The 57,671-nt window shown below is 66.5% G+C and carries 39 protein-coding genes and 1 riboswitch (2 of these 40 cut by a window edge); of the genes, 23 read left to right on the top strand and 16 right to left on the bottom strand.

Going from position 1 to position 57,671, the window contains the following annotated elements:
* The 8 genes from HZA32_04690 to dnaE all read right to left on the bottom strand — a co-directional run.
* A protein-coding gene (locus tag HZA32_04690; GenBank protein ID MBI5423359.1) for a response regulator crosses the window boundary here: on the bottom strand, positions 1-200 show its start. It extends 1,915 nt beyond the left edge of the window; the window shows 200 of its 2,115 coding nt (coding positions 1-200); its start codon is at positions 198-200; its stop codon lies beyond the left edge, outside the window.
* Positions 197-1,903: a HAMP domain-containing protein gene (locus HZA32_04685; protein MBI5423358.1), complete on the bottom strand. Its 1,707-nt coding sequence runs from the start codon at positions 1,901-1,903 to the stop codon at positions 197-199. The genes HZA32_04690 and HZA32_04685 overlap by 4 nt, the downstream gene beginning before the upstream one ends.
* Complete coding sequence (locus HZA32_04680; protein MBI5423357.1) at positions 1,900-2,946, bottom strand: PhnD/SsuA/transferrin family substrate-binding protein; 1,047 nt, start codon at positions 2,944-2,946, stop codon at positions 1,900-1,902. The genes HZA32_04685 and HZA32_04680 overlap by 4 nt, the downstream gene beginning before the upstream one ends.
* Positions 2,943-3,851 carry a PhnD/SsuA/transferrin family substrate-binding protein gene (locus HZA32_04675; protein ID MBI5423356.1) on the bottom strand — a complete coding sequence of 303 codons (909 nt, stop codon included), beginning with the start codon at positions 3,849-3,851 and terminating at the stop codon, positions 2,943-2,945. Before HZA32_04675 ends, HZA32_04680 begins: the two co-directional genes overlap by 4 nt.
* Positions 3,848-4,771 (bottom strand): PhnD/SsuA/transferrin family substrate-binding protein, encoded by a 924-nt coding sequence (locus tag HZA32_04670; protein MBI5423355.1) that lies wholly within the window; start codon positions 4,769-4,771, stop codon positions 3,848-3,850. The genes HZA32_04675 and HZA32_04670 overlap by 4 nt, the downstream gene beginning before the upstream one ends.
* The gene (locus HZA32_04665) at positions 4,768-5,766 is read right to left on the bottom strand and encodes a PhnD/SsuA/transferrin family substrate-binding protein (GenBank protein MBI5423354.1); all 999 of its coding nucleotides are present in this window, start codon (positions 5,764-5,766) and stop codon (positions 4,768-4,770) included. The genes HZA32_04670 and HZA32_04665 overlap by 4 nt, the downstream gene beginning before the upstream one ends.
* Positions 5,767-5,776: 10 nt before the next feature.
* Positions 5,777-7,309, bottom strand: a complete 1,533-nt coding sequence (locus tag HZA32_04660) for a TolC family protein (GenBank protein MBI5423353.1) — start codon at positions 7,307-7,309, stop codon at positions 5,777-5,779.
* A gap of 404 nt (positions 7,310-7,713) precedes the next feature.
* A complete protein-coding gene (gene dnaE / locus HZA32_04655; protein MBI5423352.1) occupies positions 7,714-11,601 on the bottom strand; it encodes a DNA polymerase III subunit alpha in 3,888 nt (1,295 codons plus the stop codon).
* Positions 11,602-11,714: 113 nt separating this feature from the next.
* Here dnaE and rpsU point away from each other — a divergent pair, with 113 nt between their 5' ends.
* Together rpsU and HZA32_04645 are read left to right on the top strand one after the other, a co-directional pair.
* Positions 11,715-11,912 (top strand): 30S ribosomal protein S21, encoded by a 198-nt coding sequence (gene rpsU / locus HZA32_04650; protein ID MBI5423351.1) that lies wholly within the window; start codon positions 11,715-11,717, stop codon positions 11,910-11,912.
* A gap of 203 nt (positions 11,913-12,115) precedes the next feature.
* Complete coding sequence (locus tag HZA32_04645) at positions 12,116-13,006, top strand: sugar phosphate isomerase/epimerase (protein ID MBI5423350.1); 891 nt, start codon at positions 12,116-12,118, stop codon at positions 13,004-13,006.
* Positions 13,007-13,156: 150 nt separating this feature from the next.
* Here HZA32_04645 and HZA32_04640 read toward each other — a convergent pair whose 3' ends face one another.
* On the bottom strand, positions 13,157-14,263 hold the full coding sequence (locus tag HZA32_04640) for an A/G-specific adenine glycosylase (protein MBI5423349.1): 1,107 nt from the start codon (positions 14,261-14,263) through the stop codon (positions 13,157-13,159).
* A gap of 43 nt (positions 14,264-14,306) precedes the next feature.
* Between HZA32_04640 and HZA32_04635 the strand changes: the two genes are divergently transcribed.
* The 3 genes from HZA32_04635 to HZA32_04625 all read left to right on the top strand — a co-directional run bounded on the left by HZA32_04635 (position 14,307) and on the right by HZA32_04625 (position 17,472).
* Positions 14,307-15,317: a ribonuclease HIII gene (locus tag HZA32_04635; protein ID MBI5423348.1), complete on the top strand. Its 1,011-nt coding sequence runs from the start codon at positions 14,307-14,309 to the stop codon at positions 15,315-15,317.
* Positions 15,318-15,429: 112 nt separating this feature from the next.
* Positions 15,430-16,215 (top strand): ribonuclease HII, encoded by a 786-nt coding sequence (locus tag HZA32_04630; protein MBI5423347.1) that lies wholly within the window; start codon positions 15,430-15,432, stop codon positions 16,213-16,215.
* A gap of 84 nt (positions 16,216-16,299) precedes the next feature.
* Positions 16,300-17,472, top strand: coding sequence for a PAS domain-containing protein (locus tag HZA32_04625; protein ID MBI5423346.1), 1,173 nt, complete (start codon positions 16,300-16,302; stop codon positions 17,470-17,472).
* Positions 17,473-17,494: 22 nt separating this feature from the next.
* Here the strand turns inward: HZA32_04625 and HZA32_04620 are convergent, their stop codons facing one another.
* A complete protein-coding gene (locus tag HZA32_04620; protein MBI5423345.1) occupies positions 17,495-18,310 on the bottom strand; it encodes an MBL fold metallo-hydrolase in 816 nt (271 codons plus the stop codon).
* Here HZA32_04620 and HZA32_04615 point away from each other — a divergent pair.
* Both HZA32_04615 and HZA32_04610 read left to right on the top strand, forming a co-directional pair.
* Complete coding sequence (locus HZA32_04615; GenBank protein ID MBI5423344.1) at positions 18,258-19,328, top strand: helix-turn-helix domain-containing protein; 1,071 nt, start codon at positions 18,258-18,260, stop codon at positions 19,326-19,328. The two genes, HZA32_04620 and HZA32_04615, sit on opposite strands and share 53 nt — an antisense overlap.
* Before the next feature lie 164 nt (positions 19,329-19,492).
* Positions 19,493-20,920 (top strand): NAD(P)-dependent oxidoreductase, encoded by a 1,428-nt coding sequence (locus HZA32_04610; protein ID MBI5423343.1) that lies wholly within the window; start codon positions 19,493-19,495, stop codon positions 20,918-20,920.
* 19 nt (positions 20,921-20,939) lie between these two features.
* Here the strand turns inward: HZA32_04610 and HZA32_04605 are convergent, their stop codons facing one another.
* Positions 20,940-21,797 (bottom strand): hypothetical protein, encoded by an 858-nt coding sequence (locus HZA32_04605; GenBank protein ID MBI5423342.1) that lies wholly within the window; start codon positions 21,795-21,797, stop codon positions 20,940-20,942.
* A gap of 321 nt (positions 21,798-22,118) precedes the next feature.
* Entirely contained in the window at positions 22,119-22,733 is a 615-nt protein-coding gene (locus HZA32_04600; protein ID MBI5423341.1) for a YdeI/OmpD-associated family protein, read from the bottom strand.
* 103 nt (positions 22,734-22,836) lie between these two features.
* Between HZA32_04600 and HZA32_04595 the strand changes: the two genes are divergently transcribed.
* From HZA32_04595 to HZA32_04560, 8 genes are all read left to right on the top strand, one after another.
* The gene (locus tag HZA32_04595; GenBank protein MBI5423340.1) at positions 22,837-24,207 is read left to right on the top strand and encodes a sigma-54-dependent Fis family transcriptional regulator; all 1,371 of its coding nucleotides are present in this window, start codon (positions 22,837-22,839) and stop codon (positions 24,205-24,207) included.
* A gap of 10 nt (positions 24,208-24,217) precedes the next feature.
* A complete protein-coding gene (locus HZA32_04590) occupies positions 24,218-25,990 on the top strand; it encodes a hypothetical protein (GenBank protein ID MBI5423339.1) in 1,773 nt (590 codons plus the stop codon).
* Between the two features lie 59 nt (positions 25,991-26,049).
* On the top strand, positions 26,050-27,225 hold the full coding sequence (locus HZA32_04585; GenBank protein MBI5423338.1) for a hypothetical protein: 1,176 nt from the start codon (positions 26,050-26,052) through the stop codon (positions 27,223-27,225).
* 18 nt (positions 27,226-27,243) lie between these two features.
* On the top strand, positions 27,244-29,403 hold the full coding sequence (locus HZA32_04580; protein MBI5423337.1) for a polysaccharide biosynthesis tyrosine autokinase: 2,160 nt from the start codon (positions 27,244-27,246) through the stop codon (positions 29,401-29,403).
* Positions 29,404-29,405: 2 nt separating this feature from the next.
* Positions 29,406-30,284 carry a substrate-binding domain-containing protein gene (locus HZA32_04575; GenBank protein MBI5423336.1) on the top strand — a complete coding sequence of 293 codons (879 nt, stop codon included), beginning with the start codon at positions 29,406-29,408 and terminating at the stop codon, positions 30,282-30,284.
* Between the two features lie 88 nt (positions 30,285-30,372).
* Positions 30,373-33,192 (top strand): valine--tRNA ligase, encoded by a 2,820-nt coding sequence (locus HZA32_04570; GenBank protein MBI5423335.1) that lies wholly within the window; start codon positions 30,373-30,375, stop codon positions 33,190-33,192.
* 654 nt (positions 33,193-33,846) lie between these two features.
* Complete coding sequence (locus HZA32_04565) at positions 33,847-34,008, top strand: PEP-CTERM sorting domain-containing protein (GenBank protein ID MBI5423334.1); 162 nt, start codon at positions 33,847-33,849, stop codon at positions 34,006-34,008.
* A gap of 253 nt (positions 34,009-34,261) precedes the next feature.
* A complete protein-coding gene (locus HZA32_04560) occupies positions 34,262-35,002 on the top strand; it encodes a PEP-CTERM sorting domain-containing protein (GenBank protein ID MBI5423333.1) in 741 nt (246 codons plus the stop codon).
* A gap of 127 nt (positions 35,003-35,129) precedes the next feature.
* Here the strand turns inward: HZA32_04560 and HZA32_04555 are convergent, their stop codons facing one another.
* Positions 35,130-37,202: a tetratricopeptide repeat-containing sensor histidine kinase gene (locus HZA32_04555; protein ID MBI5423332.1), complete on the bottom strand. Its 2,073-nt coding sequence runs from the start codon at positions 37,200-37,202 to the stop codon at positions 35,130-35,132.
* Between HZA32_04555 and HZA32_04550 the strand changes: the two genes are divergently transcribed.
* The 7 genes from HZA32_04550 to HZA32_04520 all read left to right on the top strand — a co-directional run bounded on the left by HZA32_04550 (position 37,192) and on the right by HZA32_04520 (position 51,980).
* Positions 37,192-37,902: a response regulator transcription factor gene (locus HZA32_04550; protein ID MBI5423331.1), complete on the top strand. Its 711-nt coding sequence runs from the start codon at positions 37,192-37,194 to the stop codon at positions 37,900-37,902. The genes HZA32_04555 and HZA32_04550 overlap by 11 nt on opposite strands.
* Positions 37,903-37,988: 86 nt before the next feature.
* On the top strand, positions 37,989-39,023 hold the full coding sequence (gene gmd, locus HZA32_04545; protein MBI5423330.1) for a GDP-mannose 4,6-dehydratase: 1,035 nt from the start codon (positions 37,989-37,991) through the stop codon (positions 39,021-39,023).
* A gap of 86 nt (positions 39,024-39,109) precedes the next feature.
* The gene (locus HZA32_04540) at positions 39,110-40,048 is read left to right on the top strand and encodes a GDP-L-fucose synthase (GenBank protein ID MBI5423329.1); all 939 of its coding nucleotides are present in this window, start codon (positions 39,110-39,112) and stop codon (positions 40,046-40,048) included.
* Between the two features lie 89 nt (positions 40,049-40,137).
* On the top strand, positions 40,138-42,870 hold the full coding sequence (locus HZA32_04535; protein ID MBI5423328.1) for a hypothetical protein: 2,733 nt from the start codon (positions 40,138-40,140) through the stop codon (positions 42,868-42,870).
* A gap of 121 nt (positions 42,871-42,991) precedes the next feature.
* The gene (gene prfB, locus HZA32_04530) at positions 42,992-44,041 is read left to right on the top strand and encodes a peptide chain release factor 2 (GenBank protein ID MBI5423327.1); all 1,050 of its coding nucleotides are present in this window, start codon (positions 42,992-42,994) and stop codon (positions 44,039-44,041) included.
* A gap of 142 nt (positions 44,042-44,183) precedes the next feature.
* A complete protein-coding gene (locus tag HZA32_04525) occupies positions 44,184-45,605 on the top strand; it encodes a hypothetical protein (GenBank protein MBI5423326.1) in 1,422 nt (473 codons plus the stop codon).
* 63 nt (positions 45,606-45,668) lie between these two features.
* Positions 45,669-51,980 carry an SEL1-like repeat protein gene (locus tag HZA32_04520; protein MBI5423325.1) on the top strand — a complete coding sequence of 2,104 codons (6,312 nt, stop codon included), beginning with the start codon at positions 45,669-45,671 and terminating at the stop codon, positions 51,978-51,980.
* Positions 51,981-52,042: 62 nt separating this feature from the next.
* Here the strand turns inward: HZA32_04520 and HZA32_04515 are convergent, their stop codons facing one another.
* Complete coding sequence (locus HZA32_04515) at positions 52,043-52,282, bottom strand: hypothetical protein (protein MBI5423324.1); 240 nt, start codon at positions 52,280-52,282, stop codon at positions 52,043-52,045.
* 102 nt (positions 52,283-52,384) lie between these two features.
* A riboswitch (SAM riboswitch) is annotated at positions 52,385-52,520 on the bottom strand.
* 182 nt (positions 52,521-52,702) lie between these two features.
* Between HZA32_04515 and HZA32_04510 the strand changes: the two genes are divergently transcribed.
* Positions 52,703-53,005 (top strand): XRE family transcriptional regulator, encoded by a 303-nt coding sequence (locus HZA32_04510; protein MBI5423323.1) that lies wholly within the window; start codon positions 52,703-52,705, stop codon positions 53,003-53,005.
* Positions 53,006-53,072: 67 nt separating this feature from the next.
* Here HZA32_04510 and HZA32_04505 read toward each other — a convergent pair whose 3' ends face one another.
* Both HZA32_04505 and HZA32_04500 read right to left on the bottom strand, forming a co-directional pair.
* Complete coding sequence (locus HZA32_04505) at positions 53,073-56,933, bottom strand: error-prone DNA polymerase (protein MBI5423322.1); 3,861 nt, start codon at positions 56,931-56,933, stop codon at positions 53,073-53,075.
* A 3-nt stretch (positions 56,934-56,936) separates the two neighbouring features.
* Positions 56,937-57,671, bottom strand: partial view of a DNA polymerase Y family protein gene (locus HZA32_04500; protein MBI5423321.1) — the final stretch only. Its footprint extends 816 nt past the window's final position; 735 of the gene's 1,551 nt are visible here — the last part of the coding sequence; its start codon lies off the right edge, out of view — the gene reads right to left on this strand; it ends in the stop codon at positions 56,937-56,939.

Raw genomic sequence — 57,671 nt, 5'->3', positions numbered from 1 at the left:
GCGGAGTGCAGCTCGAAGGTGGGATAGGGCCCCTTCGCGGGCGTGGGCGGGGCGTCGCCGAACACGGCGCCGGCGAGGTCGTCGAGAGTAGTGCGCGACGGAGCCGCCGGAGTGGCGAGCACCTTGGTGAAGTCCTGGTGGATCGACGCAGTGTCGTCGACGATGAGGACCCGATAGACGGGTGGGACGGAAGATTTCATGCGACGGGCAACGCGGGGTTGGTGACCGGCAGTTCGAGGGTGAAGATGGCGCCGCGATCGAGGCCGTCGCTGGCGACGCCGAGGGCGCCGCCGAGATTGGTGGCGGCGAGCGCGCCGGAGTGCAGGCCGAAGCCGTGGCCGTCCTTGCGCGTGGTGAAGCCGTGTTGGAAGAGGCGCTGCCGGTCCTCGGGAGCGATGCCGACGCCGTTGTCGGCGACGACGAACTGGAGTTTCTGGCCTTCGACGCGGAGCTGGAGGGTGATGTGGCGGTCGTCGTGCTGGCGCACTTTCACAGCGGCGATGGCGTTCTGGACGAGGTTGACGAGGATTTGGAGGGCGAGGTGGCGGTCGGTCTGGATCGACGGGCGTTCGGTGGCGTAGTCGGTGTGGATCTGCACGTGGTGGCGGTGCAGCGAGGCGTGGGCGACGCGGACGGCGTCGTTGAACAAATCGGTGGGGTCGAAGGTTTGGAGGAGGCCGCCGGCCTTGGCGTAGCTTTGCTGGACGGCGACGATCTGCTTGATGTGGTCGACGTTCTCGGCGAGCGAGGCGAGCTCGCGGCCGAGGTTGGCGCGGCATTGGGAGACGCCCTGGCCGATTTCGACGATGAGTTCCGGGATGTGGCGGCCGCGCGAGTCCTCGCCGATGAAGCGCGGGGCGGCGTCGCCCTGGTCGCGGAGCAGGTCGGCGGTGCGCTGGAGCAGGCTGAGGTGGGCGTTGGAGGAGAGTTCGTCGCGCAGGATGTTGGTGGAGATGTTGACCGAGTTGAGGACGTTGCCGACGTTGTGGAGGATGCCGGTGGCGACCTGCGCCATGCCGGCCATCCGCGAGGCTTCGAAGAGGCGGCGCTGGGTTTCGACGAGTTCGGCGTGGGCGCGTTCGGCGGCTTCCTTCTGGGCGCGGAGCTCGCGGGTGCGTTCCTCGAGGCGGAGATTGGTTTCCTGCAGCGTGCGATCGCGGACGAGGATGGCCTCGGTCATGGCGTTGACGGACCGGGCGAGTTCGCCGATCTCGTCGGTGCGGTCCACGGTGGCGCGGGCGGAGAGGTCGCCGGAGGCGACGCGACGGACGACGCCCTGGAGTTTCAGGACGGGGCTGACGATGTGGCGCGCGTAGAGGAACGAGGCGACGAGGCTGAAAACGAGGCAGAAGGCGGCGACGAGCGCGGTGCGGCGGTAGAGCTCGGCGATGCTCTGGTCGTAAGCGTCGAGTTTCAGGCCGACATGAATCCAGCCCCACTCGATGCCGGAGTAGGAGAAGGGGTGCGAGTAGGCGTAAACGCGGCGGTCGAACACGGGTGTCTTTTCGATGCCGCCGAAGGCGACGCGGGTGGCGGGCACCCAGCGGCCGGTGAGATTGCGGGTCTCCCAGGAGGAGCGATCGTGGACGAGCGAGAAGCCGTCGTTGCGGGTGATGACGATGTAGTCGACGGCCGGATCGCGCTTGAGCATCTCCATGCAGTAGTCGACGACGCTGCTGTAGTCCTCGTTCACGACGGCGGTGGCGGCGATTTCGCCGAGAGAAACGGCGGAGCCGTAGGCCTTCGAGCGGAGGTTCTCGATGAAGGTCTGTTTCTGGCGCGGGACGACCGACAGGACGAACACCGTGAGGGTGATCAGGGCGATGAGCCAGGCGAGCAGAGCGGTGCGCAGGGTGATGCCGAGGCGCGAGACGGTGAGGCCGGGGGAAGTGTCACTGCTCATGGAACGAGTGGATTGACAGGGGAAACACGGGCGATGGCGGCGGGCGGGGCGCCCCGAGGCGCGCGGGTGAAGCCGGGGCCGCCGACCGAGGGGTGCCGCGTGGCGTGGCGCGCGAGCAGCTGGCGGGTGGCGGCGATGGAGGTCTCGTCGCAGGGCTCGACGCGGTCGACTTGGAGCAGCGTGAGCAGCTGGCGGCCGGTTTCGTTGGCGGGCAGCGTGGCGATGGCCTGTAGGATGGATGACTTCAGTTTCACCGGCAGGGCGTTGCGGAAGACGGCGACCAGCGGAAAGAGCTTGGGCGACTCCGCGATGGGGCGCAGGGAGCGGTGGAGCGCGGGGTTCAGCTCGCACAGCACCTCGAACGTGGCGCGCGGCAGCACGCAGGCATCGGCTTGGCGGAAAAAAACCGGCAGGGCGGCGAGCGTGGGTTTGGGGTAGCGGCGGACTTCCTTGCACTGCTCGGTGGTGGGGAGGCCGCGGCTGGCGAGCAGGTCGTCGAGCCAGACCGGAGCCAGACTGCCGGTGGGGCTGTCGACGAGGTTGAGCCGGGCGCCGCGGAGATCGGCGAGCGTGTGGACGGGCCCGTCGACGTGCACGAGCAGGACGTATTCGACGCCGGTTCGGCCGCGTTGGGCCGTGACGAGAACAGGCGGTTCGCTCAACGGCGGAGGAATCGAAAGGACTTCCTCGGCCGGGCCGACAATCACGTCGACTTCGCCGGCTTGGAGCGAGCGCGCCATCTCGGCGGCGGAGTCGTAGACGGGCTGGCTGGGGTCGGCGACGAGCTTGTTGGCGTCGGAAATCAGTCGCGAGTAGACGGCGAGGGTGTTGCGGAGATCGGCGCCGTCGACTTGCGGGGCGAGTTTGCGCGAGTAGCCGCCGCGCGAAACGAGCGGCGCGTAGGAGGCGGCGTGAACAAGCGGCGAGAGGAAGGCGATCCCGCACGCGGCGAGCAGCGTCGCGCCGAGGCGGCCGGGGGAGCGTGTCCGGCGCGCGCGGCCGGACGGGCCGGCGGGACGACAGGGTGGGCGGAAGGAGTTCACGGTTTGGCGCGGGCGGCGAGTCGGGCGTGGTCGGCGAGGAGTTGGCGGGTGCCGGCGAGGGTGTCCTCATCGACGGGATGCACTTCCTCGGTTTGGAAAAGGGTGAGCACTTGTCGCCCGGCCGGCAGCGAGTCGACGGTGGTGATCGCCTCGATCACGCGGGCGTGCAGGGCCGGATCGATGCCGTGGCGCAAGGCGGTGAGGACGGGAACGAGGCGGGGCGAGGTGGCGATGATGCGCAGCTGGCGGGAGATTTGCGGATTGAGTTCGGCGAGGACCGCGAGGCTTTCCCGCGTGGTGATGCACGCCTCGATCTGTCGGAAGAAGACGGGCAGCACGGCCTGGGAGGGCTTGGCGACGAGGCGGAGTTCGCGCAGGGAAGCCGGAAGCGCGGGCAGGGAGGCTTGCGCGCAGGCGACCTCGAGCCACGGGCGGGCCAGGCAGCCTTGGGGGCCGTCGAAGACAGCGACGCGGCAGCCGGACAGGTCGGCGAGTTGCGCAATGTTGCTCTGCGCGTGCACGACGATCACGTAGTGGCTGCCGACCGCGCCGGACCGATGCGAAGCGAAATACGGGGTGTCGAGGAGGGCGGGATCGACGGCGAGAACCTCGCGGGCGGTGCCGGCGACCACCTCGATGGTGCCGCGCCGCAGCGCGTCCTCCAGTTGCGCGCTCGTATCGTAGATCAATTCGTCGGGGACGGTGATGATGTGGAAATTGTCGGCGATGACCTTCGTGTAGGCGCGCATCGCGGTGCGGAAATCGTTCTCGTTTGTGGTGCGCAGGATGGTGCGGGTGTAGGCCACGCGGGCGCGCAGGTCGGGGACCTCGCCGGTGGGCGGTTGCGTGCGCGCGGGGACGGCGAGAAGCGCGAGCAGGGCCAGAAGCGGGAGGGCGCGTTTCATTGCGGGACGAACTCCTTGGCGCGCAGTTCGAGGTTGCGGCGGAACAGTGCCTCGACGGTGTCGAAGGCTCCGGGTTGGATCGGGGTGAGCCGGTCGCATTTGAAAAGGGTCAGCAGCTGGCGGCCGGCGGGCTCGTCGCCGAGCGTGGCGAACTTGGAGAGCACGTCGGTGCGCAGGCGCTCGCTCGCCCAGCCGTCGCGCGTCAGGGCGATGACCGGGTTGAGGAACGGTTCGGAGATCTCGATGGCGACGAGGTGGCGGCCGATTTGCGGGTTCAGGTTGCGCAGGACGGCGAAGGAATCCTCGTCGACGATGCAGGCGTCGGCCTTGCCGAAAAACACGGGCAGCACGGCGGCGGAGGGTTTTTCGACCACGGCGTAGTTGGAAAAAAACTGGGGCGGCGGGGCGGCGTGGAGTTCGAGCAATCGCGTCTCGGTCCACGCCGTGCCGAGCAGCGAGGTGAGGTTGTGCAGGACCAGCACATTCTTGCCGCGCAGGTCGGCGAGGCCGTGGAACGAGCGCTCCGCGCGCGCGAGCAGGAGCCAGCGCGTGGAGGTGTGGCCGCCGATGACGGTGGTGTAGCCGGTGTCGATGCGATTGCGCATTTGCAAGGCGAGGAGGTCCCACGGCCCGATGAGGACGACTTGGATGCGCTGGGCTTCGAGCGCCGCCTTCAGGTCGGCGCGGGTCGGGAAAACCTCGACGCGAGTCTGGACCGCGTAGCCGAGCGTGGCGCAGATTTTCTGGGTGAGCGCGTTGATGGCGGCCCGGGCGTCGTTCTCATTCAGTGGCGAAAGCCCGGAGCGGAGGAGGGCGCCGCGGACGAGAAGAGGGGCGACCGAGTCGGGCGACGGCGCGGCGTGGGCCAGCGCGGCCGCGGCGAGCAGCAGAAGAAAAAGGAGCGGGCGCGTGCGACTCATGGCACGGCCTCCGCGAGCGGGCCGGCGCCGCTGGTGCGCAGGCTCGCGATGAGTCGCGCGGCTTCATCGGGCCGGCGGGCGCGATACTCGTCGAGCAGCGCGAGGGCGGGGGCGAGGGACTCGGCGCCGAATTCGCCGAGGTCGCCGACTTGGAAGATCGTGATCGCCTGCTTGCCGGCGGGAGTGTGGTGCACGCTGCCGAGCTCGCGGACCACTTTTTCGAGGAACGCCGGGTCCATGCCGGAGCGGAAGCCGAAGAAGCTCGGCACCAAATCCGGCGAGGTCGCGATGGGCGCGAGTTCCTTGCCGACCTGCGGATTCATCTCCGCGACGGCGGCGAACGCCCGTTGCGTGACGAGGCAGGCGTCGATCCGTTTGAAAAACACGTCGAGCACCGCCTTGGAAAGTTTCGGCGTCCGATCGAGACGGGAGAAAAAATCGGTGACCGGCGAGGCATCGGCGCGAGCGAGCACGACTTCGAGCCACAAGTAACCGAGGCGCATTCGCGGCGCGCTGTGAAGCGCGAGGCTGTGGCCGCGCAAGGCGGTCGGCTCGGCAAAGCCGGTGTCGCGCCGGACGAGCAGGACGTAGCGTTCGGCGGGGTCGCCGTTGTGCGTGCCCATGAGGAAGCGATCGAACCGGACGCGGCCGGCGGAGGCCCAGTATTCGTCGACGGTCGTCGCGACCGCATCGACCTCGGCCGAGACGAGAGCGTCCGCCAGCGCGTCGGCGCCGCTGAGCAGGACGGGCTCGGGGTCGGCCTTGATGCCGCGCTCGCGGGACACGACGGACGACAGCGCGCGCAGGGAGGCGCGGGCATCGTTGTCGTTCACGCCGGCCAACATGGAGGAGCAGAAGCCGAGGCGAAACAGGTCCGGCGGCTTGGCGGCGGCGACGAGGGCGAGCGCGAGGCCCGCGAGCACGCCCAACGCGAAGCGCCGAAAGAGGGTTCTTTCGGCGCGGGAGTCGCGGAAGGTGGCGCGGGAAATTGTCACGACATGGGCGCTAAGGTGAGGCTTGGATTTGTCGCAACACCTCGGTGCCGATCACGAGCGAGAGGCTGGATTGCAGGGCGACGAGATCGTAGCGCGCCTTGAGGTGCTGGGCGGTCATGAGCGCTTCCATGAGCTGGGCGCGGATGACTTTCTCGGTGTCGACGAGCTCTTGTTGGTAGGCGCGGGTGTTGAGATCGCGGTTTTCCACCGCGGCTTGCATGGCGGATTGGGTGGCGGCGCAGGACTTCGACGCGGCGGTGAGGCCGAGGAAGATGTCTTTCACCTGCAGGCCGATGCCCTCGCGGAGGAGGAAGCCTTGCTCGCGCAGCTGCTCGAGGCGCGCCTTGGTTTCGGCGACCTTGGCCTTGGTGCGCATGCCGTCGAAGACGGGCAGCTCGAAACCGAGGCCGAGCGTCCAGCCGTCGCGGTTGCGATCGGTGGAGAGGCCGCCGTCGGCGCTGTTCCACCAACGATGGACGGTGCCGGTGAGCGCGATTTTCGGGGCGTAGCCGCTGCGCGCGGTGCGCACGGCGCCCTCGGCGGCGCGGACGCCGGCTTCATAGCGGTTCCAGTCGGGGCTGAAGCGGTAGGCGGTGCCGACGAGTTGCTCGAGGTCGCCGTTGAACGGGACGAGTGGAATTTCCTGATCGGTGGGGACGACGTTGTCGCGCCAAGAGAGACCGATGGCGTTGGCCAGCGCGGCTTGGGCCATGGCTTCGTTTTTCTCGAGTGAAGCGACGAGCGCGCGGATGGACTCGACCATGATTTTGTTGTCGAGGTAGTCGGCTTTCGTGACGCGCGTGCTGCCGCCTTGGAACATCGTCTCGGTGAGGCTGAGCGTCGTCTCCATGCGGACGAGCGTGTCGCGGCCGAGCTGGCTGAGCGCGCGGGCGAGGATGGCGCCGTAGTAGTAGCGGTGGACGGTGTCGGCGACTTCGAGGTCGGTGCGGCGCGCCTCCTCCTTCATGGCGGCGATGGCGGCCTGCGTTTGCTCGGTGAAGCCGCGGCGCATGCCGCCGTCGAAGAGCAGCCACTTCGCGTCGAGCAAGGCGGTGGTGCTGTCGCGTTGCATGAGTTGCACGTCCTGGGCGGGGATGGGGAAAATTTGCGGCGCGGTCGCGACGGTTTGCGCGGGGACGGCGACGGGGAGTTGCACCGCGGTCGGTCCGAGCACGCCGGCGGGAACGGTGATCAGCGCGGTGCTCGCGGGGACGGTGACGCTTTGGCCGGGCACGCCCATGTAGCCGGCGGGGAAGACGAAATTCGGCGGCTCGTCCAGGCGTTGGACGCCGCCCGAGAGGTTCACTTGCGGCCAATAGGCGGACAGCGCCTGACGGTGTTGCGCCTCGGCGGCGGCGACGGCGAAGCGGGAGGCGGGAGCGCGATGATTGTTGCGCTGGGCTTCGGCGAGACATTGCTCGAGCGTGAGTTGGCGCGCAGGAGCGGCGGGGTTCTCGGCGGCCGCGAGGAAGGGGATCAGCAGCGCGAGCAGCGCCAGACACGAAAGTGGTCGGCTGAAACGATTGACTGAGGAAGTGGGCATCGGGCGGGAAGGAAGTTGGAGTGGGAGAATTTTCCCGCGTGAAATCCACGCGCGCCGCGCGCTATTCCCGATCGAGCCGACTCATCGGGTCGCGTTCAAACTCGGGGGGCGCTTGGACGATTCCGATGAGTTGGCCAAATCAGCGGGTGCTGAATGGATCGTCTCACGATGGCAGAACTTAACGGGGCGCGACCAGAGGGGACCTCTGGATCGGCAAGAAACGCCGTGAACTTCACAAGGGTTGCGCAGGTTTCGTTGCACGCGGGATGCGGCTGCGGAATGGGAAGGTCAGTCGCGCTACGCGGCGGCGTGCGCGACGGTTTTGGCGGGCGACAGCGGACGCGGTGGCGTTTGCCTCAGCGGCCTTCGCCAAGTCTTCGGCGGGACCTTGAAGCGTTGCCGGATCAGCCGCTGCGTTTGCCCCAGCGGCGGACTTCCTTCAGCTCGGGAGCGCGGGCTTCGATCAGGGCGCCGACGACGGCGGGGTGGCTGCGCAGGCTCTGGAACGCGGTGCCGGTCACGCGCCACTTGAGGGCGAACGAGGTTTCCGCGATCGGTGCGACGCGACCTTCGAAGAGGAAGGCGATCTCGACCTTCGTGTCGCCGTTGGCGGCGTCGATGGCTTTGCGGAGTTTCGGCAGGAAATCGGTGACGCCCGGGTGGTCGGGCTTAAGGAGCCACGTGACCTTGCGGATGTTGTTCGGGACGTAGGCGTCGAGGTGGTAGACCTCTTTGATGTTCAGACGCGCTCCGTCGTTACCTTTCATCACGGATCCGAGGAGGACGACGGGCAAATTTTCCGCGAGGATCTTGCCGTAGGTCTCGTAGGCGTCGGCATACATGTTGACCGAGATCGTCGCGCGGCGGCTCGCGAGGTTGAAGAAGGCCCACGGGCGGTTATCGCGTTTCGAGAGGCGCTTGGTGATGCCGCTCATCAGGCCGGCGAGGCGGAACTCGACGCGATCGCCTTCGAGGAGAACGGTCTCCTCGGTGTGCGTGCTGAGCGCCTCGGCGAGGCCGGCGTAGGCGTTGAGCGGGTGGCCGGAGACGTAGAAGCCGAGGAGTTCCTTCTCGAACTGGAGGCGCTCTTGCGAGGTGAAGTCGGTGGCGGAATCCGGCGAGCCGAGAGCGGAGGGCTGAGAGCTGAGAGCTTTGGACGATTTCTTTTTCGGCGCTTCGTCCGCGAGCATGTCCATGAAGCTGTGCTGGCCAGCGGCTTTGTCGCGGGCGTGCGCGGCGGCGCCGGCGAGGGCGGCGTCGATGCCGTCGAAGAGCGGCTTGCGCGGCGCGTGGCTGTAGTCGAACGCGCCGGTCTTAACGAGGTGCTCGAGCACGCGCTTGTTGATCGCGCGGCCGTCGACGCGACGAACGAAGTCGGCGAAGTCCGCGAACGGGCCGTTGGCTTCGCGCTCCTCGATGATCTTGGCCGCGGCGAGTTCGCCCACGCCCTTGATGCCGGCGAGGCCGAAGCGAATGGCGCCTCCGGAGCCATTCGCAGCTGAGAGCTGAGAGTCTAGAGCTGAGAGTGTCGAACCGTCTTTCTTGCTCTGAGCTCTAGACTCTGAGCTCTCAGCTTTCTTCACCACCGGCGTGAAATCTCCACGCGATTCATTCACGTCCGGGCCCAGCACCTGAATGCCCATCGCTTCGGCTTCGGCGATGAAGTGGGAAACTTTTTCCGCGTTGCCGAGTTCGGCGGTCAGCACGGCGGCCATGAACTCGACCGGGTAGTTCGCCTTGAGATACGCCGTCTGGTAGCTGACGAGCGCGTAGGACGCGGAGTGCGATTTGTTGAAGCCGTAGTTCGCGAACTTGTTCAGCAGGTCGAAGATTTCGTTGGCTTTGGCTTCGCCGATGTTGTTCACGCGCTTCGCGCCTTCGACGAACTTGATGCGCTCCTTCGCCATCGCTTCGGCGTCCTTCTTGCCCATCGCGCGGCGGAGCATGTCGGCGCCGCCGAGCGTGTAACCGGCGATGATCTTCGCGCACTCCATGACCTGCTCTTGGTAAACGATGATGCCGTAGGTTTCCTTGAGCGACTGTTCGAGAAGTTGGTGCGGGTAAGCGACGGTCGACGGGTCGCGTTTGCCGCGCGCGTAGTCGGGGATGAACTGCATCGGGCCCGGGCGGTAGAGGGCGCAGATGGCGTTGATGTCGTTGATGTCGGTCACGCCGACCTGCTTGCAGGCGTTCTGCATGCCGCCGGATTCGAGCTGGAACACGCCGACGGTCTTGCCGGCGTTGAGCATCACGTAGGTCTTCGGGTCGTCGAGCGGGATGGTCTCGATGTCGAAGGTGGGATTGGCGGTGCGGCGGACGTTGGCGACGGCGTCGGCGATGACGGTCAGCGTCTTCAGGCCGAGGAAGTCCATCTTCAGCAGGCCGAGTTTGCCGACGGCGTTCATGTCGTATTGCACCGTCACGTCGCCTTCCTGGAGCGTGAGCGGGACGAACTCGTCGAGCGGCTTGTCGGTGATGATGATGCCGGCGGCGTGCTTGCCGGTGTTGCGCACCATGCCCTCGAGGACGAGGCCTTGATCGAGGATCTTCTTCGCGACGGGGTTTTTTTCGTATTCCGTGCGGAGCTCGGCGGATTTTTCGATGGCGGCCTTGAGCTCGATGTTGAGCTCGTCGGGGATCATCTTGGCGAGGCGGTCGGCTTCGGCGAAGGGCAGATCGTGGACGCGCGAGACGTCGCGCACGACCATCTTCGCGCCGAGCGTGCCGTAGGTGATGATGTTGGCGACGCAGTCGTTGCCGTATTTCTGGCGGACGTAGTCGATGACTTCGCCGCGGCGGCGCATGCAGAAGTCGATGTCGAAGTCCGGCGGCGAGACGCGCTCGGGGTTGAGGAAGCGCTCGAAGAGCAGCTTGAAGCGGATCGGGTCGAGGTTGGTGATCCCGAGCACGTAGGCGACGAGACAGCCGGCGCCGGAGCCGCGGCCGGGGCCGACGGGGATGGCCTTTTCTTTCGCCCAGTGGATGAAATCCCAAACGACGAGGAAGTAGTCGATGAAACCCGTGACGCGGATGATCGAGAGCTCGAAGGCGAGGCGCACGACGAGTTCCTCTTCGAGCGGCAGGCCGTTGTAGTCGGGCGCGACGGGCTTCTGGCCGGCGGGAAGGTTGGTGAGTTTTGCGAGGCGCTCGGCGACGGCGGGGCGCGAGGCGACGTCGTCGTAGGCGAAGTTGTAGCGCTTCTTGAGGCCTTCGTGACAGAGCTGCTCGAGGTATTCGCCGGGCGTGAGCTGGTCCCTGATTTCGACCGGGAGCGGATATTTCGGGTAGCGCTCGGAGCCTTTGGGGAACGGGATCGCGACGTCGCACATTTCGGCGACGCCTTGGGTGTTGGTGATGGATTCGGGGACTTCGCCGAAGATTTTTTCCATCTCGGCGCGCGACTTCAGGTAGAACTGCGTGCCGTCGAATTTCATGCGGTCCGTCTCGGCGACTTTCGCGCCGGTCTGGATGCAGAGGAGCGAGTCGTGCGGGCCGGCGTCCTCGTGGTTCACGTAGTGGACGTCGTTTGTGCAGATGACCTTCAGGCCGAACTCCTCGCCGAGCTTGAGCAGGCCGGGGATGATTTTGCGCTGCTCGGGGATGCCGTGGTCCTGGATTTCGACGAAGAAGTTCTCGCGGCCGAAGATCTCGACGAAGCGCCCGCAGGCTTGGCGCGCCTGTTCGTAGCGGTCGTGGAGCAGGTGCTGCGGCACGATGGCGGCGAGGCAACCGGTGAAGCCGATGAGGCCGCCGGAGTATTTCGCGAGCGTCTCCATGTCGGCGCGCGGCTTGTAGTAAAAGCCCTTGAGGTGCGCGTAGGAGACGAGTTTGAGGAGGTTTTGGTAGCCCTGCAGATTCCGCGCGAGCAGGCCCATGTGGTAGTAGCTCTTGCCGTCTTCGGAGCGGCCGGTCTTTTCCAGCGCGGACGTTTCGGTCAGGTAGATTTCGCAGCCGATGAGCGGCTTGATGCCGTTGGATTTGGCGGCGTTGAAGAACTCGATCGCGCCATACATGTTGCCGTGGTCGGTGAGCGCGAGGGCGGTCATCCCGAGGGCTTTGGCGCGGCCCATTAGGCGGTCGATGCGGCAGGCACCGTCGAGCAGGCTGTAGTCGGTGTGGACGTGAAGATGGATGAAATTGGTGTCTGCGGCGGCCACGGGGAGGCATCGGAAGCCTGCGGGTGGGGTGTCGCAAGGCGATTCATGGGGATGTGGAAAACTCGTGGAATTGAAAGGGTTTGCCGCGAACGTGGGGTAGGGCGGAGCCGCTGGACCCGCCGCCAGGACGTTCATCGGAACGGCGGGCCCAGCGGTCCCGCCCTACCTTTAAAAATAGCTGTTGACGCGCTCGAAGGCCCCCGGCTTCTTTCTGGACCTTTCGACACCTTCCACCCACTCCCTTTCCCATGTCCATCGAGATCAAAATGCGCAAAAACGAGCCGATCGACCGTGCGCTGCGCCGCATGAAGAAGAAGCTCGACCGCGAGAACATCATCAAAGACGTGCGCGCGAAGCGTTACTACGAAAAGCCGTGCGAGAAGCGCCGCCGCAAGGATAAGGTCGCGGCCTTCACCGCGATGCTCCGCGCCCGCTACGCCAACTGAGTTCCGCGTCGCTCCCGTTTTCCGAACCGGCCGCTGCCTAGTGCGCGTGGCCGGTTTTTTATTGGCCGAATGGCCCGCGTCCAGCCGGCAGCACGTTGCTTGCATCAGGCGCAAACTCTTGTCCTAGTGATAGCTCACTCATGAAGCCCATCCTTTCGCTGTCCTCTTGCTGGCTCTCGCAGCGGCATCAGGACGGCTACGAGATGCTCAAGGAAATGGCCTCACTCGGGTTCGAGTGGGCGGAGCTCAGCCACGGTGTCCGGATCACGCTTGTGCCCGGCATCCTGCGCGCGGTGGAGGAGGGTGTGATCAAGATTTCCTCGTGCCACAATTTCTGCCCGCTCCCGACCGGCATCACGCACGCGGCGCCGAATCTCTACGTGCCGAGCGCGAAGGACCGCCGCGAACGCGAGCAGTGGCTCCGCCACAGCAAACGCTCCGTGGAGTTCGCCGCGCAGGTCGGCGCGAAGAAACTCGTGCTGCACCTCGGCAATTTCGAGTTCTTCTGGCTGAATCCCGTGCGGAAGATCGAGCGCTACGTCGAGGCGTATACTGGCGAGGATGTCACGAAAGACGCCGCCTATCAGAAACTCCTCGCGGGCGTTATGAGCAAGCTGCGGGCGCAAAAACAGATTTTCTGGGACAACACGCGCGCGAGCATCGCGGAGCTGTTGCCCTACGCGACGAAGAACGGCGTGGCGCTGGCCCTCGAAAATCGCGAGAAGCTCGAGGAGCTGCCGCTCGACGACGATTACGCGCAATACGTCGAGTCGCTGCCGCCGGAACTGCTTGCCGGTTACTGGCACGACACCGGCCACGCGCACATCAAGGAGAGCCTCGGCGTCATCAATCATCGCGAGCACCTCACGAAGAACGCACCGCGCGCCATCGGCTTCCATTTGCATGACGTGAGCGACGACGGCCACGATCATCAAGCGATCGGCTCGGGCAAGATCGACTTCGCAATGGTGAGCGAGTTCTGGCGGCCCGACCACACGCTCGTGCTCGAATTCAGCCCGCGTCTGACCGTCGAGGATGTGCTCGTCTCAAAGCAGCGTGCGGAGCTGCTGATTCGGAATCGGTTTGGCGGGTAGGACCGGATCGCTGGGCCGGCCGCGCAAGTCGTCTCGGCGCGCTGAGCGTGGGCGAACGCCGTGGGTGGAGCGCGTTGACCCCAACGCGCTCTGTGCGCGTCCGGGGCGAAAATTCCCGAACGCGTTGCGGTCAACGCGTTCCACCTCGCGTCACCCGAGCAACTCCGCGATCCAGCGCTTGTGCGGACCGGAAAGCGTGACGCGGTCGAGCTCGCTGCGTGCGACCCACTCGAGTGCGCCGTCGGCGGCGATGCGTTTGCGGAGCGAGGCGTCGGCTTTGATGGCGTGGATCTGCTCCGTGATCTGAAAGCGCGTGATCGTGCGGCGCTTCGTCGCGAGCAGAGTGGCGGCGTCGGGTTTGATGCCGAGATCGTGTGCCTCCGGCAACTCGTGCACGCCGGCGAGGCGTTTCGCCTGGGCGCCGCCGCGGCGCAGGAGCAGGCGGTCGCGATCGAGGACGAAGATGCGCGTCACGGATTTCTGCTCGATCTGCTTCGGCGCGAAACGCGGCAGCGTGTCCTGGTTGCCCGCGCGACGGGCGGCGCAGAAGTCGGCGACGGGGCACGTGAGGCAGAGCGGCTTGGCGCGGAAGCAGACGGTCGCGCCGAGTTCCATCATCGCCTGGTTGTGCGTGCCCGGATCCGCGCCGACGATGAGCGCGTCGGCGAGCGCCGTGAAGTGCTTCGCGGCGTCGACGCCCGTGGCAAAGCGCTTCGTCTCGCCGGTGAGGCGGGCGAGGATGCGCACGACGTTGCCGTCGACGCACGCGGCGGGTTCGCCGAATGCGATGCTCGTGATCGCGGCGGAAGTGTAGGGACCGATGCCCGGCAACTCGCGCCAGTCGGCGGGCGCGCGCGGCGGCGTGGGCCTCGCGACGACGGCCTGCGCGAGTTTGTGGAGGTTGCGCGCGCGCGAGTAGTAGCCGAGGCCTTCCCAGAGTTTCATCACCTTCGTCTCCGGCGCGGCGGCCAGCGCGGCGAAATCCGGCAGCTCGCGCAGCCACCGATCGAAGTAGGGCAACACGGTCGCGACCTGCGTCTGTTGCAGCATGAACTCCGAGACGACCGTCTTGTAGAGCGACGGGGCTTCGCGCCACGGCAGCCGGCGCTGGTGGACGCGATACCAGCCGTGGAGGGCGGCTTGGAAATCGGCGCGGCGAGCGATGAGTTGCGCGGAAACGGAGCTGGGGGCCACAGAAGGCGCAGAAAGCACAAAAGCCGGAGGAATGGGAAGGGATATCGTGACGCAAAACGGCATTTTCCCTTTGCGCTTTTTGCGGCTTTTGTGGCCCTCTTTTCCCATGCCGAAACGGTTCGACGACGCCGCGGAAGAAAAGCCGAAGGCGCTGACCACTTACACGATCAAGCTCGACGATGCGCAGATGGAAAAACTGCGCGCCGCCGTGGCGAAGAAGTATTGGGAGGAGGTCGAGGTGCCGTATGCGCGGTTCGCGTTCAAGGGCCCGAAGGTCAACGTGACGGCCTACACGAGCGGGAAGGTCGTCGTCGCGGGCAAGGAGACGGAGGATTTCGTGCAGAACGTGATCGAGGCCGAGGTCACCGGCCTCGCCCAACTCGGCTACGACGACGTGCATCACCCCGAGTGGTTCGAGCCGCACGCGGGCCTCGACGAATCGGGCAAGGGCGACCTCTTCGGGCCGGTCGTGGCCGCGACCGTCATCGCCGAGCGCCCGCAGATTGAAGCGTGGCGCGCCGCCGGCGTGCGCGACTCGAAGAGCATCGAGGATTCGCAAATCCTGAAGCTCGACGAACTCATCCGCGGCACGCCGGGCGCGGTCGTGGAAGTGGTCTACTGCAGCATGGCGAAATACAACGAGCTCATGCTGAAGCCCGCCGCGAACCTGAACCGCCTGCTCGCGTGGCAGCACGCGCGGGCGCTCGAGGCGGCGTTGCAGAAAAAATGGGTGCCGCGCGGCCTGCTCGACCAGTTTTCCAAGGAACCGCTCGTGCAGCGCGAGCTGAAGAAGCGTGGACTCGAGCGCTTCAACCTCGAGATGCGCACCAAGGCCGAGTCGGACCCGGTGGTGGCTGCGGCGTCGGTCGTGGCTCGCGCGGAGTTCGTGCGGCAGATGCGGGACTTGGCGCGCGAGTTCGGCGAGAAATTGCAATTCGGCGCCGGCGCGCAGGCCAAGGCGCAGGCCGCGGCGATCGTGGAGCGGCTGGGCGCGCGGACGCTGCCGCGGTTCGCCAAGCTGCACTTCCGCACGAGCTACGAGGTCGTCTCCGCCGCGGGCAAGCTCGACGAGCTGCCGCTGAAGGAGCCGAAGGAGAAGACGGAGTGGCGCCGGTGATGCGAGCGGCGATGTTTTCCCAATCCGAACGAAACGGACGAGACTGTGGGAGCGAGCTTGCTCGCGACCCACGCGCCGCCGTCGCGAGCAAGCTCGCTCCCACGGGAAAGCCATGGCGGTGAAACGCCGACAACTCCGCGCGTTCGACCTCAAGCAGATTTACGGCTTCGAGGGGCTGATCGGCGTCGACGAAGCCGGGCGCGGCGCGCTGGCGGGCCCGGTCGTGGCCGGCGCGGTGCTGGTGTCGCGGGAATTTCTCGAGGGGAAATGGGCCGTCGCGAAGAGCGGGCGCGTGAACGACTCGAAGCAGCTCAGCGCGGAGGAACGCGCGGAGCTTTGGACGGAGTTCGACGAACTGGCTCGCGCCGGGCAAATCCACGCGACGTTCGGCGTGGCGAGCGTCGCGGAGATCGAGACGCTGAACATCCTCGGCGCCACGAAGCTCGCGATGCGCCGCGCACTCGAGCAGATTTATCCGCCGATGGCGTTCGAGCGGAAGACGGAGCCGGATCTTTTCGCGAGCGAAGCGGAGCGCGCGGCGTTTCAGCCGACAGTCTCGTGCAAGGTGCTCGTCGACGGCCTGCCGCTGCGGCATTTCCCGTATCCGCACGAGGGGCTCGTGAACGGAGATGCGCGTTCGCTGTGCATCGCGATGGCGTCGATCATCGCGAAGGTGACGCGCGATCGGATGATGGACGAGCTCGACAAGGTGCACGACGCCTACGGCTTCGCGCAGCACAAGGGCTACGGCACGGAGGAGCATCGCGAGGCGGTGCTGAAGCTCGGACGCTGCGTCGCGCACCGCGACAGCTTCCTCCGCAAGCTCTTCGCGCAGCCGCGCGACCTGGAAGGGCAGCTGACTTTCTTCGGCGAGGAGGCGGTGGAGGACAAAGGGTAGGGCGGCGAGTCCCTTCGCCGCCGGGAGTCCGCGCCCTACCTTGACGCCCCGCGCCGGGGCGTGCTGATTAGCGAACGCGTCCGCATGGCAGGCAAGAAGCACAGCTCCCTCGACAAGGTTCTCGGCCGGCTCGATCAACTCGACCAGGCCAACCTGCAGAATCTCGTGCAGCGGCTCGTGCGTGAGCGCGCGCTGCTCGAGTCGGTGTTCAACACGCTGCAGGAAGGCGTGCTGGTGATCGATGCCGATGGCGAAATCGACTACGCGAACGAAGCGGCGATGCGGCTGATCGGCTTGAAGGAGGGCGCGACGGGCGCCTCGCTTTGGCGGTTGGTGCCGGGACTGCGCGCTTCGCTCGGCGGAGGAGAGGCGGACGACGCAGGGGGCAGCGGCTCGCCGCTCGTCACGCGCGAATTCGAACTGAATTATCCGCAGCCACGCGTGGTTCGGCTCTATCGCGTGCCGTTCCACGAGGGCGCCAACGGTGGGATGCGCTACGCGATCATCCTGACCGACATCACGAGCGAGAAGAAGACCACCGAGGAGCTGATCGAGAACGAGCGCGTCTCGTCGATCCTGTTGCTCGCCGCCGGCGTGGCGCACGAGCTCGGCAATCCGCTCAACTCGCTCACTATCCACCTGCAATTGATCGAGCGGCGGCTGAAGAAACTCCGCGGCACGAAGGACGGCGACGCGCTTGCCGAGTCGGTGCGGGTGTGCTCGGACGAGGTCGCGCGGCTCGACGGCATCATCAAGAACTTCCTCGAGGCCATCCGGCCGCGTCCGCCGGATCTCTCGGACGTCAATCTCGTGGAGGTGATCGAGGACGTGCTGCGCTTCCAGTCGCGCGAACTCGCCGATCGCGGCATCCGCGTCGACGGGGAGTTGCCCGCGAGCACGCCGGTGATCATGGCGGATCGCGACCAGTTGAAGCAGGTGTTCTTCAATCTCGTGAAGAACGCGATGGAGGCGATGTCGCCCGGCGGGCGGCTGAGCGTGCGCGTGCGCACGGACGACGACTCGGTTTTCGTGGCCTTCGCGGACACCGGCAGCGGCATCAAGGCGGCGGACATGGCGAAACTTTTTTCGCCTTACCACACGACGAAACCGAGCGGCCACGGTCTCGGCCTCATGATCGTGCAGCGCATCCTGCGCGATCACGGCGGTCACGTCGGCATCGAGAGCAAGGAAGGCGTCGGCACGGTCGTGACGTTGCAATTCCCGCAAAAGCACCGACGCGTGCGGATGCTGAAGTGACGGCGGTGCCGGGTGCGCAGCGTTATTCTGACGCAGGCGCTTCGGACGTGGGCGGCTTCGGGTAAGTGAATGGACGTCCGCGCGTGAGCAGTTCCATGCGTGGACCTTGGCCGAGATTTTCGAACACCTGTCGCGCCGCTTCGGCCGGGAGGGTGAAGTGCTCCCAGCCTTCAGAATGCACCGGGAGAATGAGTGCGCGGGGAAACGCTTGAGCGGTGTCGAGCAGGTCGTTGGCCGACATCGTCAGGTCCATCGGACCACGCGGCCGCGCGGCGCCGGCGAAGGCAAGGATCACCTCCGGGGAAAACCGACGCGCGATCTCCGCCACGCCTTCGTAGTAGACGGTGTCGCCGGTCACGTAGACGGCCGGCGTGCCCTCCGCCTCGATCATGAAGCCCGTCACATCCCCGGCGAGTCGCTCGATGCCGGCGGGACCGTGCCGTGCCGGCGTGGCGGTGATCCGCACGGCGGCCCCGTCGGGCGCGGTCAGCGTCACCGACTCCCAAGGCGCCAAACCGCGCGCCGTGCCGCCGAGCCGGCCGGCGCCCACCGGCGTCGTCAAGGTGAGCGGCACGCGGCCGAGCAGGGCGCGGCCAGCGTCGTCGAGATTGTCGGCGTGCTGGTCGTGGCTGAGCAGCACGGCGTCGATGCGTCCGAGTTCGGCCGGCGTGCAGGCTGGCGAACTGGTCTTGCGCAGGGTCACGTGGTTGCGCGTGTAGGCGCAACCGCAGGCGTCGAAGGTCGGATCGGTGATCAGGCGCAGCCCGTGGTAGTCGAGCAGGACCGTGGGACCGCCGATCAGCGTGAAGGTGAGGATCGAGGTGGAGAGGGCGTTCATGGGGCTCGATCTTTCGCGTGACAGAATCGCGTTCAAAGTTATTAAACTGCCAATCACGGATCCTAACATGCCATCACCCGTTCCCCTCTCGATTTATCTGCACCGCCGGAGTTCGCTCGGCTTCGCGCTGCTCTTGGAAATGGTCTTTGAAGTGGCGAATCGGTTGTCCGGTCGCGCGGTCTTTGCGCCGGAGTTTGTCGCGGATCGCGCGGGGCCCTATCGTTTCAAGCACGGGCTAACGTTGCCGCGTGTGGCGCGCCGGCTCCCTACGCGGGGCTATCTGCTGGTGCCGCCGATGGAGGGGTTCTCGGGCGACTTCGAGGTCGACGATGGCGAGTCGCGCTTCCTCGTCGGGGCGCACCGGCGGGAGCTGACGATCGCGGCGGCGTGTCTGGGGAGTTTCCTGCCAGCGGGGGCCGGGCTCCTCGACGGGCTCGAGGCGACGACGCACTGGCGTTGGGCGGAGTTCGCGGCGAAGCGGTTTCCGCAGGTGCGGTGGAATCCGCGCGCGTTGCTGTGCGAGCAGCCCGGGTTTGTGACGGCGGGCGGGTTGCTGTCGGCGGTCGATCTCGCGCTGCACATCGTGGGCCGGCATTGCGACCGGTCGTTTTGCCGGGAGCTCGGGCGCCATCTGCTGGCGGACAGCGTCCGCGAGAAGCAATCCGCCTATGCGACCACGTTGGTGCTCCAGCCGCGCAATCGGGAGAAATTCGAGGCACTCGAAAAGGTCATCGCGGCGAAACTGGCCCGGCCGCCGACGATTCCCGAGATGGCGGAAATCTGCCGCATGAGCGTCCGCACGTTCCATCGCGCCTTCGACGAAACCTATGGAGTCTCGCCGGGAAAATACCTGCAGTTGAAACGCATCGAGCAGGCGAAAGAGTTGCTAACCGACGAACGGCTGACCGTTGACGCAGTCGCCGATCGTTGCGGGTTTTCGCAGCCGGCGTTTTTTCGGACGATCTTTTCGCGGGAAACCGGGCTCACGCCCGCGCAGTTTCGCAAGCGGCACCTTTGATCCGCACGCCGGCGCCGGGCGGCGTGCGCGATGTCCGCGGTGAAGCGCCGGTGGATTGTGTCGATGGGGGTGACGGCCGCGCCGCAAGACGTGCGCAGCCTTACGCAAACCGCGAGGCGCAACATCTTCCACGACAGGGCACAATCACGATGCCGGAGTCCACGATGCCGCCGCAGCTCCAACCCCAGACGTCCAAGTATGCGTGGTCCACCATCGGGCGCGCTTCGCCCCCGAAGCGGACCGCGGAGGAACGTGTGGCGGATTTTCACGAGATCTACCGTGAGTTCGACGAGGCGACCGTGCGCGCGCAGGCGGCGCGTTGCATCCAGTGTCCGACGCCCGGCTGCGTGCAGGCGTGCCCGCTCAACAACCGCATCCCCGAATGGCTGGCGCTGACGGCGGCGGGCGATTTTCTCGGGGCGGCCGCGCTGTCGCGCAGCACGAGCAACATGCCGGAGATCTGCTCCCGCGTGTGTCCGCAGGAGAAACTCTGCGAGGGTTCGTGCATCCTCACCTCGAAGACGGACGCGGTGGCGATCGGCGCCGTCGAGCGGTTCATCAACGAATACGCGTTCCGGCACGGCGGTTTCGAACTCCTGCAGGCGCCCGCGAACGGCCGGCGGGTGGCGGTGGTCGGCTCCGGCCCGGGCGGACTCGCGTGCGCGGACGAACTCGCGAAGCTCGGCTACGGCGTCACGGTCTTCGAGTCGCAGTTGATTCCCGGCGGCTTGCTGGTGAATGGCATCCCGGCGTTCAAGCTCGAGAAGCATGTGGTCGAGCGCCGCGTCGATCTGCTCGTGCGGCGCGGCGTGGAATTCAAGCTGGGTGTGCGCGTCGGTTGGGACGTTGCGCTGGAGGAAATGCGCGAGAAGTTCGACGCGATCTTCCTCGGCGTCGGCGCGCAGAAGCCGAAGCCGCTCGATATCCCGGGCGCGAATTTGCACGGCATCGTTGACGCGCTGCCGTTCCTGATTCCGAAGAACGTCGACTCGCCGCTCGCGGAAGGCGCGCAGGTCGACGTGACGGGCAAGCGCGTGGTCGTGCTCGGTGGCGGCGACACGGCGATGGATTGTTTGCGGACGGCGCTGCGCAGCGGCGCGAGCGAGGTGACGTGCGTCTATCGCCGCGACCTCGCGAACATGCCGGGCAGCCGCAAGGAATACGCCAACGCGACGGAGGAGGGCGCGCGTTTCCTGTTTCTCACCAACCCGACGGAAGTCGTCGGCAATGCGAACGGCGACGTGATCGAGGTGCGGTGCACGCGCATGGAGCTCGGTGCGCCCGACGCGTCCGGCCGGCGCAAGCCGCGTGCGGTGCCGAACTCGGAATTCGCGATCGCGGCGGACATCGTGCTCGTCGCCTACGGTTTCGATCCGGTGCCGTGGCCCGAGGGCAGCGCGTTCGCGCAGATCGAGGTGGACGACTGGGACGGCTTGAAGGTCGATCGTAACCAGATGACCAGCGTCGCGGGCGTGTTTGCCGGCGGCGACTCAGTGCGCGGTCCGAGCCTCGTCGTGCACGCGGTGCGAGACGGGCGGAAGGCGGCGCAAGGCATCCACCGCTGGGTGACGGAGCAGCGCGTGCCGGCGTGAGCCGGTGCGGCGAGGGGGCTCAGCGTTCGCGGTCGCTCGTGTTGTTCCGCGGATCGTCCTTGTCGCGATTGCGTTCGGGCGCGGGCGGAGGTGTCGGCGCCGGGCGCGGCGGTGGCGGAGGAACGGGGACGTGAGTTTCGGGACGTGGTGGCGATGACGGCGGGGGCGGCGAATGCGGACGCGGGTGATCGCCGCGGTCGCGCGTATCGGGCACACCGTCGTGGTTGCGGTCATGCGCGTCGGGACGCCGCGGCGGCACGGGCTCGCCGGGCCGGTGATCGCGATCGTGCGGCCGGTGCGGGCGAATCGGCGGGGGAGGAACGGGCGTGACGACCACCGGCGGTGGCGGAGGCCGGCGCGGTTCGACGGGTTTCAGATAATCGGGCGGGTAGTGGGGCCGCAGGTCGTTGCGCGGTCGGTAGGGATAGTAGCCGAACTCGGGCCAGGGACTGTAGGAGTAGCCGAAATCGAAGAACGGGTCGTAGCGCGTCGAGAGTGGCGCGGTGGAGTAGGCGGCGGAGTCGCGCGCCGGTGCCGAGTAGGCGGTGCCGACGTTGCCGGGATTGAAGACGGTGACCTTGAATCCGCCGCTGGGCGCGACGGAGACGCGGATGATGCGGTCGGCGGCCGCCGCATCGCTTAAGAGCACATCGCCCGGCAAGAGCAGGCCGCGCTCGGTGAGGTAGCGGACGATCTCGCCGCGTTTGGCTTCGAGCTGTTCAGCGGTGAGCTGTCCATCGTCGGAGGTGATGAGCAGCGCGGTGTTGACGCGGGGGGCCACGCGACTGACGACTCGCGGCGGGGGCGGAGTCGAGCACGACGCCAGCCACACGACGCTGGCGAGAAGCAGGACGGGGAGCGCGCGCGGGGGAGCCATGCGGGGACTTTCCGCCCAAATCGGCCGAAGCGCAACCGCGCTCAGGGCGCCGCGGTGGTGCCGTGTTGTGCGTTCGGGAGTGCGCTGGGGCTGTTCATGGGCATGGAGGCGCAACCGGCGGCCAACAGGACCAGAATTGCGGTGGCGGCCAAGGCAAGCCAGCGGAGAAGGCACGGGTGCAGTCGGGTCATGGCGCGTGGGACGCCGGCCGACCGGGGTCGTTCCGTCACGGGAAAGGGGAGGGCTGGATTGCGGGGAAATCCCGCGGTGCCGCACGGGAATTTGCCGGAGCCGTCGCGGCGTCGACCGGGCGGTGTGGCTTCAGCAGTGCGCGTATTTCCAGTTACGCGCCTTGCCTTCGGCCAGCCAGGCGAGCGCGGTAGCGATACGCTTGGCGCGCGTCTCGGGGCGTTTCGCCTCGGTGATCCACTCGAGGTATTCCTTGCGGTGACTGTAACTGAAATTTTCCCAGCACGTCGCGGCGGCTTTGTTTTTCTTCAATGCGGCAGCGAGATCGGCGGGCACGCGCAGCGTGCGGCGCGGGGCGACCTGGCGTTTCGGGCGCGGCGGCAGGCCGGTGCGCGTGCGCTCGGCAGCTTTTTTGAGGAAGGCGATGACGACTTTGTCGGGCGGCAGATCGGCGAGGTTCGTGATGCGGCCGGCGGCGCCCATGGCGGTGCCGTTGGCGTGCAATTTCTCAAACTCATCCGTGATGTCGCGACGCCAGAAACCGAACGCGGCGTGGGCCTTGAAAGCGGCGAGATTGCAGAGTGGCGTGCCGTCGACGGTGAAGAAAGGCATGCCCCACTTGATGGTCTCCGCGGCGTCGGGCACGGCGCGGTGCACGAGGGCACGGACGTGGGCGAGGATGGGGCGCGCGAAGGGCGCGGCTTTGGCGAGGTAGGCGTCGATGCGTGGGTCGGCGGCGTGGGGCATGCCGAGGTTTTGGCGTGGCCTTGGCCGATTGGCCAGCGTGGAGGTGTGCCATCGCGTCTCGATTGCCGTTGACCGGGTCGGGAGCGGGGGGCTTCATCGCGGCATGGTGCCGAGTGTATTGATCGTCGACGACGAGAAGCACACCCGAGAGGGGCTGCAACAGGCGTTGCAGGACAACTACGATGTGTCGGTCGCGGCCAGCGCGGACGAGGGCTTCAACCTGATGGATGCGCAGGAGTTCGACGTGATCGTCACCGATCTCCGCATGCCCGGCAAAAGCGGCCTGAAGGTCATCGACAAGGCCCTGACGCTCGCGAACAAGCCGGCCGTGATCATGATGACCGCCTACGGCAGCATCGATTCGGCGGTCGAGGCGATGAAGCGCGGCGCGGTGGATTTCCTGACCAAGCCGGTGAACATCGAGCGGCTCGAAATCCTCATCCAGCGTGCGCTCAAGACGCGGACGCTCGAGGTCGAGGTGAAGCAGCTGCACGAGCGGCTGGACGAGAAGTTCTCGATGGAGGGCATCGTCGGGCACTCGGCCCGGCTCGCGCAGGTGATCGAGCGCGTGAAGCTCGTCGCGCCCTCGCGCGCCACGATCCTGATCGAAGGCGAGACCGGCACGGGCAAGGAACTGATCGCGCAAGCGATCCACCAAGCGAGCCCGCGCGCGCGCGCGGCGTTCGTGCCGGTGCATTGCGCGGCGTTGCCGGCGACGTTGCTCGAGAGCGAATTGTTCGGTCACGAGAAAGGGGCCTTCACCGGCGCCACCGACCGGCGCATCGGGCGTTTCGAGGCGGCGGACGGAGGCACGGTTTTCCTCGATGAGATCGGCGAGATCGGTCCCGAGATCCAGGTGAAGCTGTTGCGGTTTCTCGAAACGAAGAGCTTCGAGCGCATCGGCAGCACGAAGACGATGACGGTCGACGTGCGGCTCGTGGCCGCGACCAACCGCAACCTCGAACAGATGGTGAAGGACGGGAAGTTCCGCGAAGACCTCTTTTTCCGCCTCAACGTCGTGCGCATCACCACGCCGGCGCTGCGCGAGCGGTCCGACGACATCCCGGTGTTGCTCGAGCATTTCGTGAAGCTCTACGCCAAGGAAAACGGCTATGAGCCGATCACGATCGAGCCCGGCGCGATGCAGCATCTCCAGCGCTACGGCTGGCCGGGCAACATCCGCGAGCTGCGCAACTTTGCCGAGAACATCGTCGTGCTCCAGCGCGGCGGGACGTTGAGCGAGTTCGAGTTGGAGCCGAAATACCGTGGCGATCCCACGATGCCGCCGGCGCTCGCGGCTCATCCGCCGACGAATCCGCTTTCGGTCGAGGAGAACGAGAAGCGCTTGCTGCGCGAGGCGCTGATCAAGGCGCGCGGCAACCGCACCAAGGCCGCCGAAATGATGGGCATCAGCCGCCGCACGCTGCATCGCAAGATCGCGCAATGGCCGGAACTCGACGTGGTGGACCGCTGAGCGCGGCGCGATGAAGTCGACGCAGGAGTTCATCCATTGGCTGGAGCAGGGAGCCGGCGCGCGGTGGTTGCGCGGCGTGGCGCTGGCGGTCGGCGCGCTGCTGCTGACCGCGGTGTTTTCGTGGAAGCAGTTTCACGGCGTGCCGAACGAGTGGACGCTGCAGCAGGCCGAGCTGGGCCGGCAGATCGCGCAAGGGCAGGGGTTCACGACGCGCGTGAATTACCCGCAAACTTACGCGGTGATGAAGGCGCGCGGCGTGCCGTTGAGCGAGACGCAGCTTTATCCTGAGCTCGCGCATGCGCCGCTCTATCCGCTGGTCCTCGCGGCGGCCTTCAAGATCGCGCCAGCGAGCATTTGGTCGCACGTGCCGGAACCGCCGAACGGCTGGGCGCCGGACTACGTGGTGCTGGCGGTGAATCTCGCGCTGTTCTGGCTCGGCATGGCGCTGGTGTGGCGACTCGCGCGGCAGTTGTTCGACGCGCCAGTCGCGTGGCTCGCGACGCTGGGCGCGGCGGTGTCCGTGACGCTGTGGCAACAAACGGTGGTAGTCAGCGGGATGCCGTTGATGATGGTGCTGGCGCTGGCGATTTTCCTGGTGCTCGCAGGCGGCGAAGACGGCTGGGCGGAGACGCCCGCTTGGAATCGCGCGCTGGCGGGGCGGATGGCGGCGATGGGTGCGGGAGCGGCGTTGCTGTTTCTCGCGGAGTATTCGGCGGGACTGGTGGCGTTGCCGCTCGTGGCCTACCTGGCTTGGCGCCTGCGCGGCGCGGCGCGCTGGCCGGCGCTCGGGGTTTTCGCGGCGACGTTCGTGTTGCTGGTTGCGCCTTGGTTGGTCCGCAACGTCGTGGTGGTTGGCCACCCGCTCGGGCTGGCGTGGCAGAACCTCGCGTTGAAGGCGGACGACAACACGGCTTTGCCCAGCGCGGCGCGCACGACGGCGACGGTGGAATACATCGGCCTCGACCTGAAGAAACTCGGCAACAAGGGCCTCACCGGCATGGAGCGCAACCTGAAGGAGCGCATCTGGTCGGGCGGCGGGTTGCTGTTCACCGCGTTTTTCGTGGCGGGGCTGGCGTATCAGTTCCGGCATGCGCCCGCGAATCGGGTGCGGTGGTGCTTCGCGGCGACGTTGCTGGTCCTGCTGGCGGGCCAGCCGTTCTTCAGCGCGGGGGAAAGCCCGCGGCTGCCGGCCTATTATCTGGCGCCGCTGTTGATCGTGTTCGGCGCGGGCTTTTTCTCGGTATTGGTGGGCAGCCAGGGGGCGCTGGCACCGCGGTGGCGTTGGGTCGCGGCCGGATTGCTGGCGTTGCAGGCGCTGCCGCTCGTGCGCGACTGCCTGGAGCCGCGGAAAATCCATTTCTATTACCCGCCGTATTACCCGAATCTCTTCATCGAGCTGAAGCGCGATGCGCAGTCGCGGTTCATGCCGGGCGTGGCGATCGCCGCCGACGTGCCGGCGGGCACGGCGTGGTATGGCCAGCAGCGCGTCTGGGCGAAGCCGGAGCGCTTGCGCGATTTCTACGAAATCACGGTGCAACAGCCGATCGGCGCCTTGCTGCTCACGCCGGCGACGCTCGACCGGCCGTTCTTCACGGAGCTGGCGGCCCGGCGCGAGGACGCGATCCGCACCTTGTCCGATACGGGTGGTTGGGGGCCGGTCTATGCCGGCTTGGTGACGCGGCGCATGCCGGCGAATTTTCCGCTCTCCGGACCGCCGCAACGGCTGACCGAAAACATGGTGCTTTTGATCGACCCGTCCGCCATTCGGCTAAGGGGAAATTGATTTGCGTCTGGCTCCGGCGGGCGGCTTGCTGGCGCATCGGTTTTTCACCGATGTTGACCATGAACACTCCGCTTCGCCTGGCCGCGTTGGCTGTGCTTTTTCCCGCCCTGAGCTTTGCCGTCTATGCCCCGATTCCCGAGCAGGAACAGGGCAAGGCGCTGTCGTTCCAGATGGGCGCTTCGGTGTATCAGGACTCGAACATTTTCGGCGCCGCGACGGGTGAGATCGACAGCTTGGTTTATTCGGTGAGCCCATCGGTGGCTTACAACGCGTCGGTCGACGACCAGACTTTCGTTTCCGCGAGCTACAATCTCAACCTCGACCACTTCGTCGACCGGCCCGGCAAGAAGAACCTCACCAGCCACGCGCTCAACGCCCGCGTGGCCCACGCGTTCAGCTCGTCGACCAACATCGACGTCAGCGACAGCTACCAGATCTCGAAGAACCCGCAGTCGCTCCTGGCCGGCCTCACCTTGAACACCGATCAGTCGTTCAAGATGAACCAGTTCAACGCGCGCTTCACCACGGCGGCGAACCCGAAGACCGGAGTGGTGATCAAGTATCGCAACATCAACTACGCCTACGACCTCGGCACGCTCGCCGCGCAGCTCGATCGCATGGAGCAGCTGGCGGGCTTGGAGGTGAATTTCGCCGCGTTGCCCGTGACGAAGCTCGCGGCCGAATACCGTTACCAGAACGTCGCCTACGACGCCGGCTCCGCCACGAAGGACAAGCGCTCGCACTTCGTTCTCGGCGGCGTCGACTACAATCCCAGCGAGGCGGTCACGCTCACGTTCCGCGGCGGCGTCGAAGACCGCATGCGCGAAGGCGCCGCCTCGACCACCGGGCCCTACGCCGAGCTCAGCACGCGCTACACGTATGGCCAGAATTCCTTCGTCTCCGGCGGCTACGTTTACACGCTCGAAGAGGCCTCCGACGTGGTTCGCTTCACCGACACCAAGGTGAGCCGCTTCTTCGTGAACGTGCAGCACCGGCTGTCGCCGTTGGTCACCGCTTCGGGTTCGCTGACTTGGGAACCGTCGCAACTCCAAGGCCGCACCGGCGTGGCCGACGTGGACGAGACCACCACCCGCGTGGGTCTCGCGCTCTCCTGGTTGCCCACGAAGAACTGGACGATCAGCGCCACCCTCGATGCCGACAAGATCGCTTCGGACGACCCGATCCGCGACCAGGACCGCACGCGCTACGGCGTTTCGGCTCGCTTCTCGTTCTGACGGGCTTACCCCGCCGCAATGGCATCGTCCTCCGCTTCCGGCCACGGATCCGCGACACTGACTGATTTCGTCGGCTTGCTCCGCCTGCGGCTGACCTTGGTGCTGCTGGTGTTCGGCTTGGTGCTCGTGACCACGGCCGGCGTCACCGCGCTCCTGCCGAAGTGGTATCTCGCCACCGCCAAGATCCGCGTCGAGAAGCCCGAGAGCGAAGTGAAGCTCTTCCAGAACCAGAACTCGTCCTACTACGATCCCTATTTCATCCAGGACCAATTCGAGATCCTGCAGTCGGAAAAGATCCTCTATCGCGTCATCGAGAACCTGAAACTGAACGACGTGTTCGGCCGCCAGTTCGGCGACGGCGCCGCGTGGCCGTCCGCGATCACGTATCAGTTCCTCACGAAAAAAATGTTCACGCCCGAGTCGCGCCGCGCGACCTCGCTGATCGAGCTGAACGTCCAGGCCCGCGAGCCGCAACTCGCCGCCGCCATCGCGAACGAGATCGCCCGCGTCTACGCCGCCGACCGCGTCGACCTTGCCACCTCCGAGCAGCGCGAGGGCCTCGCCAAGCTCCGCGGTGAACTCGAGAAACAGGAGACCGTCGTCGTCACCCAGCGCGATCGCGTGGAGAAACTGCGCAAGGACCTCGGCATCTCCGGCGTCGATCTGAACCAGCGCTACTCCGACATGGAGATCGAGCGCCTGCGCCAGATGCAGAACTCGCTCATCGCCCTCCGCGTCGATGCCATCGGACGCAAGACGCGTTGGGAGCGCTTCCGCACCATCCCGACCGCCGACCGCCGCAACCTCGTCAACTCCGAGCTCATTTCCGATCCCAACATCCAGAACCTCCTCCAGGCCTTCCTCGTCGCCGACCAGAACCTCACGCGCCTGAAGGGCCGCCTCGGCGAGGCGCACCCGGATTTGATTTCCGCCGTGGATGCCCGCGCGAAAATCCAGGAGCAACTCGACAACCAGCTCCGCGGCTACGAAAGCTCGCTCGAGATGGCCTTCAAGGAATCCGAGGCGCGCGTGATCGAATTGGAGCGCCAGCTCGCCCAGGCCAAAGTCGACCAGATCCTCTCCGCCCGCGAGCGCATGCGCCCCTTCGAGGAGGCCGCGACGAGACTCGAGGACGAGCAACGCCTCCTCACCACGCTCAAGCTCACGCTCCGCCAGCGTGAGATCGACTTCCAGGTCCCGAAAAAGACGATCGAGATCCTCAACACCGCCGAGCCCGCGCGCTTCGCTTCCAAACCGAATTGGGCGATCAATCTCCTCTTCGCCACGGTGTGCGGATTGATCCTCGGCGTCGGTGCCGCCGTGCTCGTGGAGTTCTTCGACACCAGCTTCCGCAACGTCGCCGACGTCGAATCGAAGCTCGGGCTTCCCGTCCTGGGCGTGATTCCGTTTCAAACCGCGCCCGACGCCCGGCACGAACCCGGCTCGCCCGAAGGGGAGCCGTTCCGCGTGCTGCAGACGAACCTGAACCTCGCGCTGAAGGCCGGCCAACCCACCGCGCTCAGCATTTTCTCCGCCGGCCCCGGCGAGGGCAAATCCACCTCGCTGCGCCAGCTCGCCCTGACCATGGCGCTCGCGGGCGAGAAGGTTCTCCTCGTCGATTCCGACGTGCGCCGCCCCACCCAGCATCGACTCGCCAACGTCAGCCGCGAGCCCGGCCTCACCGACGTCCTGCTCGACAAAGCCACGTGGACGGAGTGCCTGAAACCGCAGGCCGCGGGCCTCGATTTGATTTCAGCCGGCGCGAGCGGTGGCGTGACGCTGAGCCTGCTCTACGCCAACAAACTCCGCGAGCTCATCGCCGAGTTCAAGGGTCGCTACGACAAGATCCTCTTCGATTCGCCGCCCATCATCGGCGTCAGCGACGCTTCCGTGCTCGCCAGCGTTACTGACGGGACCGTGCTGCTCATCCAGCACCGGCGCAATCCGGCGAGCATGGTCTTGCGTGCGAAACAGATCGTCGACGGCGTGAAAGCGCGCGTGATCGGCGTCGTGCTCAACCAGGTGCCCACCGGCACGGGCGAGGATTACGGCTACTACACGGCCAACTATTCCTATTACTCGGAAGGCGAGGGGAAGGCTGACGCGCCGGCCGACTCGCGCGGCCGCGCGACGGAGAAACTCCAGTTTTCCGAACCCGATCGCCCGAAGAACCGCTGACCATGAAGTCGATCCGTTCCGCGATCATGCTGCTCGGGGCCTGCCTGCTGGCGCTGGTGACGCGCGGCGCAGAAATCAGACTCGCCGGTTCGGATTTGCTCGGCGGCGCGTTGACGTCCGCGTTGGAGAAGTTCGGCCGCGAAAACGACGTTCATATCGCCGCCGGTCTCGACGGCACACGGCCGGGGCTGGACCGTTTGCGCGCCGGCGACGCGGACGTGGTCGTGTTTGCGTTGCCGCCGGATGAAAATCCCCCCGGCGATCCCTTTGTGGTTCGCGTGCTCGGTTACCAGCCGGCCGTCATCGTGGTTCACGAAGCCGCGCCGCTCACGCAACTCACCCTGGCGCAGGCGCAGGGCATTTTCGCGGCGACCGGTGCGCAAAGCGTCAGCCTGTGGGGCGAACTCGGCCTGACGGGCGACTGGCGCACGCGCACGATCGCCGTGAACGCCGTTGCTCCCGGCTCGGCGCTGACCGTGCCCCTCTTTCGCCGTTTCGCGCTCAACGGCGCCGAGATGAAGACGCTCGCGAGTTACGCTTCGCTTGAACGCGTGCTCGAGCGTGTCCGCTCGAGCGAAAACGCCATCGGCCTGGTGCCCGTGGTGCCATCGGCCGGCTCGGGATTGCGCGCCATCGCGCTCGCTCCGAGCGTGCGGGACCCGGCGCACTTGCCGACGGCCGAGGCGTTGCACGATGGCAGTTACCCGTGGCGGCTGCCCCTCTACATCGCGTTCCGTCGCGAGGCGGCGCCGCGGTTGCTGACGTTCCTCCGGTTCCTGCTCAGCGACGAATGCGGCGAGGCGCTGGCGCAGGCTCGGTTCGTGCCTCTGCCCGTCAGCGCGCGCAACCAGTTGGTGTTCGAGTTGGAAGAGTTGAACTGAATCGCCTCCCGGCTTCGCCGGCGCGGAACAGGAACAGGGCTTGTCAGGGTCGGGGCGGCGGCTTTCACTGGCCGGCTAAATTTCTCCCATGGCCTCGATTACCAAGAGCTACGAACCGCGCGACGTTGAGAAGAAGTGGTATGCCGCCTGGCAGGCCGCCGATGCCTTCGCGGGTCGCGTCACGCCCGGCAAGGATCCCTACACGATCGTCATCCCGCCGCCGAACGTCACGGGCGTGCTCACGATGGGCCACGTGCTCAACAACACGATCCAAGACATCCTCATCCGCCGCGCCCGCCTCGAGGGCAAGGAGGCCATGTGGCTCCCGGGCACCGACCACGCCGGCATCGCGACGCAGACCGTCGTCGAGCGCGAGCTGCGCAAACAGAAACTCCACCGCCGCGACCTCGGCCGCGAGAAGTTCCTCGAGAAGGTCTGGTCGTGGCGCGAGGAGAAGGGCGGCATCATCCTCCAGCAATTGCAGGCGCTCGGCGCGTCGTGCGACTGGAGCCGCACGCAGTTCACGATGGACCCGCACTACTCGCAGGCGGTGCTCAACGTGTTCGTCGATCTCTTCGCCAAGGGCCACATTTACCGCGGCAAGCGCATGGTGAACTGGTGCCCGGTCTCGCTCACGGCGCTCTCCGACGAGGAAGTGATCATGAAACCCGCGAAGGGTTTCCTCTATCAAGTTCGCTACGAGCGCGTGGACGCGCCCGGCGAGTTCATCACCGTCAAGACGACGCGCCCCGAGACGATTCCCGGCGACGTCGCGATCGCGGTGCATCCCGACGACCCGCGCTACGCCGGCTGGATCGGCAAGAAGGTGCGCCGCCCGCTTGGCCCCACCGCGGAGATCCCGATCATCGCCGACAGCGCCGTGGACAAGGAATTCGGCTCCGGCGCGCTCAAGATCACGCCCGCACACGATAAGGTCGATTTCGAGATCGGCCAGCGGCACAAGCTCCCGCCGATCGACGTGCTCAACGCCGATGGCACGCTCAACGAGCTCGCTGGCCCCGAACTCGCCGGCATGGATCGCTTCGCCGGTCGCAAGAAGGCCGCCGAACTTCTCAAGGAGCGCGGCGCGCTGGTGAAGGAGGAGCCCTACGAGAACAACGTCGGCTTCTCCGAGCGCGCTGACGTGCCGATCGAGCCGCGCCTGACGTGGCAATGGTGGCTCAAGTATCCGCGCGTCGAGGAGGCGAAGGCCGCCGTGCGCGACGGCCACATCAAGTTCCACCCGGAGCGCTGGTCGAAAGTTTACCTGCACTGGCTCGAGAACATCCAGGATTGGTGCATCAGCCGTCAGCTCTGGTGGGGGCACCGCATTCCCGTCTGGTATCGCAAAGGACTCGACAAGGAGAAGCTCACCGAAGCCGACCTGCGCGACGCGACGAAAGTCCACGTCTCGCTCGCCGGACCCGCCGATCCGGAAAACTGGGTGCAGGAAGACGACGTGCTCGACACGTGGGCGTCGTCTTGGCTCTGGCCGTTCGCCACGCTCGGCTGGCCCGACGCCGCGAAGATGCAGGAGCGCGGCTACGATTATTTCTATCCGACCAGCACGCTCGTGACCGGCCCGGACATCATTTTCTTCTGGGTCGCGCGCATGATCATGGCGGGACTGGAATACACGGGTAGCTCAGAGCTCAGAGCCAAGAGTTCAGAGCAGGGCAGCGGCACTTCCGGCTCTCAGCCCTCAGCTCTCAGCTCTCAGCTCGACGCAGCGGAGCTGCGTCGCCGGATTCCTTTCCGCGACGTCTACTTCACCGGCATCATCCGCGACCAGCAGGGGCGCAAGATGTCGAAGTCGCTCGGCAACTCGCCCGATCCGCTCGATCTCATCGCCAGCTACGGCGCCGACGGCCTGCGCTTCGGCATCATCTCCATCGCGCCGCAAGGCCAGGACATCCGCTTCCAGGAAGACCGCATCGAGAGCGGCAAGAATTTCTGCAACAAACTCTGGAACGCCTGCCGCTTCCGCCAGATGAGCGGCGACAGCGCCGACAACTCCTCGCTCGCCGCCGTGCTCGCGCGGCTCGAGCCCGCGAAGTTCGACGCCGACGACCACGCCATCCTCGAGCGCCTGCTCGCCACGACCCGCGCCGTCGAGGCCGCGTTCGCGAACTTCGAGTTCAGCAACGCCGTGCAGACGCTCTACGGATTTTTCTGGAACGACTTCTGCGACTGGTATGTCGAGGTCTCGAAAGCCAAACTCCAGGACGCGTCGACGAAGGCCAACTGCCTCGCGATTCAGGATCTCGTGCTGCGCCAGACGCTGCTGCTGCTGCATCCGTTCACGCCGTTCATCACCGAGGAACTCTGGCACTTGCTCGGCTACGGCACCGATGCGCAGTTCCTCATGCGCGACGTGCGCATCGAGACCGGCGCGGCGCTTGAGTCCGAACTCGCGACGCGTGGCTTGCGCATCGATTCGGCCGCCGCCGCCGAAGTCGGCCGGTTGAAGGAAGTCACCTCGCAACTCCGCGCCTTCAAGGCTGAGAACGGCGAGGCGGCGAAGAAGGATTCCGAGTTCGTCGTCGAAGCTGCCGACGCGCAGTGGGCCGTGCTCGAGACGAACATGGCCAAGCTCAAGCGCATGCTCGGCGCCGCCACGGTCACGCGCGGCAAGCTCTCGCCCAACGCGCCCGCCAGCGTCACGCCCTACGGCACGTGGAATCTCATTCGCAAGCTCGCCACCGGCGACACCGCCGCCGAGAAGGCGCGCCTCACGAAGGAGAACGAGACGCTCGCGAAGCACATCGCCGGCACCGAAGCGCGCCTGAGCAACGAAGCCTTCGTCTCGAAAGCTCCGCCCGCCGTCCTCGAAGGCGCGCGCAAGCAACTCGCCGACCTCAAGGCCAAGCAAGCCGAGGTGCAGCGCCTGCTCGGCGCGCTCGGTTGAGCCGACGATCAGGTCGCATTTATCCTGTCGTCGAAAAACGACAGGCTGACTTCACGGCGCTCTGATAGGCTGAGTGCTGAGTGAGTCCCGCTTCCCTCATGGTTCGCGGCCGGCTCGCGAACACACTCCATGCACCTGTCCAAACAAACCTTGATTCGCGCCGCAGCCGGTTGGCTGGCGGCTTTGACGATCGCAGCGTCCGCTCACGCCGGCCCGGCCAGCCTTTTCTGGGGCGGCGGCTCCGGCAACTGGAGCACGAGCGCGAATTGGTCCCCGAACGAGCATGGTCCCTACACCGACACTTTCTCCGGCAACGCCGCGACGTTCGGCTCCAACACGGGGGGCACGCTCACCTTCACGCAGAATGTATCGTTGGACGTGTTCTACATCTCTGCGAACGGGGCGTATAACTTCGCTCTCGCCGGCAACACTCTGAGCGTCGCCAACAACGCTTTCATCGTTTCGGCGGTGACGACGTTTGATTTCGGTGGAGGAAATTCGACCCTCAATGTGGGAAGCGGATTTTCGAACTTTTACGTCGAAGGTTTCACGGTCGCCAATTACCAGGCAGGTTCGGACGTGATTCGCTTCGGCACCAGCGCCTCGGCGCTGACTTCGACCGAGCTGAGCCACATCGTGTTTTCGGGCTACTCGATGGGTGGCGCCGCGCAAATTGACGCGAACGGCTACGTCACGCCGATGGGCGTTTCCGCCGTGCCCGAGCCCTCGACCTACGCGGCGATCTTTGGCGCGATGGCGCTCGGTGCGGTCGCGGTGATCCGCCAGCGGCGTCGCGCGGTGGCGGTGCTAAACTGATTCTCGCCCTCCTTTCGCATCACCCCGGCTCGCCGCGCGCGGCCGGGGTTTTGTTTTGGGGCGTTGGCCGACTGCGCTCCTGCAGTGTCGTGGCGAATTTCGCGAAGACGCCGCCCCTTCGCCGGGCGGCACTGATTCGTTTCGGTGGCCGGCGACTCCGGCTTGTAGTCGGTAAACGACAGGACGGGTCGGTGCGGAGCTGTTAGGCTCCCCGTTTCGGTCACCCACATCTCAACGCAGCACACACAAATACATGTCCATCCATCTCTCTGATCGCACCGCGTCCCGCACCGGCCTTACCCGCGTGAGCCACCAAGCGGCACTCTTGCTCTGTGGCCTGATTCTCTGGGCGTGCACTGCGAGTGATGCTCGGGCCCAAGTCCTCCTGTCGAATCTGGCCGAGACCAAGACGGGTTCCGGTAGCGTTTATGTTTCCGGCTCTCCGGGAAATTTCACCTACATCTACGCCGCTGAGACATTCACCACCGGGGCCGCCGAAAGCACGCTGAGTAGCATCACCGTGAACTTCGACACGATGAATTTCAACAACACGACATTCTCTCTCAAGCTTTACTCCAGTGCGGGCGCGCAGCCGGGGACGTTGATCGAAACGCTTTCCGGTTCGACGGCGCCGAGTAACGGCACGTTCTCCTACACCTCCGCCGGCTCGACGGTATTGAGTGCGAACACGACCTACTGGTGGGTCGCCGCATCGAGCACCAATGGCGTGATTTTCCATCCGACTTACACCTCCTCAACCGCCGAAACCAGCAGCGCCGGATGGACCATCGGCAACTCCGGCTACACCGGCTCCATTACCACGGCGGGAGTGCTGCCGACCTTTTCTGCAACGGCCACGCCGTTCCAGTTTTCTGTGTCGGCGGTTTCCGCCGTGCCTGAGCCCTCCACCTATGCTGCGATTTTTGGCGCTCTCGCGCTTGGGGCCGTCGCGGTGGTTCGTCAGCGTCGTCGCGCGGTGGCGATGCAAAACTGATTTTCGATCACTCCCGATTCGACCCCGGCTCACGTTCGCGTGGCCGGGGTTCTTGTTTTTCAAGGGGGCGGGAGCTTCCAGCTCCCGATTCTGCGCGTGGGTCAAACGCGGGAGGCGGAAACTCCCGCTACTCTGATGCCGGAAATTCCGCGTAGAACGTCGCGCCCTTTCCGGGCTCCGATTCGACGTCGAGGCGGCCGCCGTGGGCGACGACCAAAGCGTGGGCGAGCGCGAGGCCGAGGCCCGTGGACGATTCGCCGCCAGTGGGCGCGGCGCTGAGGCGGCGGAAACGCTGGAAGAGTCCGGCGCGGTCCTCCGCCGTGAGGCCGGGGCCTTCGTCGCGCACTTCGAGACGCACGCGAGGGCCGTCGACACCGCGCACGGCGAGTCGCGTGGTGGTGCCGGCGGGCGAGAATTTGAGCGCGTTGCTGACGAGATTTTCGATCACCTGGCGGAGGCGCGCGGCATCGCCGTCGACGATGAGCGGCGCGGCGCTGGTGTCGGCCGTGCACTCGATGCGCTGTTGTTTTTGCGCGGCGCGGTCGGCGAAAGCGGCGGCGACTTCGCGGACGAGCGCGGCGAGATCGACGGACGTGCGCGCGAGCGTGAGGCGGCCGGACTCGGCGGCGGAGCCATCGAGGAGATCCTGCACCAATCCGAGGAGGCGATGATTTTCCGCGCGGAGCGTGCGCGCGAGCTGTGCAATCTCCGGACGGTCGGCGCTTTCGTCGGCGATGGTCTCGGCGGTGAGCATCGCGCCGACGAGCGGGGCCTTGAGATCGTGCGAGGCGAGGTCGAGCAGGCGGGATTTGAGGGCGGTGGCCTCCTCGGCGGCGTCTCGTGCGCGGCGCGTTTCGGCGAGGATGCGCCGCTCGGAGCGGGTGATGGCGCGCTGGCGGCTGATGATCGCAATCGCGGCGATCAGACCGAAGAGTAGCAGCGCGGCCAAACCGATGCGCTCGGCGCGTGTGCGGCTCAGCTCCTGTTCCGTTGCCGCGAGTTCGGCGTTCTGCTTCTGCTGCGTGGCCTTGAGTTCGACGATCTGGCGCTGACGTTTCTCGGCCTCGAAGCGCTCGCGGAGTTCGGCGATGGTTTTCGCGGTGTTCTCGCTCGCGACCGTTTGATTTTCGCTCTGAGCCTTGCGCTGGTAATCGAGTGCCTCGCGGAAGTCGCCGCGGGCGGCGTGGGCATCGCTGAATGTGTTGTAGAGGAGCCCCAGGAGTTCGTGGCTGCCGACTTTCTCGGCGATGGGCGCGGCGATGCCGAGTTGCGCGAGGGCATCGTCGGCCCGATCGAGTTTGGTGAGCGTGATGGCGACGGCGACGTGCGCGGTGGCGATATGGCGGGGCACGCCGAGCTCGCGGCGGAGCGCGAGCGATTTCTGCTTATAGTCGAGTGCGGCGGCGTGGTTGCCGGCGAGGCTCTCCAGCGCGCCGAGATTGAGGAACGTGTCGGCCGTGCTGCGGCGGTTGTTCGCGGCGGTATGGATCCGGAGATTTTCGAGCAGGAGCGGTCGCGCGTCGTCGAAGCGGTGCTGGTCGTAGAGGAGAATCGCGAGATTGTTGCGGATTTGGAGCCGGAGAACGTCGAGGTCGTTTTGCTCGGCGAGGGCCAGCGCGGATCGGTAGAGTTGTTCGGATTGGTCGAAGAGCTTTTGTTGACGCGCGACGATGCCTCGGCTGTTGAGCAAACGGACTAGTAGAGTTGTGTCCTTGAGTTCTTCCGCGGTGCGCTGCGCCTCGAGGTAGCAGGCTTCGGCGGCGGGATAGTCGCCGCGGTTCCAGTGGATCTGGCCCGATTCGTAGACGAGCCCGGCGCGGGCAAGGCGCTCGGCAGGTGTGGGGCCGAGGGGCAGGGCGAGGCCGGCGTCGGTGATCTGGCGGGCTTCGGCGTAGTTGCTGTTGCGACGGAGTGTCTCGCTGAGCTGGGTGCGGGCTCGAATCTCGTCGACGCGCAGCGGGCTTTTTTGCGCGAGGGCGAGGGCTTCGCGAGCAAGGGGGATGGCGCGGGCGGGCTCGTTGGCGTCGAGAGCGCGCGCTTGTTGCATGAGGGCATCGATGCGAGTGGGCTCGCGCGGCGTAGGCTGATCGGCCCACACGGAACCGGACCAAGTCAGCGCGAGGGCCGCCAAGCCTAGACGGCGCAAGAGCTGCGCGCTGGGACGACGAACGAGGCAAGTGGATTGGGTTGTGACGCTCACAGTCATCAAAATTGCATTGATGCGTGTAGTGTCGCGCCGGACGATGGGTGAGTCGATGGCGGAAGATCCTGTCTCTCGAATTTTGTTGGCGGACGACCACGTGTTGGTGCGCGACGCCTTGCCTGCGGCGATACGTCGGCGGGTGGCGGGGGCGCGGTTCGAGTGCGTCGGGACCGCCACCGCGGCGGTCGCGGCGGTCGAGCGCGAGCCTTGGCATCTGGTCGTGCTCGACCTTGGCTTGCCGGGCGGATCGGAGCTGGAGACCTTGCGTCGCGTGCGGGCCGCGCGGCCGACGATGCCGATCCTGGTGTTCTCCATGTTTCCCGAGGAAAAGATGGGCGTGGCTGCCTTGGACGCTGGAGCGGACGGCTACCTCTGCAAGACGGCCGACCGGGCGACGATCGGCGAGGCGGTGGCGGAGACTCTGGCTGGGCGCGGCTATCGCAGTGCGGCGCTGGCGAGTTTGCTGGTCAAGCGGGCCGGCAAGCGGCGAGGCGCCTTGTCGGATTTGTCGCAACGCGAGATGGAGGTGCTGATCGGACTTGGGCGTGGGCGATCGAACAAGGAAGTCGCCGCGGACTTGGCGATCAGCGTGACTTCCGTCGGCACCTATCGCGTGCGGATCATGGAAAAGCTCGGACTGCGCACCACGGCGGACCTGCTGCGCTACGTCGTGGAACACCGGCTGGCGCGCGATTAGGGTGCGGCCGGCATCCGGAGCGTGGGCCCCGGCAAATTCGCGTGCTTGCCTGCGCTCGGAATCTTCCCCTAGCTCGTCCACCCCGAATGAAAAAGGCTCTCATCACCGGCATCACCGGCCAAGACGGTTCCTATCTTGCTGAATTGCTCCTCGCCAAAGGCTACGAAGTTCACGGCGTCATCCGCCGTGCCTCGACCTTCAACACCAGCCGGATCGATCATCTTTACCGCGACCCGCACATCAACGGAGTGAAGCTCTTCCTCCACTACGGCGATCTCGCGGACTCCGTGCAGATGGTGAAGTTGCTCTACAACCTCCAGCCGGACGAGATCTACAACCTCGCGGCGCAGTCGCACGTGCGCGTGTCGTTCGACATCCCGGAATATACCGGCGACGTCACGGGCGTGGGCGCGGTGCGCATCCTCGAGGCCATCCGCGAGGCCGGCCTCGTGAAGAAGTGCCGTTATTACCAGGCGTCTTCGTCCGAAATGTTCGGCAAGGTGCAGCAAGTCCCTCAGGTGGAAACCACGCCCTTCTGGCCGCGCTCGCCCTACGGTTGTGCCAAGATGTATGCGCACTGGCTCACGGTGAACTACCGCGAGAGCTACAATCTCCACGCTTCGTCCGGCATCCTCTTCAACCACGAGAGCCCGCGCCGCGGCGAGACGTTCGTGACGCGCAAGATCACCCGTGCCGCCACGCGCATCAAACTCGGTCTTCAGGAATCGCTCTTCATGGGCAACCTCGATGCCAAGCGCGATTGGGGCTACGCGAAGGAATACGTCGAGATGATGTGGGTCATGCTCCAGCAGGACCAGCCCGACGACTACGTGGTCGCCACGAACGAGACGCACACCGTCAAGGAGTTCATCGAGGAAACCTTCGGCCTGCTCGGTCTCGATTGGGAGAAATACGTCAAATACGACGCCCGCTACGAGCGCCCCGCCGAGGTCGATCTGCTCATCGGCGACCCCGCCAAGGCCAAGAAACAACTCGGTTGGGAGCCGAAGGTCCGCTTCAAGGAGCTCGTCCGCATCATGACCGAGGCCGACCTCGAACTCGCCAAGCGCGAGGCGCAGATCGAGGCGCTCCCGCAGCCTTCGAAAGCACCGTTCGCCTGATTTGATCACCACGAAACACACCAAACACACGAAAAGACCGGTCTGATCGCTTTCGTGTCGTTCGTGTGTTTCTTGGTTTTCCCTTCATGAAAATCTTCATCGCAGGTCACCACGGCATGGTCGGCGCCGCCATCGTGCGCCGTTTCCAGCATGAACCCGGCGTCTCGCTGCTGCTCCGCTCGCGCCGCGATGGGCTCGACCTCACGAACCAAGCCGCCGTCGCCGCCTTCTACGCCGCCGAGAAACCCGACGTCGCCATCATCGCCGCCGCCAAGGTCGGTGGCATCCACGCCAACAACACCTACCCGGCCGACTTCCTCTTCGAGAATCTCGCCATCGCCGCCAACTGCATCCACGGCGCCTACGCCGCCGGCGTGAAGCGCGTGCTCTTCCTCGGCAGCTCGTGCATCTACCCGAAGCACGCGCCGCAGCCGATGCCCGAGGATTGCCTGCTCACCAGTCCTCTCGAGCCGACGAACGAGGCCTACGCCATCGCCAAGATCGCCGGCCTCAAGCTCGCGCAATACTACCGCAAGCAGCACGGCGTCCTCTACCACTCGGCGATGCCGACCAATCTCTACGGCCCGGCGGACAACTACCACCTGCAGAACTCGCACGTGATGCCGGCCCTGATCCGCAAGTTTCACGAAGCGAAGGAAGCTGGCCGCGCCGAGGTCGTGGCTTGGGGCACCGGTTCGCCCAAGCGCGAATTCCTCCACGTCGACGACCTCGCCGACGCCTGCGCCTTTCTGCTCCGCCTCGAAAACCCGCCCGACTGGGTCAACGTGGGCACGGGCGTGGATGTCACGATCAAGGAGCTGACTGAAATCGTGGCCGAAGTGACCGGATTTACCGGCCGCATCGTGTGGGACACCTCCAAGCCCGACGGCACGCCGCGCAAGCTCATGGACGTTTCCCGCCTGACCGGTCTGGGCTGGCAGGCGCGCATCGGCCTGCGGGAAGGCGTCGCGAAGGCCTACGCGTCCTTCCTCGTGGAAAAAGCCGCCGGCACGCTCCGCGCCTGAACGACCATTGGTGCGGAGGACTCCTCCGCGTCGCGGCTCAAGTCCGCCCGCCCGCGTGACGATTAGGGGACACCATCCACGGTCCCCTTATGTCCGAACCGTCAACCGGAGCGGATGACTCCGCTCTGCCTGTTGCCACCGGCGGCACCCCGCCGGCGGCTGCGCCATTGCCTGCGGGCAACGGCGGTGGCAGCGGCTTGGCCGAGGGGAAGCGCTGGCGGCATTTCCAGATTTCCAAGGCGCACGGGACCGGCTTCCTCGCCGCCGACGCGACCTCGATGGAAGAAGTGCTCCTGCACGCGCGACCCATCGGCGAGGATGCCGCGGCGCATCGCGAGGCATGGGATCGTCTCTCGGCCCTGGAATCGGACGGGCTCGTCGCGCCCCGCGAGGCCCACGAGGAAAACGGCTGGCGCTATGAAGTGACCGCGGTGCCCGCCGGCGTGCCCCTGCGCGAGTGGCTGGCCGCGCACCAGCCGGAACTGGCCGACATCGAGAACTTCGTGCGGCAAGTCGCCACCCAATTGGACCGGCTGCACCAGCAGGGCATCGTGCACCTCCGCCTCCAGCCACAGTCGATCTTCATCGGCGACGACAGTCGCGGCATGCACGTGCGACTCGGCGGTTGGGAATACGCCACGCTCCACTCGCAGGCGGACCTGATCCCGATCTCCGTCAACCCCTACTACGCGCCGCCCGAGGCCGCCGGCCTCTTCAAACACAAGCCGGGTCCGGCGCTCTGCGCGTGGGATTGGTGGTCGCTGGGCCGTCTCGTGCAGGAGATCGTGCACGGCAGCCACGTCTACGGACTTTTGTTTGAGCGCAACGTCTCCGACGATCCGCCCGAGCTGCGCGCCCGCGCCGAGAACGCCCTGCTGGAACGCGATCCGTCCGGCGTGCGCGCTGGCGCCGTGGAATTGCTGCCCAATCACGTGCACCCGCGCGTGCGGCTCTTGCTGCGCGGATTGCTCGCCAGCTCGCGCGACGGACGCTGGCAGGGCGAGCAGGTGTTGCGCTGGACGCAGCGTGAGGCGGCCGTGGACCGCTACGATCTGCCCCGCGACGCGCGGCTGTTCTGGTGGCGTCGTCGGGCGTTCACCGTGCCGGAAGCAGCGGAATTTTTTCTGCAAGCCGACAACGCCTTCGACGGCGTGCAGCAGTTTTTCCCCGCGACCAAATCGCCCGAGCCGACCTTGAGGCAATTCCTCGCGGAGCTGCCCGCGTTGCGCGCCGAGCACGACAAGGTCGAGCAGATCCTTGGTTACGTGGAGTCATTCGCCTGGCGGCAGCTGCCGTTGAATCCGCGCCGCGCCGCCGTCGCCGGTCTCGCGTGGCGCGCCTTGGCGCCGAACTCGCCCCGGCCGTTGTCGGTGCAGCGGTGGGTGGTCGACTCGGCCGGACTGCAGGAGATGTTCTCCGACGCGCCGCCGGCCGAGGCGCTGGCTTTCGCCCGCGTGCTCAGCACCGGCGCGTATCGCCGAGCCGTCGAGGCCGTCGATGCGGGCGCCGGCCGGGCGCTGGCGCTGCTGGCGGAGTCGGGCATGGACGCCCTGCAGCGCGCGCTCGCCGCCGGCTGGGCGACTGCGGCGGACGAGGTTGGGCAGGTCCGGCTGCTGTGGCTCGCCTTCGAATCGGACAAAGACCTCGCGAGCCGGCACGAGCGCTTGCGCAGCGCCTACGCGACCGTGGCGGACCCGGCGCTTGCGGCGTTGCTCACGTCGGAGAGGCCTTCGCGCGCCGAGCTGATGCTGCTCGCGTTCGTCGGCGAGCATGCGAAGGAATTCGGTTTCGTCACCCACGCTGAGTGGCGCGCCCGCCGCGCCGCGGAACTCGGCGCGCAGGCGGCGCGTTTGCGGGCGGCAATTTTCTGGGAACGAGCGGCGCGCATGCTCTCGGCGGGGCCGGCTTTGCTCGGTCGCTGGCCGGTGTTTCTCGGCGTGTGGGCGGCTCCTCTCGCGTTGGCGGTCGCGGCCCGCGCTTGGGTGTGGATGGGCGTTTTGGCGGCGATCGCGCTCGGGTTGCGGTGGGTCGCGAGAGCGTTGTTCAACACCACGCGGCAGCACGAAGCGCCCGGCTCCGCGCCTTGGACGTGGCGCGATGGCCCGGGCCGTGCCGTGCGGATGGCCCGAGAGAGCGGCGCGGCGCTCGGGAAAAGCGCGCCGCAACTCGCGGCCGAGTTCGCCCAAGTGTGTGCGGACCTGCGGGCGCTGCGCGTGAAGGATGCGCAGCCGGAAGCGCCTTCGCGCCTGACCGAGCTTTGGGTGCTGGCGACGCTCGCGAATCTCGTCCCGCTCGTGCTCTGCGTCCTGCCGTGGCTCGGGATCGATTTTTCGGCGCGGCCGAGCCCTCCGACGGTCCTGCATCATTTCACGCCGCGCGCGGATGGCGCGGAGGTCGCGAAGGACGGGACGCTGTTCGAAACCTACGACGACGGTTTCGGCAAACGTCCGCGCGGCCCGTTGCGTCCGTGGGACGTCCCGACCACGACGCCCGAGCCGCTGCGGGTCGAGCGGGCGGGGGCCGCTTCGCCGGCGCAAAGGGCCTACGCGCGCGTGGGCGGCGAGCTGTTGCTCGAGCCGTATCCGCGGCGGGATTTGAAGGTCACGCTGGCGGTGCCGGTGCCGACGTCGGCGGGCGGCGAGGCCGGGTGGGGCATCGTGCTCTACGACAGTGCGCAGCGGGAATTGGCCGATGTGCGGACGTTTTTCCTGCCGACCCGGCCCGAGGCGAAGCGCTGGTATTGGCTCGGAAACCGCCGGGTCGTTTACCTCGGCGAGCCGCCGCGCCTGCCGGAACTGCAAAAAACCCTTGCGGAGCCGTGAGCTTCTTGGGCTCATGGCTCCGACATGATCGCTCCCGAAACCTTCTCGCACCTCGAGCTCATCAAGAAGCGCGCCGGCTACTTGTGGAGGTTTCTTTGACGTCGAACAAAAGCAGCGTGAAATAGAAGCGATGGAGGCGCAGATGGGCGCCCCGGATTTCTGGAACAATACCGATAAGGCCCAGAAACACATCGCCAAGGTCAACGGCCTCAAGAAGACCATCGCCGGCCTCGTCGCCTTCAACAAGAAGCTCGATGACGCCGCCGTCATGGTGGAGCTGATCGAGTCCGCGGACAAAGCCGAGCAGGAGGCCTACGCCAAGGAACTCGACGCCAACGTCGCGACCATGGTCGAGGAACTCGACAAGCTCGAGATCTCGTCCTTCCTCACGGGCCAGTTCGACCGCAACAACGCCATCTTCTCGATCCAGTCCGGCGCCGGTGGCACCGAGTCGAACGACTGGTGCGACATGCTTTTCCGCATGTATCTGCGCTGGGCCGAGCGCCGCGGCTTCGAAGTCGAGGTGCAGGACGTGCAGGCCGGCGACCAGGCGGGCATCACCAAGGCCACGCTCCTCATCAAGGGCGAGAACGCCTACGGCTACGCCAAGGCCGAGCGCGGCGTGCATCGCCTCGTGCGCATCAGCCCGTTCGACGCAAACAAGCGCCGTCACACCTCGTTCTGCGCCATCGACGTCATCGCCGAAGTCACCGACGAAATCGAAATCGAAATTCCCGACAGCGACATCCGCGTGGACGTCTACCGCTCGTCCGGCAAGGGCGGCCAGGGTGTCAACACCACCGACTCCGCGGTGCGCATCACGCACATCCCGACCGGTCTGGTCGTCGTCTGCCAAAACGAACGTTCGCAGATCAAGAACCGCGCCAGCGCCATGAACGTCCTCAAAGCTCGCCTCTACGAAAAGAAGCAGGACGAGCAGCGCAGCGAGATGGAGAAATTCTACGGCGAAAAAGGCGAAATCGGGTGGGGCAGCCAGATCCGCAGCTACGTGCTGCAGCCCTACCAGATGGTGAAGGACCTGCGCACCGGCGTTTCCACCAGCGATACGCAGGGCGTGCTCGACGGCGACCTCGATCGCTTCGTCTATGCCTGGCTCCGCGCCGGCTGCCCGCGCCACCGGAACAAGGACATCCAGATGGACGACGAGTAAGCGGAAGACGGATGACCGAGGACAGTGGACGGAGGACTGAAAACCGGAGAAACGAAAGCACAGCGCCGTCCACTTCCCGCCTAACACGCACGCGTCATTTGTATTTTTCCGCCCTCCGTATTCCGTCCTCAGTCCTCTGACCATGCCCGGCCTCGCCTACGCTCACATTCAGTCCTCCCTCGGGGCGCAACCGCTCTTCGAGGCGAAGACGTGGCAACTGTCGCCCGAGGCGTGGCCGCTCACGCCGGAACAGGTGCAGCAACTCGAGACGATCGGTGCAGCCTGCCTTGAGTTCCACCAGGCGCTCGAAACGCTCTACCTGCGCTCCGCCGCCGGAAAAAATCTTCTCCGCAACAAGCCGCTGCTCGCGCCGTGGGTCGCCGACTACCTCGACCGCGGCAAGCCCGCCGAACTCGTCCGCCACGCTCGCGACCCGAAGAATCGCGGAGCGTTTCCCACCGTGCTGCGGCCGGACCTCTTGCTCACCGAGGACGGCTTCGCGCTCACCGAACTCGACTCGGTGCCCGGCGGCATCGGCCTCACGGCGTTCCTGAACCGACTCTATGCCGATGAGGCCGGCGACCGCGTGCTCGGGCACGGCGACGCGATGATCGAGAACTTCTACGCGTCGCTCGCCACATTGCGGCCGGATACCCGCAATCCGCTCATCGCGATTCTCGTCAGCGAGGAAGCCGGCACCTACCGCCCCGAGATGCTCTGGCTCGCCGAGCAACTCCAGCGCCTCGGCCGCCGCGTCTACTGCCTCGCGCCCGACGATGTCTTCCCGCTCGGCGGCGAACTGTTCTTCGATGTCGGCGGCACGCCGGAGAAGATCGACATCATCTACCGGTTTTTCGAGCTGTTCGATTGGGCCAGCATCCGCGTCGCGCCGCACATTCTGGAAGTCTGGCACGCCGGCCACGTGGCGATCGCGCCGCCGATGCGGCATTTTCAGGAGGAGAAACTCGCGCTCGCGCTCTTCCACCACCACCTGCTGGGCGATTTCTGGGCGGAGAACCTCTCGAAGAAATCCCTCGCGACGCTTCGCTCGCTCATTCCCCAGTCGTGGATCATGGACCCTGCGCCGTTGCCGCCCGGCGCCGTGCTCGACGGTCCGCGCGTCGGCGGCCGCTCGCTCAACGACTGGCGCGATCTCGTCGGCGCTTCGCAGAAGGAGCGCGATCTCATCATCAAGATTTCCGGCTTCCACGAAACCGCGTGGGGCGCACGCAGCGTCGTCCTCGGCAGCGATTGCTCGCGCGAGGAGTGGCAGGCCGGCGTCGAACAGGCACTGAAACTCGCCCCGACGAACCTCCACGTCCTGCAGGAATACCGGAAGCCGAAGCGCGTCGAGCACCTCGTCTACACCAAGGCCTCCGCCTCGGCTCTGCCCGTCGCGGAAATGAAGGCCGGCCGCCTGCGTTTGTGTCCGTATTACTTCGTCGTCGGTGGAGCCGTTCGGCTCTCCAGCGCTCTCGCCACGTTTTGCCCGCCAGATAAGAAAATCATTCACGGAATGCAGGATGCAGCCTTGCTCCCGGCTAAGGTTTTCCCCTTAGCTTGAACGGTGCGCATCGCCGGTCTCCTCGGAGGTTTTAATCGACTCAGCTCATCGCGCCACGGGCGCGTGATCGCCTTTCTTTGCACGCTGCTGGCCTTGACGGCACCGCTCCGCGCCGCCGATGCGCCGGCTGCGGACGTCGCGGCGCTGCAACAGCGCGCGGAAGGCGGCGACGTGGAGTCCCAGAACGCCCTCGGCAACGCGCTTTCGCAAAACAAGGACTACGCCGGCGCCTTGCGCTGGTATGAGCGTGCGGCCGCCAAGGGCTACGCCCCCGCGCAATTCAACCTCGGCCTCGCCCACGAACTCGGTCGCGGCACCGCGCCAGACGAGAAGACCGCCTTCCGCTTCTACCTCCAAGCCGCCGAGCAGGGCTATCCCGTCGCGCAGTTCAACGTCGGCAACATGTATGCCAGCGGGCGCGGCGTGGCGAAGGACGAGTTCGAAGCCAACGTCTGGTTCAAAGCCGCCGCCGAAAAGGGCCTCGCCGAAGCGCAATACAACCTCGGTCTCGTCTACGAAGTCGGCCGCGGCGTGCGCAGGGACGACGCCCAAGCCGCCCGGTGGTATAAAGCCGCCGCCGACCAAGGCTACGTGCGCGCCCTATACAACCTCGGCCTCCTCTTCGAGGACGGTCGCGGCGTGAAGCAGGACGACGTTCAGGCCGCCGCGCTCTATCGCGCCGCCGCGGTCCAAGGTTTCGCCCCGGCGCAGAACAACCTCGGCCTGCTCTACGTCACCGGCCGCGGCGGCTTGCCCGTCGATCCGGCCACGGCCTACGCGTGGCTCACCCTCGGCTCCGAGGGCGGCGCCAATTCTCAAGGCCGCGATTTCGTCGCGAAGTCGCTCACCGCCGAGCAACGCGCCCAGTCCGAGCAACTCGTCGCCCAGCTGCGCGACCAGCTGAAAGCCGCCGCTTCCGCCGCACCCACGGTCGCCGCTACCAGCGCGCCGTCCGCGCCTCGCACCACCGCGCCGAACCGCGACGAGATCGAGCGACTCCAGACCGCCAACAACCGACTCTCCGAGGTCAACCAGCGCCTCACCCTCGAAAAGACCCGCCTCGAAAAGGAGAAAGGCGAACTGGAAAAATGGGCCAGCTCGCTCGAGAAATCCCTCAACGAACAAGGCAACCCGAAGGCCGACCTCGAGCGTCTGAACCGTGAACTCGCGGACACCAAGCAGCGTCTCGAACAGACCACCGCCACCGCCGCCCAACTCGAGAAAGACCTCGCCGCCGCGCGCGATCAGGTCGCCGCCGCCGCGAATCCCGGCACCGAGCTCCGCAATCTGCAGGACGAAGTGGCGCGCCTGCGCCGCCTCGCCGGAGAGGCGAGCAATCTTCGCGTCCTCAACCAGCGGCTCGAGGGCGAAATCAACCGCCTGAAAGCGGGAGCCGTTTCCCCCGCGCAGCTCGAGCAGCTCCGTTCTCAGCTCAACGCGTCTGTCGCCGCCGAGGAAAAAGCCCGTCAGGACCTGAAGGCCGCCCAAACCAGCGCCACCGCCCTGCGCGCCGAAGCCGACGCGAACGCCGCCCAACTTGCATCGCTCCAAAAGGAGCTCGATACCGCCCGCGCCTCCGCCGCGGCCGCCGATGCCGCCGCGAAGGATCTCGAAGCACTCCGCAACCGCGTCCAGCAGCTCACCGACGAAAACGCGAAACTCGGCGCCGCCGCCCAGCGCAACGACGCGCCGCTTCTCGCCGCGAAAAAGCAGCTCGAGGAGCTCCAATCGCAGCTCTCCATCGCCGAGGCCGACCGCGCCAGCATCCGCGAAGACGCCGGCAAGCTCCGCACCGAATACCAGAACGCCCGCCAGACCCTCGCCGCCGCCGAGGAGAAAAACCAGCAGCTCCAGCAGGACCTCGCGACCTTGCGCGACGCCGCCAAGAACGCCGAAGCCGCGATGGCCCAGGTCGCCGCGCTCCGCGCCGAGAACGAGCGGCTCGCCGCCGCCGCGCGCGACACGCGTCAGCTCGATGCCGCCAACGCCCGCATCGCGTCCTTGGAATCCGATGTCGCCACCGCGCGCACTCGCGCCGAGCAGGAAATCGCCCAGCTGCGGCAACAGCTCGCGACCGCCACGCAGACCGCCGAGACGGCGCGCGATCAGGCTGGAAAACTCGCGGCCTTGCAGGAGCAACTGGCCGCCGCGAAAACCGATCTCGCGACGAGCGAAACCGCCGTGCGCCAGCTGCGCGAGCAGTTGGCCGCCGCCGCGAAGGCCGCGGAGGGCGCGCAAACCGCGTCCGCCACCGCGAACGCCCTGCGCGACGAACTCACGACCTCCAAGGCGCAGCTCGCCCGAGCGGAAAAGACCGCCTCTGACAACGCCGCCGCCGTGCGCGCGTTGCAGGAGCAGATCACCGCCTTGCGCGCGACCGCGTCCAGCGCCCAACAGCAGGGCGAACGCGTGAGCGCGTTGGAAGCCGAGCTTGCCCGTGCGCAGAAAGCGCTCGCCGCCGCCGAGCAGACCGCGAGCGAGCGTTCCGCCGAAGTCGAGACGTTGCGCCAAAAGGTCGCCGGCACGGAGAAGGTAGGCGAGAAAGCCTCAGATCTCCAGACGCGCCTTGCTGCCGCCGAGGACGCGCTCAAGAAGGCGAACACCACTTTGAGCGGCGCCCGCCTCGACCGCGAACGCGCCGAGCGACAGGCCGTCGCGGCCCAACGCGAACGCGATGCCGCCGTGGCCGAATTGCGGCCGCTGCGCGCCGAACTCGAGTCGACCAAGGCCGAGTTGGCCAAAGCCGCCTCGGGCACCCAGCAATTCCAGCAACAGGCCAGCGTGACGGAAAACGCCCGCGCCGAGCTCGAGCGCGCCGCCAAGGCAGAGGCGGACAAGCGGGCGGCCGTGGAGACCGAACTCGCCGCCGCGAAGACCGAACTTGCTTCCAGCGAAGCCAGCGTTCGGCAGCTCCGCGATCAACTCGCCGCCGCCACGAAAGCCGCGGAGAGCGCACAGGATGCGTCGGCGACCGCGAAGGCGTTGCGCGATGAACTCGCCGCCACGCAAACGCGGCTGGCCGCCGCCGAAAAATCCGCGTCCGAGAACGCCGACACCGTGCGGGCATTGCAGCAGCAGCTGACCGCGCTGCAGGCCGCCACCGAGAATTCCCAACAGCAGCGCGAACGTATCGCGTCTTTGGAAACGGAATTGGCCAACAGCCAGAAGGCGCTCGCGGCCGCCGAGCAGACCATGCGCACGCGCGCCACCGAGGTGGAGACTTTGCGTCAGCAGGTCGCCGGGGCCGCGAAAGCTGGCGAGAAATCGGCCGACCTCGAAGCCCGTCTCGCCGCCGCCGAGGATGCCTTGAAGAAGGCGAACGCGACGTTGAGCGGCACGCGCCTCGATCGCGAACGCGCCGAGCGCCAGGCCGCTGCGGCCCAGCGTGAACGCGACGCCGCCGTGGCCGAACTGCGGCCGGTGCGCACCGAACTCGATGCCACCAAGGCCGAACTCGCGAAATCCGTCGCCGCGACGGAGCAACTGCGCGACCAACTCTCCGCCACCTCCAAGACCGCCGAGCAGGCGCAAGCCGCGTCGGGCACAGCCGCTTCGCTCCGCGACGAACTCGCGACGGCCAAAGCCAAGCTCGCGACTGCCGAGGCGAATCTCACGCAGAACGCGACGGCAATGCGGGCGCTCCAAGAGCAGGCCGCGGCCGCGCAAAAGCAGGCGGAGCGCGTTTCGGAACTCGAGAGCCAGCTCGGCGCCGCGAACCAAGCGGTGGCGGCCGGCGAGGCGCTCGTGCGCGACCTCCGCGCGCAATTGGCCGCCGCCAACGACGCGGCCGCGAATCTGAAACAGCAGCAGGCAACCGCGGGCGACTCGGCCTCCGACGCCGCCCGCGAGCAGGCCGCTCGCGTCGCCGCGCTCGAGTCCGAGCTCGCGAACGCGAAGTCGGCTTTGGCCACTGCCGAGCAGGCCGCGCGCGAAAACGCGACGCAGGCCGAAGCGCTGCGCCAGCAAATCGCCCAGTCTGCCAAGTCGGGGAACCGTTCCGCCGAACTCGAAGCGAAGTTGGCGAACGCGGAAGCCGCCTTGAAAGCGGCGAACAATGCGCTCACCGGAGCGCGCCTCGACCGCGAACGCGCCGAACGCCAGGCGGTGACGGCGCAGCGTGAACTCGCCGCATTCCAGTCAAAGCAGGGTCCCGCGCAAAACGACCTCGCTGCGACCAAGGCCGCACTCTCGAAGGCGGAAGAGGCCGTGAAAGACGTCACCATCGAGCGCGACGTGTTGAAGGGCCAGCTCGCGAGCGCCCGCTCCGGCAGCGCCGATACCGCCGCGTTGCAGGCCAAACTCGCCGACCTCGGCGCCGCCTTGGAAAAGAGCCAGGCGGAAGCCGCGAGCGCGAAGGCTGACGTGGCGCGCTTGCAGGACGACGTGACCGGCGCACAACGTGAGCGCGACGACGCCCGCCTACAGCTCGCGCAAGCTTCCGCGGGGGCGACGGATTCGTCGGCTCTCCAGAGCAAATTGGCCGAAGCGAACGCGGCGCTCAACAAGAGCGCGGCCGACGTGGCCGACTTGACGGCGGTGAACGACCGACTGGAGAAAGCGCTCGCCGCAGCCCAGCAGGAGGCGGCGGCAGCCGCCGGCTTGCGGACGGAGTTGGCGAATCTCCGCGCGTCGGCCGCCGGTTTGGCGACGCTGCAGAACGAGAATGCCCAGTTGCGTCGCGATGCCGCGCAGGTGCCCGGACTTCGGACCCAACTGGAGCAGCTCCAGCGCGAATCTTCGAAGCGCGCCGCCGACTTGCAGAGCGCGCAGGCGCGCCTGGCCGCGACCGAAAAGCAGCTGGATGACGCCCGCCTCGTCACCGTGCGCACGCAGGCGCCGGCCGACGACACCGCCGCGACGAAGTTGCGTGGCGATCTGGCGGAAGCGAGTCAGGCCAACGAGAAATTACGCGCGCAAATCGCGGAGCTCACGGTTGCCAACTCGAAGTTGGAACAGGATTTCGTGAACGCGCAGAAGACCGCGGAGGCCGCGCTCGCGGCCCAGTCGCAGGCGGTGAACGCCGCCCGGCCCGATGCGTATCAGATGGAGATCCGCACGCTGCAGGATCGCGTGAAACAGCTCGAAGGCGCCATCGAGGACGACCGCACCGCCGCTGCGCGCGAGATCAGCGCGCTCGCGGAGCAGTTGCAGAAGGCCCGCGAGACCAGCCGGGCGCTCAGCGACGCCAACCGCGCGCTGCTCGCGGCCAAGCAGGCGGACGACGGCCCCAATCGCGCCGATTTCGATCGTGCGCAGGCGCGCGTGCGCGAGCTGACGGATGCGGCGGAGAACCTTCGTCGGCAAAACGAGCAACTGCTCGCGGACGGCGCAAAGGCCGCGAAGGAGCGCGAGACATTGCGCGCGCAACTGGCGGAAGCCGAGAAGGCCGAGGGCTCGCACAGCTCGACCGTCGCGGACCTCACCGAGGCGAACAGCCGGCTCCAGCAGGAGAAGGCGGATTTCAAGACCCAGATCGCGGTGCTGACGCAAAAGCTGGCCGAGTCCGAGCGGCTGACCGGCGCCGAGAATTCCAAGCTGGCGGACGAGAACCGGGCTCTCGACGAGCGACTGAAGAACGTCGGCGCGCAACTCGTGACCGCGCAGCGCCAGATCGACCAGCTGCAACAGCAGCGGACCGATGCCGCTCAATCGGCGATCGCTTCACAATCCGCGGCGGAAAAGGCGCAGGCCGAAATCGCGGCGCTGCGCACGCGCCTCGCCGAAAGCGAGAAGGCGGCCGATTCGCAGGGCTCGTCCGTCGCCGATCTCACGGCGACCAATCAGAAGCTCGCCGAGGAGCGCGATGCGTTGAAGGTGCAACTGGCGAGCGCACAGGCCGAAGCGGGTCGTCTCGCGCAGGCGCAGCGGAGCGCGGAGCAGTCGCGCACGGACGCCGAGCAGAGCGCGGCTCGCAACGTCGACGCGCTCACCGCGCAGATGGCCCAATTGCGGCGCGAAGTGGAAGGGCTCCGGGCGTCGAACCAGAGCCTGTCGGAGTCGAACCGCACGCTCGATCGCGAGCGGCAGGCGGCTCTTGCCCAGTTGCGCCAGGAAAACAGCGCCTTGGCCGCGCGTCTGGCGCAGGCCCAGGGCACGCTCGATCAGATTGCGTCCGCGGCGCGGCTTGGGACCCCGGCGTCGAGCCTGGCGTCCGCCAATCCGCCGCCCGCGACCGGCTCGGGCAGCGCGACCCCCTCGGCCACGAACGCGCCCGAGGCGCGTTATCACGTGGTGGGCGAGGGCGACTCCCTTTCGCGCTTGAGCCTGCGCTACTACGGCACGGCGAATCGCTGGCAGGAGATCTACAACGCGAACCGCGAGGCCTTGCAGGGCGCGAACGCGCTGCGCGTCGGACAGCGCCTGCGCATCCCGTAAAACGAAAAGCCCGCGCACTCGGCGCGGGCTTTCGAACTATGGGTTGAAATCGAAGCGGTGCGTCAGGCGACCGCGGTCTTGGTCGGTTGCGCCTGGCCGAGCAGGTGCTGGAAGAACGAGTCGCGACGCTGGCGGGCGACGGCGAGGTCCTTCGTGCCGAGCGAGCGGCGGATGCGCTCCTTGGTGAAGGGCGTCGGGTAAACGGTGTAGTGGAGGAACCACGTGCCGTTGTTGTTCCACAAGTGGTGGTTCGGGTTCTCCGCGTTGACGCGGAGGGCGGGGAGGGTGATGACGTTGGACATGAGGCGTGAGCGGTTGATGTTGAGTTAATCGTTCGCGCTTCAGGGATTTTCCGGGAAAAACGAAAGCCGCCTGAGGGCATCAGGCGGCTTTTCGCTTTTTTCGGAGGAGTTTTTTGTTCGAGCGTTTTACCGCTCGCGCATCCGGGCGACTTTCGTCACTCGGAACCACCGTGATCACTCCTAGACCCGGTTGGCAGAACCGGCGGATTGCTCCGTCGATCCTTTCCTGATGCACGGCGAAAGGAACAAATCGCCGCGCGCTGCGCCAGAAAAATCTTCACGCGAAATTTCGCGTCGGCATTCGCGCGCGGGCTAGAGGCCTGCGGTTGGCCGGCTTACGACAAAAACGCGGGGCAAAAGATTTTTTCCTAAAGTCGAATTCGAGCGCGCAAAATGTATCTATTCTGATTCGCTTGCGGCATGGAACAGGACAAGCGCCATCGTTTCGAGGAGACATCGACCGAACGCCTGCGTGAAGAGGGCATCTACAGCGATGTCGAGGCGACCGCGTTGAAGCGAGTCATCGCCACGACGCTGATGCACCGCATGGAACGCCTCGACATGTCGGTCTCGGAGCTCGCACGCACGCTCGGCACGAGTCGCGCGGCGGTGAATCGCGTGCTCGATCCGCTGAACACCTCGCTGACGTTGAACACGCTGACGCGGCTCGCCGCGGCGCTGGGATGCCGGGTGAAACTCGAGATCGTGGTGCCGCGCGATTAAGGGCGGCGGCACGGCGCGGCGGACAAGGCGACGGGAAAAGCGTGGTAGTTTTCGCGCGGGCGGGGACTCAGTGGAAATCGTGCGAGGCCTGCGCGGGCAGCGTGGCGCAGCGCAGCGGCTCGATGACCTCCGCTTTCACGTGCTGCACGCCGGAGACGTTTTGCAGGGGACCGGTGATGCGCAGCGACGGTTCCTGCGTGATGACCAGCCGGAGGCGCTCGAAGAGCTGCGGCAGCACGACGGCGTTGGCTATGCCCGTCTCGTCCTCGAGACTGATGAAAACGAAACCCTTCGCCGTGCCGGGTCGCTGGCGGCAGATCACGGGGCCGGCGATGGTCACGCGGGCGCCGTCTGGGGTCTCTTTCAACTGACTCGCCTGAGTGACGCCGTGCAATTGCGAGCGCAGCGCGGCCATCGGGTGTTCCTCGGTCGTGAGGCCGAGTCCGGCGAAGTCGGCCTGGACTTCCTCAACCGGCGACATCCGTGCGAGCGGCGAACCCTCGCGATAAGCGTCGGCGAACTGCTTGAACAATGCTTCGTCGTCGGACCACGCGGCCTCGATTTGCCAGAGGGCGGCGCGCCGATCGTGCGACAGGGCGTTGAGCGCGCCGACGGTGGCGAGCGCGCGCCGATCTGAGGCAGGGAGATTCGTGCGGCGCAGGAAGTCGGCGAGCGAGGCGAACGGTCCGTCCCGCCGCGCGGCGAGCATCGCGCGCGCGGTGGCTTCGCGGAGACCTTTCACGAAACGCAGGCCGATGCGGATGCTTTGCGCCGTCTCGACCGTGCAGTCCCACACCGAGTGCTGCACGCAAACGGGATGAGCCACGAGGCCGTGACGCCGGCCATCCTGAATGAGCGTCGCGGGTGAGTAAAATCCCATCGGCTGATTGTTGAGCAGACTGGCGTAGAATGCCGCGGGGCGGTGAATCTTCAGCCACGTGCTGAAGTAGGCGAGCATCGCGAAGCCGATGGCATGAGACTCGGGAAAACCGTAGGCGGAGAACGTCGTGGTGGCTTGGACGACTTTTTGCACGACCTCCTCGTTGTAGTGCTGCCGCCGCAGTGCGAGCGTCAGTTTTTCCATCGAACGAGGGAGCCGCTCGGGGTCTTTGGTGAATCCCATGGCGCGGCGCAGTTCCTCGGCTTCGCCGCCGGTGAATTTCGCGAGCTGGATCGCGAGCTGCAGCATCTGCTCCTGGAACAGGATCACGCCCTTGGTGCGCTGGAGAATCGGCTCCACGATGTGGGCCACGCTGGGGTGGATGTAGTCGACCGCTTCCTTGCCATCGCGACGGCGGATGAGGGGATGCACGAGATTGCCGGTGATCGGGCCGGGGCGGATGATGGCAACCTGCATCGCGAGATCGTAGAGAACGCGCGGCTTGAAGCGCGGCAGCGTTGCCATCTGCGCGCGGCTTTCGATCTGGAAAACTCCCACCGTGTCGGCGGCGCGGATTTTTTCGTAGGTTTCCGGGTCGTCGGGAGGGATGTCGTCGAAGCTGCGCGGAGTGTCGCCCTGACCGGTGCAGAGTTCGAAGCTGTCCTGCAGCACCGCCATCATCCCGAGTCCGAGAAAGTCGATCTTCACGATGCCGAGATTCTCGCAGTCGTCCTTGTCCCATTGGCAGACGCTGCGGTCGGGCATCGTGGCGGGCTCGAGCGGGACGACTTTGTCGAGCTGGTGCTGGGAGATGACCATGCCGCCGGAGTGCTGGCCGAGGTGGCGCGGGAGGGCGCGGCGGAAATAGTGCTGCAGCCGCACCAGCGCCTCGGCGCGCGGATGGTGATCGGCGATGCCGGAGAGACGAAGCTGCTCCTGGAGATCGAGCGTCTCCGGAAAATCGCCGTTGGCATAGAGGCTCGAGAAACGGTCGAGCGCATCGTCGCCGAAGCCGAGCACCTTGCCGACTTCGCGAATGGTGCTGCGGCCGCGATAGGTGATGACGTTGGCCGTCATCGCCGCGCCGCGCCGGCCGTAACGCGCGTAGACTTCCTGGATGACGCGCTCGCGCCGGTCACCGCTGGGGAAGTCGAGATCGATGTCCGGCCACGAGGGATTGCCGTCGGGTCCGACGCGGCTGTCGTTCAGGAAGCGATCGAAGAGAAGCTGGTTCTTGATCGGGTCGACCGCCGTGATCCCGAGCACGTAGCAGACGGCGCTGTTGGCGGCGCTGCCACGGCCTTGCACGAGGATGCTTTGCTGCCGAGCCCACTGGCAAATGTCCCAGACGATCAGAAAATAGCCGGAGAATTTCAGGCGGGCGATGAGCTCGAGTTCGCGGTTGAGTTGCGCGTCCCACTTCGCCGACCACTCCTGGGGTTTAACTTTCCGGCGCGCGGCCTCGAAGGTGATGCGACGCAGGTAGGCGTCCATGTCCTCGCCGTTCGGCGTGGAATAGGCGGGAAACTGGTAGCCGAGGTTCTGCAAGGTGAACTCGAGCCGTTGCTCGAGGCGCACGGCGTTGGCGACGGCTTCCGGCAAGTCGCGAAACAGCCCCTGCATTTCGCGCGCGGATTTCAGGCCGCGTCGGGAGTTGATTTCAAGCAGGCGACCCGCCGCATCGAGCGTGGTGTGATGGCGCAGGCAGGTGAAAACGTCCGCGACGATGTGATGCTCGGGCACGGCATAGTTGACTCCGCCGGTGGCGAGCAGTGGAAGCCGGTGGGCCGCAGCCAGGTCGCGCAGGAAGGCAACTTCGCGATCTTCGCCGCGAATTTGATGACGTTGCAGTTCGACGAAGAGCCGCGCGCGCGCCGGATCGGTTTCGCGCCCGAAAATGGCGGTGAGTTTCTCCAGCGCGGCCCCGGCGGCCGTCGTCCCGAGCGTGCGCCACGCCGTGCGCACCGGCCCTTCCTCGTCGCCCGTGAACGCGATGAGGCCCCCGGAAAAGCGCGCCAGCTCCTCCCACGTAGCGAAGCACGGGCGCTTGCGGTCGGACGGAGCAGCGCCGACTGCCGGCCGGCAGACTTCGGACGGCCGACTGGCAGCCGGTGCGGCGCTGCGCGCGGTCATCTTCGCCTCGGTGATGAGCTGGCAAAGGTTTTGGTAGCCGGTGCGATTGGCGACGAGTAGCGGCACGACGGTGCCGTCCTCCATCGTGATCTCGGCTCCGACGCGCGGACGCACGGCAAACTTGTTTTCCTGCGCGCTGCCGTAGAAGCGCGGCGCGCCGTAGACGCCGTCGCGATCGAGCAGGGCGACGGCGGGCAGCTGCGCGTTCTCCACGGCGCTCTTCACGTAGTCCTCCGGCAGCGAAGCGCCGCGGAGAAAGCTGAAGGCGCTGCGCGCGTGCAGCTCGACGTAAGCCGGAGCGTATTTTTTGGCGCGGGAGATAAGCGCAGACCGCGAGTCGCCATATTGGCGCAGCGGCCAGCGCCCGACGACTTCGTGGATGGCTTTGCCAGTGTGGCTGTGCACGAGCACGAATTCGGCCACCGTCCAGCGGATCGGCGGCACGGCGTGCCGCTCGATCAGCGCGTGTTCCCAGAACAGCGTGAGATGAGGCGTGAAGCTGGAACCGACAAGATCACCGGCGCCGTGCTGCTCCAGCGCTGCGCCCAGGGTCTGGTGGAACGGCTTCAGTGCGGCGCTGGCTCCGTCGGCGGAAAGCACGAACGGCTTTTTATCCCGCTTGTTCGTGAAGCTGCGGGCCTGGTCGAGCGTGAATTCGAACGACTCGAAGACCAACGCACTGGCGGCCGCGCACGCGGCTTTAAGTCTGCTTTCCGGCAAGGTGCGTCCCGCTCCGATGGCATGCAGACTGACGTGCAGGTTCTCCGGTTTCACTCGATAACCGCAGAAGCCGTGGCGGGCGCCCAGTTCGTCCTGTAACTGGCAAATTTTTTCGCGTGCCGGCGCGGGCGGCTGCAACGCGAAGAACCATGTGTCTTCCCGGCGACTGGCGGCTGCGGCGCGATCGGTTGTCATGGCTCAGTCGTATTCACCCTCGAGGAACCAGCCCTCCGCCGTGCGACAGATGCGGTAAACGCCGCCGTCCACGAGGGCGAGATCCCACTCCTCGCGGCTCCAGATGCGGTCGGCCTGCCACCACTCGCCGCTGCTGCACCACGGGCCGAGATGGCCCGCGATGGTGCCTTGCACGCGCTCGGTCCAGAGGAACGTCGGCTGGCCTTCGCTCATCTCGAAACGCGCGGGGAGCGGCGGGCGGAAACGGCGCAGCGGCCGGCCGACCACGGGTTGCACGGGAGCAGGCGCGGCGGGTGGAATCACCGCGTGCGGCGGCACGAGCTTTATGGCGTCGGGTCGGTGCGTGTCCTCGAGTTGAGGTGTGCCGACGCGGTCGGAGCCGACAAGGGCCACGACGCGCGCGAGGGTTTCCGCAAAGCCGTGCGGATCGCGCAGGCCGGTGTCAAAGAGTCCGTGCTGGCGCACGAGCGGTCGTGCGGGTGTGACGCGCAGGCGCGCGGCGACGATCGGCGAGTCGGTGCGCACGGATTCGAGATGCGTGTGCAGCGTGCGGAAGAGGATCTCGAGGTCGCGCGTCGGCTCCGGCAGTCGGAAGGAGCGGGCGTGCGCGGTGTCGTCGGCGAGCATGAGCGTGAGGTCGAGTTCGACGGCCACGAAGTGCGCGGCTTCCAGCTCGAGCGTCAGGCGATCGAGAAAGCGCCGGAGGATGAACAGCAGGGGCTCGAGCGTCTCGAACGC

The organism is Opitutia bacterium (assembly GCA_016217545.1).
Classification (GTDB): domain Bacteria; phylum Verrucomicrobiota; class Verrucomicrobiia; order Opitutales; family Opitutaceae; genus Didemnitutus.
The sequence above is the reverse complement of the archived record's forward strand: the minus strand, read 5'-3'. Positions and strand labels throughout refer to the sequence as shown.

Excerpts from the sequence above, each read along its gene's own strand:
- HZA32_04685 (MBI5423358.1), bottom strand. The coding sequence starts at position 1,903 with ATGAGCAGTGACACTTCCCCCGGCCTCACCGTCTCGCGCCTCGGCATC.
- HZA32_04675 (MBI5423356.1), bottom strand. The coding sequence starts at position 3,851 with ATGAAACGCGCCCTCCCGCTTCTGGCCCTGCTCGCGCTTCTCGCCGTC.
- HZA32_04670 (MBI5423355.1), bottom strand. The coding sequence starts at position 4,771 with ATGAGTCGCACGCGCCCGCTCCTTTTTCTTCTGCTGCTCGCCGCGGCC.
- HZA32_04660 (MBI5423353.1), bottom strand. The coding sequence starts at position 7,309 with ATGCCCACTTCCTCAGTCAATCGTTTCAGCCGACCACTTTCGTGTCTG.
- dnaE (MBI5423352.1), bottom strand. The coding sequence starts at position 11,601 with ATGAACGTCCTGGCGGCGGGTCCAGCGGCTCCGCCCTACCCCACGTTC.
- rpsU (MBI5423351.1), top strand. The coding sequence starts at position 11,715 with ATGTCCATCGAGATCAAAATGCGCAAAAACGAGCCGATCGACCGTGCG.
- HZA32_04645 (MBI5423350.1), top strand. The coding sequence starts at position 12,116 with ATGCTCAAGGAAATGGCCTCACTCGGGTTCGAGTGGGCGGAGCTCAGC.
- HZA32_04640 (MBI5423349.1), bottom strand. The coding sequence starts at position 14,263 with ATGCCGTTTTGCGTCACGATATCCCTTCCCATTCCTCCGGCTTTTGTG.
- HZA32_04635 (MBI5423348.1), top strand. The coding sequence starts at position 14,307 with ATGCCGAAACGGTTCGACGACGCCGCGGAAGAAAAGCCGAAGGCGCTG.
- HZA32_04630 (MBI5423347.1), top strand. The coding sequence starts at position 15,430 with ATGGCGGTGAAACGCCGACAACTCCGCGCGTTCGACCTCAAGCAGATT.
- HZA32_04625 (MBI5423346.1), top strand. The coding sequence starts at position 16,300 with ATGGCAGGCAAGAAGCACAGCTCCCTCGACAAGGTTCTCGGCCGGCTC.
- HZA32_04620 (MBI5423345.1), bottom strand. The coding sequence starts at position 18,310 with ATGAACGCCCTCTCCACCTCGATCCTCACCTTCACGCTGATCGGCGGT.
- HZA32_04610 (MBI5423343.1), top strand. The coding sequence starts at position 19,493 with ATGCCGCCGCAGCTCCAACCCCAGACGTCCAAGTATGCGTGGTCCACC.
- HZA32_04605 (MBI5423342.1), bottom strand. The coding sequence starts at position 21,797 with ATGGCTCCCCCGCGCGCGCTCCCCGTCCTGCTTCTCGCCAGCGTCGTG.
- HZA32_04600 (MBI5423341.1), bottom strand. The coding sequence starts at position 22,733 with ATGCCCCACGCCGCCGACCCACGCATCGACGCCTACCTCGCCAAAGCC.
- HZA32_04595 (MBI5423340.1), top strand. The coding sequence starts at position 22,837 with ATGGTGCCGAGTGTATTGATCGTCGACGACGAGAAGCACACCCGAGAG.
- HZA32_04590 (MBI5423339.1), top strand. The coding sequence starts at position 24,218 with ATGAAGTCGACGCAGGAGTTCATCCATTGGCTGGAGCAGGGAGCCGGC.
- HZA32_04585 (MBI5423338.1), top strand. The coding sequence starts at position 26,050 with ATGAACACTCCGCTTCGCCTGGCCGCGTTGGCTGTGCTTTTTCCCGCC.
- HZA32_04580 (MBI5423337.1), top strand. The coding sequence starts at position 27,244 with ATGGCATCGTCCTCCGCTTCCGGCCACGGATCCGCGACACTGACTGAT.
- HZA32_04575 (MBI5423336.1), top strand. The coding sequence starts at position 29,406 with ATGAAGTCGATCCGTTCCGCGATCATGCTGCTCGGGGCCTGCCTGCTG.
- HZA32_04570 (MBI5423335.1), top strand. The coding sequence starts at position 30,373 with ATGGCCTCGATTACCAAGAGCTACGAACCGCGCGACGTTGAGAAGAAG.
- HZA32_04565 (MBI5423334.1), top strand. The coding sequence starts at position 33,847 with ATGGGTGGCGCCGCGCAAATTGACGCGAACGGCTACGTCACGCCGATG.
- HZA32_04560 (MBI5423333.1), top strand. The coding sequence starts at position 34,262 with ATGTCCATCCATCTCTCTGATCGCACCGCGTCCCGCACCGGCCTTACC.
- gmd (MBI5423330.1), top strand. The coding sequence starts at position 37,989 with ATGAAAAAGGCTCTCATCACCGGCATCACCGGCCAAGACGGTTCCTAT.
- HZA32_04540 (MBI5423329.1), top strand. The coding sequence starts at position 39,110 with ATGAAAATCTTCATCGCAGGTCACCACGGCATGGTCGGCGCCGCCATC.
- HZA32_04535 (MBI5423328.1), top strand. The coding sequence starts at position 40,138 with ATGTCCGAACCGTCAACCGGAGCGGATGACTCCGCTCTGCCTGTTGCC.
- HZA32_04525 (MBI5423326.1), top strand. The coding sequence starts at position 44,184 with ATGCCCGGCCTCGCCTACGCTCACATTCAGTCCTCCCTCGGGGCGCAA.
- HZA32_04515 (MBI5423324.1), bottom strand. The coding sequence starts at position 52,282 with ATGTCCAACGTCATCACCCTCCCCGCCCTCCGCGTCAACGCGGAGAAC.
- HZA32_04510 (MBI5423323.1), top strand. The coding sequence starts at position 52,703 with ATGGAACAGGACAAGCGCCATCGTTTCGAGGAGACATCGACCGAACGC.
- HZA32_04505 (MBI5423322.1), bottom strand. The coding sequence starts at position 56,933 with ATGACAACCGATCGCGCCGCAGCCGCCAGTCGCCGGGAAGACACATGG.